Annotated in this window: 50 protein-coding genes and 1 pseudogene (2 of these 51 only partly in view); 17 read left to right on the forward strand and 34 right to left on the reverse strand. The window is 38.0% G+C overall.

Annotated features, from left to right (window positions below):
- The 4 genes from FJR09_RS14700 to FJR09_RS14715 form a co-directional block, all read right to left on the reverse strand.
- On the reverse strand, positions 1 to 72 hold the 5' portion of the coding sequence (locus FJR09_RS14700; RefSeq protein WP_015078784.1) for an NAD(+) kinase. The gene continues 846 nt to the left of window position 1, outside the view; the window shows 72 of its 918 coding nt (coding positions 1–72); it begins with the start codon at positions 70 to 72; the stop codon falls past the left edge of the window.
- A gap of 83 nt (positions 73 to 155) precedes the next feature.
- Positions 156 to 1,157, reverse strand: coding sequence for an SDR family oxidoreductase (locus FJR09_RS14705; RefSeq protein WP_015078783.1), 1,002 nt, complete (start codon positions 1,155 to 1,157; stop codon positions 156 to 158).
- Positions 1,158 to 1,368: 211 nt separating this feature from the next.
- Complete coding sequence (locus FJR09_RS14710; protein WP_168652662.1) at positions 1,369 to 1,554, reverse strand: hypothetical protein; 186 nt, start codon at positions 1,552 to 1,554, stop codon at positions 1,369 to 1,371.
- A complete protein-coding gene (locus tag FJR09_RS14715) occupies positions 1,506 to 1,610 on the reverse strand; it encodes a PetM family cytochrome b6-f complex subunit 7 (RefSeq protein WP_015078782.1) in 105 nt (34 codons plus the stop codon). Before FJR09_RS14715 ends, FJR09_RS14710 begins: the two co-directional genes overlap by 49 nt.
- 210 nt (positions 1,611 to 1,820) lie before the next feature.
- On the opposite strand from FJR09_RS14715, the gene pdxA reads away from it, so the two are divergent.
- Positions 1,821 to 2,864, forward strand: coding sequence for a 4-hydroxythreonine-4-phosphate dehydrogenase PdxA (gene pdxA / locus FJR09_RS14720; protein ID WP_168654116.1), 1,044 nt, complete (start codon positions 1,821 to 1,823; stop codon positions 2,862 to 2,864).
- An 8-nt stretch (positions 2,865 to 2,872) separates the two neighbouring features.
- The gene (locus FJR09_RS14725; protein WP_168634540.1) at positions 2,873 to 3,169 is read left to right on the forward strand and encodes a DNA-binding protein; all 297 of its coding nucleotides are present in this window, start codon (positions 2,873 to 2,875) and stop codon (positions 3,167 to 3,169) included.
- A gap of 10 nt (positions 3,170 to 3,179) precedes the next feature.
- On the opposite strand, the gene FJR09_RS14730 is transcribed toward FJR09_RS14725, so the two are convergent.
- The 7 genes from FJR09_RS14730 to FJR09_RS14760 all read right to left on the reverse strand — a co-directional run bounded on the left by FJR09_RS14730 (position 3,180) and on the right by FJR09_RS14760 (position 11,921).
- On the reverse strand, positions 3,180 to 4,055 hold the full coding sequence (locus FJR09_RS14730) for an endonuclease/exonuclease/phosphatase family protein (RefSeq protein ID WP_254433119.1): 876 nt from the start codon (positions 4,053 to 4,055) through the stop codon (positions 3,180 to 3,182).
- A gap of 152 nt (positions 4,056 to 4,207) precedes the next feature.
- Complete coding sequence (locus tag FJR09_RS14735) at positions 4,208 to 4,924, reverse strand: response regulator transcription factor (RefSeq protein ID WP_148763286.1); 717 nt, start codon at positions 4,922 to 4,924, stop codon at positions 4,208 to 4,210.
- 376 nt (positions 4,925 to 5,300) lie between these two features.
- Positions 5,301 to 6,473 carry a molybdopterin-synthase adenylyltransferase MoeB gene (gene moeB, locus FJR09_RS14740; protein ID WP_015078777.1) on the reverse strand — a complete coding sequence of 391 codons (1,173 nt, stop codon included), beginning with the start codon at positions 6,471 to 6,473 and terminating at the stop codon, positions 5,301 to 5,303.
- A gap of 33 nt (positions 6,474 to 6,506) precedes the next feature.
- Positions 6,507 to 6,977 (reverse strand): Mov34/MPN/PAD-1 family protein, encoded by a 471-nt coding sequence (locus tag FJR09_RS14745; protein ID WP_015078776.1) that lies wholly within the window; start codon positions 6,975 to 6,977, stop codon positions 6,507 to 6,509.
- Between the two features lie 42 nt (positions 6,978 to 7,019).
- Complete coding sequence (locus tag FJR09_RS14750) at positions 7,020 to 7,754, reverse strand: carbonic anhydrase (RefSeq protein ID WP_015078775.1); 735 nt, start codon at positions 7,752 to 7,754, stop codon at positions 7,020 to 7,022.
- Between the two features lie 379 nt (positions 7,755 to 8,133).
- A complete protein-coding gene (locus tag FJR09_RS14755; RefSeq protein WP_168652677.1) occupies positions 8,134 to 10,881 on the reverse strand; it encodes a class I SAM-dependent DNA methyltransferase in 2,748 nt (915 codons plus the stop codon).
- A gap of 101 nt (positions 10,882 to 10,982) precedes the next feature.
- Positions 10,983 to 11,921 (reverse strand): hypothetical protein, encoded by a 939-nt coding sequence (locus tag FJR09_RS14760; protein ID WP_015078773.1) that lies wholly within the window; start codon positions 11,919 to 11,921, stop codon positions 10,983 to 10,985.
- Between FJR09_RS14760 and FJR09_RS14765 the strand changes: the two genes are divergently transcribed.
- Complete coding sequence (locus FJR09_RS14765; RefSeq protein ID WP_041457659.1) at positions 11,904 to 12,092, forward strand: hypothetical protein; 189 nt, start codon at positions 11,904 to 11,906, stop codon at positions 12,090 to 12,092. The genes FJR09_RS14760 and FJR09_RS14765 overlap by 18 nt on opposite strands.
- A 274-nt stretch (positions 12,093 to 12,366) precedes the next feature.
- On the opposite strand, the gene FJR09_RS14770 is transcribed toward FJR09_RS14765, so the two are convergent.
- The 5 genes from FJR09_RS14770 to FJR09_RS14790 form a co-directional block, all read right to left on the reverse strand.
- A complete protein-coding gene (locus FJR09_RS14770) occupies positions 12,367 to 12,936 on the reverse strand; it encodes a 5-formyltetrahydrofolate cyclo-ligase (RefSeq protein WP_168650571.1) in 570 nt (189 codons plus the stop codon).
- Between the two features lie 146 nt (positions 12,937 to 13,082).
- Positions 13,083 to 14,027, reverse strand: coding sequence for a GDP-L-fucose synthase (locus FJR09_RS14775; protein ID WP_015078771.1), 945 nt, complete (start codon positions 14,025 to 14,027; stop codon positions 13,083 to 13,085).
- A 19-nt stretch (positions 14,028 to 14,046) separates the two neighbouring features.
- Positions 14,047 to 15,126, reverse strand: a complete 1,080-nt coding sequence (gene gmd, locus FJR09_RS14780; RefSeq protein WP_015078770.1) for a GDP-mannose 4,6-dehydratase — start codon at positions 15,124 to 15,126, stop codon at positions 14,047 to 14,049.
- Between the two features lie 331 nt (positions 15,127 to 15,457).
- Positions 15,458 to 16,216 (reverse strand): sugar transferase, encoded by a 759-nt coding sequence (locus FJR09_RS14785; RefSeq protein ID WP_015078769.1) that lies wholly within the window; start codon positions 16,214 to 16,216, stop codon positions 15,458 to 15,460.
- A 112-nt stretch (positions 16,217 to 16,328) separates the two neighbouring features.
- Positions 16,329 to 17,471 (reverse strand): glycosyltransferase, encoded by a 1,143-nt coding sequence (locus FJR09_RS14790; protein ID WP_168652676.1) that lies wholly within the window; start codon positions 17,469 to 17,471, stop codon positions 16,329 to 16,331.
- A 192-nt stretch (positions 17,472 to 17,663) separates the two neighbouring features.
- Here FJR09_RS14790 and FJR09_RS14795 point away from each other — a divergent pair, with 192 nt between their 5' ends.
- The 4 genes from FJR09_RS14795 to FJR09_RS14810 all read left to right on the forward strand — a co-directional run bounded on the left by FJR09_RS14795 (position 17,664) and on the right by FJR09_RS14810 (position 26,165).
- Positions 17,664 to 18,596, forward strand: a complete 933-nt coding sequence (locus FJR09_RS14795) for an NAD-dependent epimerase/dehydratase family protein (protein ID WP_015078767.1) — start codon at positions 17,664 to 17,666, stop codon at positions 18,594 to 18,596.
- 257 nt (positions 18,597 to 18,853) lie between these two features.
- Complete coding sequence (locus FJR09_RS14800) at positions 18,854 to 21,412, forward strand: dynamin family protein (protein ID WP_015078766.1); 2,559 nt, start codon at positions 18,854 to 18,856, stop codon at positions 21,410 to 21,412.
- A 183-nt stretch (positions 21,413 to 21,595) separates the two neighbouring features.
- Entirely contained in the window at positions 21,596 to 25,009 is a 3,414-nt protein-coding gene (locus FJR09_RS14805; RefSeq protein WP_015078765.1) for a virulence factor SrfB, read from the forward strand.
- Between the two features lie 67 nt (positions 25,010 to 25,076).
- The gene (locus FJR09_RS14810; RefSeq protein WP_015078764.1) at positions 25,077 to 26,165 is read left to right on the forward strand and encodes a hypothetical protein; all 1,089 of its coding nucleotides are present in this window, start codon (positions 25,077 to 25,079) and stop codon (positions 26,163 to 26,165) included.
- Positions 26,166 to 26,289: 124 nt separating this feature from the next.
- On the opposite strand, the gene FJR09_RS14815 is transcribed toward FJR09_RS14810, so the two are convergent.
- The 3 genes from FJR09_RS14815 to FJR09_RS14825 form a co-directional block, all read right to left on the reverse strand.
- A complete protein-coding gene (locus FJR09_RS14815) occupies positions 26,290 to 26,607 on the reverse strand; it encodes a helix-turn-helix domain-containing protein (protein WP_015078763.1) in 318 nt (105 codons plus the stop codon).
- Between the two features lie 138 nt (positions 26,608 to 26,745).
- Positions 26,746 to 27,381, reverse strand: coding sequence for a DUF3226 domain-containing protein (locus FJR09_RS14820; protein WP_015078762.1), 636 nt, complete (start codon positions 27,379 to 27,381; stop codon positions 26,746 to 26,748).
- A gap of 11 nt (positions 27,382 to 27,392) precedes the next feature.
- Positions 27,393 to 28,517, reverse strand: coding sequence for an ATP/GTP-binding protein (locus tag FJR09_RS14825; protein ID WP_015078761.1), 1,125 nt, complete (start codon positions 28,515 to 28,517; stop codon positions 27,393 to 27,395).
- A gap of 40 nt (positions 28,518 to 28,557) precedes the next feature.
- Between FJR09_RS14825 and FJR09_RS14830 the strand changes: the two genes are divergently transcribed.
- Positions 28,558 to 28,755, forward strand: coding sequence for a type II toxin-antitoxin system PemK/MazF family toxin (locus tag FJR09_RS14830; protein ID WP_168650567.1), 198 nt, complete (start codon positions 28,558 to 28,560; stop codon positions 28,753 to 28,755).
- 121 nt (positions 28,756 to 28,876) lie between these two features.
- Here FJR09_RS14830 and secA read toward each other — a convergent pair whose 3' ends face one another.
- The 7 genes and pseudogenes from secA to FJR09_RS14865 form a co-directional block, all read right to left on the reverse strand.
- A complete protein-coding gene (gene secA, locus FJR09_RS14835) occupies positions 28,877 to 31,660 on the reverse strand; it encodes a preprotein translocase subunit SecA (RefSeq protein ID WP_168652675.1) in 2,784 nt (927 codons plus the stop codon).
- Positions 31,661 to 31,801: 141 nt separating this feature from the next.
- Positions 31,802 to 32,338 (reverse strand): annotated as a pseudogene (locus FJR09_RS14840) (cytochrome C).
- A gap of 134 nt (positions 32,339 to 32,472) precedes the next feature.
- On the reverse strand, positions 32,473 to 33,237 hold the full coding sequence (locus tag FJR09_RS14845) for a hypothetical protein (RefSeq protein ID WP_015078759.1): 765 nt from the start codon (positions 33,235 to 33,237) through the stop codon (positions 32,473 to 32,475).
- Between the two features lie 76 nt (positions 33,238 to 33,313).
- Entirely contained in the window at positions 33,314 to 35,152 is a 1,839-nt protein-coding gene (locus FJR09_RS14850; protein ID WP_168650563.1) for a hypothetical protein, read from the reverse strand.
- A 66-nt stretch (positions 35,153 to 35,218) separates the two neighbouring features.
- Entirely contained in the window at positions 35,219 to 38,458 is a 3,240-nt protein-coding gene (locus tag FJR09_RS14855; RefSeq protein WP_168652674.1) for a tubulin-like doman-containing protein, read from the reverse strand.
- 18 nt (positions 38,459 to 38,476) lie between these two features.
- Entirely contained in the window at positions 38,477 to 39,625 is a 1,149-nt protein-coding gene (locus FJR09_RS14860) for a VWA domain-containing protein (protein ID WP_168652673.1), read from the reverse strand.
- A gap of 366 nt (positions 39,626 to 39,991) precedes the next feature.
- On the reverse strand, positions 39,992 to 40,366 hold the full coding sequence (locus tag FJR09_RS14865) for a cytochrome c (RefSeq protein ID WP_041458229.1): 375 nt from the start codon (positions 40,364 to 40,366) through the stop codon (positions 39,992 to 39,994).
- Between the two features lie 564 nt (positions 40,367 to 40,930).
- Between FJR09_RS14865 and petG the strand changes: the two genes are divergently transcribed.
- Positions 40,931 to 41,044 (forward strand): cytochrome b6-f complex subunit V, encoded by a 114-nt coding sequence (gene petG / locus FJR09_RS25290; RefSeq protein WP_015078754.1) that lies wholly within the window; start codon positions 40,931 to 40,933, stop codon positions 41,042 to 41,044.
- Positions 41,045 to 41,213: 169 nt separating this feature from the next.
- On the opposite strand, the gene rsmD is transcribed toward petG, so the two are convergent.
- Positions 41,214 to 41,795 carry a 16S rRNA (guanine(966)-N(2))-methyltransferase RsmD gene (gene rsmD, locus FJR09_RS14875; RefSeq protein WP_168633067.1) on the reverse strand — a complete coding sequence of 194 codons (582 nt, stop codon included), beginning with the start codon at positions 41,793 to 41,795 and terminating at the stop codon, positions 41,214 to 41,216.
- Positions 41,796 to 41,861: 66 nt separating this feature from the next.
- Positions 41,862 to 42,497, reverse strand: coding sequence for an imidazole glycerol phosphate synthase subunit HisH (gene hisH / locus FJR09_RS14880; RefSeq protein WP_015078752.1), 636 nt, complete (start codon positions 42,495 to 42,497; stop codon positions 41,862 to 41,864).
- 66 nt (positions 42,498 to 42,563) lie between these two features.
- Between hisH and FJR09_RS14885 the strand changes: the two genes are divergently transcribed.
- Together FJR09_RS14885 and FJR09_RS14890 are read left to right on the forward strand one after the other, a co-directional pair.
- Complete coding sequence (locus tag FJR09_RS14885) at positions 42,564 to 43,142, forward strand: pyroglutamyl peptidase (RefSeq protein ID WP_015078751.1); 579 nt, start codon at positions 42,564 to 42,566, stop codon at positions 43,140 to 43,142.
- A gap of 41 nt (positions 43,143 to 43,183) precedes the next feature.
- Positions 43,184 to 44,542 (forward strand): DUF3370 domain-containing protein, encoded by a 1,359-nt coding sequence (locus FJR09_RS14890; protein ID WP_168652672.1) that lies wholly within the window; start codon positions 43,184 to 43,186, stop codon positions 44,540 to 44,542.
- A 199-nt stretch (positions 44,543 to 44,741) separates the two neighbouring features.
- Here the strand turns inward: FJR09_RS14890 and FJR09_RS14895 are convergent, their stop codons facing one another.
- Positions 44,742 to 45,479 (reverse strand): GDSL-type esterase/lipase family protein, encoded by a 738-nt coding sequence (locus tag FJR09_RS14895; RefSeq protein WP_041457655.1) that lies wholly within the window; start codon positions 45,477 to 45,479, stop codon positions 44,742 to 44,744.
- A gap of 24 nt (positions 45,480 to 45,503) precedes the next feature.
- On the opposite strand from FJR09_RS14895, the gene FJR09_RS14900 reads away from it, so the two are divergent.
- Positions 45,504 to 45,677, forward strand: coding sequence for a hypothetical protein (locus FJR09_RS14900; protein WP_158310505.1), 174 nt, complete (start codon positions 45,504 to 45,506; stop codon positions 45,675 to 45,677).
- Here FJR09_RS14900 and pheA read toward each other — a convergent pair.
- Complete coding sequence (pheA, locus tag FJR09_RS14905) at positions 45,667 to 46,518, reverse strand: prephenate dehydratase (protein WP_015078748.1); 852 nt, start codon at positions 46,516 to 46,518, stop codon at positions 45,667 to 45,669. The two genes, FJR09_RS14900 and pheA, sit on opposite strands and share 11 nt — an antisense overlap.
- A 110-nt stretch (positions 46,519 to 46,628) precedes the next feature.
- Between pheA and FJR09_RS14910 the strand changes: the two genes are divergently transcribed.
- Entirely contained in the window at positions 46,629 to 47,228 is a 600-nt protein-coding gene (locus FJR09_RS14910; protein WP_015078747.1) for a DUF1997 domain-containing protein, read from the forward strand.
- 13 nt (positions 47,229 to 47,241) lie between these two features.
- Here FJR09_RS14910 and FJR09_RS14915 read toward each other — a convergent pair whose 3' ends face one another.
- From FJR09_RS14915 to FJR09_RS14925, 3 genes are all read right to left on the reverse strand, one after another.
- Positions 47,242 to 47,886: a ribonuclease HII gene (locus FJR09_RS14915; RefSeq protein WP_015078746.1), complete on the reverse strand. Its 645-nt coding sequence runs from the start codon at positions 47,884 to 47,886 to the stop codon at positions 47,242 to 47,244.
- A 257-nt stretch (positions 47,887 to 48,143) separates the two neighbouring features.
- Positions 48,144 to 50,273, reverse strand: coding sequence for an Rne/Rng family ribonuclease (locus FJR09_RS14920; protein ID WP_168652671.1), 2,130 nt, complete (start codon positions 50,271 to 50,273; stop codon positions 48,144 to 48,146).
- Positions 50,274 to 51,346: 1,073 nt separating this feature from the next.
- The gene (locus FJR09_RS14925; RefSeq protein ID WP_168652670.1) at positions 51,347 to 53,950 is read right to left on the reverse strand and encodes a TIGR03960 family B12-binding radical SAM protein; all 2,604 of its coding nucleotides are present in this window, start codon (positions 53,948 to 53,950) and stop codon (positions 51,347 to 51,349) included.
- 631 nt (positions 53,951 to 54,581) lie between these two features.
- On the opposite strand from FJR09_RS14925, the gene FJR09_RS14930 reads away from it, so the two are divergent.
- Entirely contained in the window at positions 54,582 to 54,779 is a 198-nt protein-coding gene (locus FJR09_RS14930) for a hypothetical protein (RefSeq protein WP_015078743.1), read from the forward strand.
- A 75-nt stretch (positions 54,780 to 54,854) separates the two neighbouring features.
- Here FJR09_RS14930 and FJR09_RS14935 read toward each other — a convergent pair whose 3' ends face one another.
- Positions 54,855 to 55,211, reverse strand: a complete 357-nt coding sequence (locus tag FJR09_RS14935; protein WP_015078742.1) for a hypothetical protein — start codon at positions 55,209 to 55,211, stop codon at positions 54,855 to 54,857.
- A 270-nt stretch (positions 55,212 to 55,481) separates the two neighbouring features.
- Here FJR09_RS14935 and clpS point away from each other — a divergent pair, with 270 nt between their 5' ends.
- From clpS to FJR09_RS14950, 3 genes are all read left to right on the forward strand, one after another.
- The gene (gene clpS / locus FJR09_RS14940; RefSeq protein WP_041457654.1) at positions 55,482 to 55,763 is read left to right on the forward strand and encodes an ATP-dependent Clp protease adapter ClpS; all 282 of its coding nucleotides are present in this window, start codon (positions 55,482 to 55,484) and stop codon (positions 55,761 to 55,763) included.
- A 57-nt stretch (positions 55,764 to 55,820) separates the two neighbouring features.
- Positions 55,821 to 56,645, forward strand: a complete 825-nt coding sequence (locus FJR09_RS14945; RefSeq protein WP_168652669.1) for a CPBP family intramembrane glutamic endopeptidase — start codon at positions 55,821 to 55,823, stop codon at positions 56,643 to 56,645.
- A gap of 533 nt (positions 56,646 to 57,178) precedes the next feature.
- Positions 57,179 to 57,671: the start of a bifunctional serine/threonine-protein kinase/formylglycine-generating enzyme family protein gene (locus FJR09_RS14950; protein ID WP_168652668.1), read on the forward strand. It continues 1,226 nt past the right edge of the window; only the first 493 of its 1,719 coding nucleotides appear in the window; it begins with the start codon at positions 57,179 to 57,181; its stop codon lies off the right edge, out of view.

The following is a 57,671-nucleotide window of genomic DNA, read 5'->3' on the forward strand; positions in this document are numbered from 1 at the left end:
GTCTTTTAGTTCGATAGCGACACTACTCGCTATCGGCTTAACATCGTTGTAGATAATGCCTGCTTTCGGCACACTCAAATATCCAAGTTTAAGGGATGATTTTTCTGTATCTAATAGTTACACATTTTAGCCTAATGTCACCATTCGGCTGACATTTATTGACTATTGGCTTTGGAGGATTGTTTAAAGGGAGTCTTTTTACTTTTAAGCTTTTTACTTTTGGCTTTTTCGTAATCTAACTGTTTCAGCTTATTCATAATCCGACTGAAGTATTCTTGTAGATATGCTTCTAAGGTGGTAGTTTCTTGTTTGTCTAAACCAAAAACAGTATATACTTCGTCCATATTTTCTGAGTTTAGAGCTTTACCACCAGCTAAAACTTCTGTAAAAGCTAATCTATCAGCAACATTCCATCCCCATTGAAAGCAGCGCAGTAAATTTTGGACAGCCCGTAATAAACTGATAGGCATTCGTGTAACTTTTGCGTCTCTATCAGATAAGCGTTCACAAAGATTAATAATTTCCTCAGCACTCCAAGCACGAGTTCCCACGACTGGGAAAGCTTGCTTTTCTGTTTCTGTCACAGTCAAAGCCCGCACCGCGAATTTAGCAATATCCTGCGTATCCATATAGCCAATAGGTGAGGATGTTCCTGTTACCCATACTGGTTGTTTTTCTAAAATAGGTATGCCGTACTGACCAATTAACCCTTGCATAAATCCAGCTAAACGTAAAACTGTGTAGTTTAAACCTGACTCTGCTAAATATGCTTCTGTACATCGCTTAATTTCCATCAGCGGTACATTGGGGTATTTATCAGCATCTAAAATTGAAAAGAAGATAAATCTTTCTACACCAGCAGCTTTAGCGGCTTGAATTAATGCTACTTTGCCATCCCAATCCACTTCTTTAATAGTTAGTGAATCTGTGGCACGAGATGTAGCAGCATCAATAACTGCGGTTACACCTGTTAATGCTTCTGTCAGGGTTTGTGGATTACACAAGTTTCCCCGTACCAGTTCTGCACCCCATTCTTTGAGAAAAGCAGCTTTTTTAGGACTCCGAACCAGACAGCGGACTTTATACCCTTCATCAATTGCGCGACGAGCTACTTGTCTTCCCAAAGTGCCAGTTGCACCAACTATTAATAATGTCATGGGGTTGGTTATATATCTTAATGTTTATGAAAAGAATCTTAACAGAATTTAGTTATCTAAATAAAACTTTACATCTTTTTAATAAAAGATAGGAGTCAGCACTTCGACTTCGCTCAGTGTCCAGTCAGGAGTCACCGAGTCAGGAGTCACCGAGTTAGGAGTCACCGAGTTAGGAGTTAGGAGTCAGGAGTTAGGAGTTAGGAGTCAGGAGTCAGGAGTCAGGATGAAGAATTAATTTTTCTTCCCCTACTTCCCCTACTTCCCCTGCTTCCCCTACTTCCCCTACTTCCCCTACTTCCCCTGCTTCCCCTACTTCCCCTACTTCCCCCGCTTCCCCCTGCTTCCGTTCTATTCTTCTGCGCCTTGAATTTTGAGTAACAAAGCGCCAATTGCCCAACCTACGAAGATTAGACCGAAAGATAGCATCGCTGCATTTAACATTTCGCCGCCCATTTGCTGTAATGCTCCTTTGTGGATTGTTGATTTATCTGAGACTGCTGAATTTGATTTGAAGGCTAAGATCTCATTTTTAACTCTAACAACTCAGGTACAATAGGTCTATCAGAACTATTTGGATTAGACCTATCAATAATTCTAAACCAATTTAGGGATGTCATCGGGAATGAGTGGAGATAGGCGGAGAAACCCCGCCCCTACAAAATCATGAGTAATCAAAATAACCGTCCGCGTTTGGTGCTGACCCTGGGAGATCCTGCGGGTATTGGTTCTGAGGTGATTTTGAAGGCTTTGGCAGATCCTCAAGTTACTCAAAATTGTGATGTGATGGTGGTAGGGAATAGAACTTTATTAACTAAAAGTTATGAAAATATCAGTAAAAATATTGAGAATTCTCTAGCTTTGGCTAATCCGGTTGATTTGTCTATAGTTGATGTCCCTATTGCTGGTGAAATTATCACAGGTGTGGGAAATGCAGCTAGTGGTGCAGCGAGTTTTGCTTATATGGAATATGCCATATCTCAAACTTTGGCAGGTGAGTTTGATGGAATTGTCACCGGACCTATCGCTAAATCTGCTTGGAAAGCCGCTGGTTACAACTATCCGGGACAAACGGAACTTTTAGCCGAAAAGGCTGGTGTTGAGCGGTTTGGGATGTTGTTTGTGGGGCGATCGCCTTTTACCGGTTGGACACTCCGCGCTCTACTTGCTACCACCCATATTCCTTTATCTCAAGTAGCTGCGACTTTAACACCGCAGTTGTTGACAAAGAAATTAGATTTATTGGTGGAGTGTTTAGCAAATGATTTTGGGATTAAACATGGCAGAATTGCGATCGCAGGGTTAAATCCCCACAGTGGAGAAATGGGACAACTGGGAACAGAGGAAATAGATTGGTTAATTCCCTGGTTGGAATCAGAACGGCAAAAACGCCCGCATTTACAGCTAGAAGGACCCATGCCCCCAGATACAATGTGGGTAAAACCAGGTATTGCTTGGTATGGTAATTCCGTGATCAAAAATCCTGCTGATGCTTACTTAGCACTTTATCACGATCAGGGTTTAATTCCGGTGAAGTTGATGGCTTTTGATCGGGCTGTAAATACTACCATTGGTTTACCGTTTGTGCGGACTTCACCGGATCATGGAACGGCGTTTGATATTGCGGGTAAGGGTATTGCTGACGCAACAAGTATGAAAGCAGCTATCCAGTTAGCGGTAGAATTGGTGAAGCAGGGGTATAGAGTCTAGTCGAAACAATGCCTAGAAGTACAAGTTATCACGCCAAACTAATTAAATACTTACAAGATCCTCTAGAAGCAGCAGCTTATATTGAGGTAGTTATAGAAGAAGGTGATCCTATTATGTTAAATAAAGCACTCAAAAATGTGATTGAGGCTCAGGGTGGAATTGATAATTTTTCCGTAGCAGTACAGCAATCCTACGATAGATTTGCCCAAATTCTTGCTGAAAAAGGAGAAATTGAATTTTATTCTTTGACTAATGTACTTGATGCTTTGGGATTGCAGTTAGCCGTAACCGTGAAGTCAGCTTGAATTATGCAAATTAGAAAACTGTTAATTTCACAATCACTGGAAAATGGTCAGAAGGCCATACCCCTTCCCACTGTTCACGATCAATAATAACTTGTTCTGTCTGAAAAGCGCAGCTATCGCAATATATAGTATCAATAGCATCCCCAGCTTCCCCTGTAAAATCGTGAAAAGTTTTCTGTTTTTCTAGAGGAAGAGTAGCTAAAGGATCTTGTAATTTTTTACCATTTCTTAGAGGTGATAGGAAAATTTGCCGTTCTGGAGTACGAGGATTGGCGTTAAAATCTCCCGTTAGCAGTAAGTAGTTTTCCGGTGTAAACTCAGCCAAACGTTGACTAATTAGGACTGCACTTAACTCCCTAGATTTGGCATTTTCGTGATCTAAATGGGTATTTAATATAGTCAAGGAAAAACCAAGATGACTAACTTCAAAATTAGCCCAAGTGGCCATCCGTGGTAAACGAGTTCCCCAAGTAATACTACCAGGAATTTCTGGAGTATCACTGAGGTAAAAATCTTGTGTTTCTTGAAGTTTAAAGGATTGGGGATTATAAAAAATTGCACAATGTTCACCGCTTCCTGTACCAGTGCGATCGCCCCCAATAATGTTATATTCCGGTAAGAGTGCTTGTAAATCTGCCAGTTGATCAGATTTACCCTCCTGTGTACCCAATAAATCCGGTTTGTAGTGTTGAATTAAAGAAGCAATTGCCCCTACACGCTTTTTCCACTGACGCACCCCAGGATCTGGTTTGTCATAGCGGAGATTAAAAGTCATCACAGTAATTTGCATAGATATTTTTAAACTGATAGTTTGGACAAAACCAGAGAAGATGAGAAATACTCTGAGAATATCCTGTAAAAGAGAAAAACTAAAGATTTTATCCAAGCCCTAAGTAGATACAATTCCCTGACTGACTTTAGCTCCAATATCTACCAATTAATCACCTTAATCATCTAATCAAGCCTCAATATCATCACCGAACTAATTAGTAGATTTGACCAAATTGTTCAGTTATCCAACAACCCTTTTTTCAAAATTTAACTTGCGGTGTTGTCTGGTGGATCAAACTTATAACCATAACCCCGTACCGTTTTAATATACTCCGGCATACTAGAATCAACTTCCATTTTCTTCCTAAGTTGGCCAATATGCACATCAACAACCCGTCCATCTCCTACATAATCACAACCCCAAATCTTTTGGATCAGTTGGGTACGACTCCATGCTTGTCCAGGGTGGGTAGCTAGAAAATGTAAGATATTAAACTCCAAAGCAGTTAAAGCTAAAGCTTTATTATTGAGTGTTACCTCTCGCGCCTCTGGGTTAATAGCTAACTGATTGAAAGTGAGGCGTTGTGACACACTGGACTGGATATAGCGAACACGTCTTAATAGGGCTTCTACCCTAACTTCTACCTCAGCTAGACTAAATGGTTTGGTTAAAAAATCATCAGCACCAGCAGCCAAGACTTTAATTTTATCAGCTTCATCATTGCGACTGGTAAGCATCATGACTAACACATTGGTACGACTTTGCATTTCCTGGCAAAGTTTATAGCCATTTGCATCTGGTAAATTCCAGTCGAGAATCACTAAAGCGGGATTAAATTGCTCAAATAAGACAAGAGCCGTTTTACCATCTGCTGCTGATTCTATTTGATATTTCCGACTCAAAAAACGCTGAATCAGGTTACGGACACTAGAATCGTCATCTACAATCAGAATCTTGGAATTATTTGTGGAAAGCGTATCCATAATGGAATTTATGATTGTTTTGGCAATTTGCTGTGATGATAGATGCTGCAAAAGTAGTATTTTTGAAAGTAAATTTACCCTCAATTCTGTTAATTAACCTCACCTACCCGGAAACTGCTATAGCTAAATTTTCCATGAAGTTTATGCAAACTTTAGACATCTTACTCTTTAAAAGAAGTATAAGTAATAGACAATTTTGGTATTTTTTAAAGATTTTTTTGTATAAATTAGATACATAAATCAAATTATATTTCCATGTATTAACTATAAAAAGATACCCGAATCATCCAAGAAATCGGGTATCTTGTTGTTGAGATCAGATTGGGGATAGTTAGAGGTTTTTCCCAAACATTATCAACAATCCCGCCCAAAATTATTAATACTGAGGAACAGAAGCGTCTACTTCTTGACTCCAAGCATTAATTCCCCCTTTCACATTTGTGCCAGTAATTCCCGCTTCCTTGAGGATAGCCAAGGCTTTCGCCGAACGTCCACCCAGTTTACAATGAGCAATTAAACGGTGTCCATTGAGTAAGTCCTTCACCTTAGCCACACCATCACCATTTTCAATATCTGGTAAAGGGACTAATACTGAACCAGGAATTTTAGCAATTTGATACTCGTGAGGATTACGCACATCTAGCAGCACAAAGTCCTTTGCACCACTATCTAATAACGCCTTCAATTCCTTCACAGTCATTTCTTGAATTTCCATCTGCTGTTTCGCTTCTTCGGCTTGGGCTTGGGGAATCCCACAGAATTGTTCGTAATCTATCAGCTTGTCAATAACTGGACGGATGGGGTTAGGACGCAGTTTCAACTCCCGGAATTTCATATCCAAGGCGTTGTAAAGCACTAGTCTACCACTCAAGGTAGTACCATTCCCCAGAATAATTTTCACTGTCTCTGTGGCTTGAATAATCCCAATCATTCCCGGTAAAATTCCCAGAACTCCACCTTCTGCACAGGAAGGAACCATTCCTGGTGGTGGTGGTTCGGGATATAAGTCACGATAGTTGGGTCCACCTTCATAGTTAAAGACGGTTGCTTGTCCTTCAAACCGGAAGATAGAACCGTAAACGTTGGGTTTATCTAACAATACGCAAGCGTCGTTGACTAAATACCGCGTCGGGAAATTATCAGTGCCATCAACAACGATATCGTAAGGACGGATAATATCTAAAGCGTTTTCTGCACTCAGACGGGTTTCATACAAATCAACCTGACAATGGGGGTTAATTTCGTGAATCCGGTTTTTTGCTGATTCGATTTTGGGTTTACCTACCCAGGATGTCCCGTGAATAACTTGACGTTGGAGGTTAGAGGTATCCACAACATCAAAATCAACAATACCAATTCTGCCTATACCTGCTGCTGCAAGATATAACAGTAATGGTGAACCTAGTCCACCAGTACCAATACACAATACACTGGCGGCTTTTAGGCGTTTTTGCCCTTCCATGCCCACTTCTGGCAAAATTAAGTGGCGGGAATAGCGTTCGTAGTCGTCTTTCGTCAACTGGATTTCATCCAGATTGGGATTTAGCATAGCAGTTGTAGGAATCAGCGCGGAGTATTAATGTTAACTTAAATTTGCTAATTTTATCAGTTTAATTGTCTCGGCTTGAAATTGGTGGTTGTCATCAAGAGTCCAGCTTTGCAGTTCACCAGCTTGAGCATTTTGTACGGATGATATCACATAAGAGTATTCTGGCCAAGCGTATATTCTATCCCATTCTGAAGGAATAGCTGGATAGTCAGGATGGGAATGATAGATACCAATAATATTTAAGTTACGGTTTCTCGCTGCTTTTTGCGTTTGTAACATGACTTGAGGCGATATTGCATATCGTCTTCTGGTACTATTTTCTTGGTCTTCTGTAAAGTTACTCTTTTCTGTATTCCAGACGTTCTCTGTGGGGATGATTTCTACTACAATTTTATATTCATTATTTTTATAACCTAAAATTAGCCCACAGCATTCATCTGGGTAGGTTGTTTGAGCATGATTTTTGATAATTTCTAGATGATTTGTTTTTAGTTGAAGATTCATGATAGCTTGCAAACGCAGATAAAGAAAAAAGAAGGATAAATATCAAGTTAAGAATCTAACTTTACCAGTATTAATATCATAGTAAGCACTGATAATTTTTAATCTGTCATCACGGATTAATTTATCTATAATTTGTGAATTATTCTGCAATTTTTTAGCTTGGTATTCAATATTATTAATCACTGGATTGTTATCATCATTAATATTACTTCCTGTTCTGGGAGTTGCCGATAAACCTGGCTTAATGTCATCAATCACAGAGTTAATTTTACCATTATCTGGTTGATTGTCAATTGCTGCTGATACTGCACCACATCCTTTATGACCTAAAACAACTATTAGTTGTGTTCCTAAATTAGCGGTAGCATATTCTAAACTTCCAATGGTTTCATTACTGGCAATATTACCAGCTATCCGCACAACAAATAAATCTCCTAATCCTTGATCAAAAATTATTTCTGGTGGTACGCGAGAATCTGCACATCCTAATATTGCTGCATAAGGATATTGTTTTTTAGATACTGATAGTAAACGTTTTTTCGATTGATTAGGATATTGACGATTTTGATTAACAAATCTTCTGTTTCCTGCTATTAATCTTCTTTTTGCTTCCTCTGCACTAACTGGATTAGGATTAGGATTATTTTCAGGAATTGTAATTTCTGAACGGTTAGTAATGATTTCATTGCAAGCAGTCAAAGTACCCATACTCAAGGTACTTAAACCTACGAATTTTAAGAAGTTACGACGACCTACAAATCCGTTAATTTTACTCATGACTCCACCTGATAACTTCTACATAATTTTTACAGAAGATATCAGATTTGATCATGATGTGAGAGTAGCTTATTACACGGTTTAAGGGTTATTTAATCTTTTGTTTAAATACCAAACAATATATTGGCAGTATGGACTATATTTGCCTTCTGCATCTTTGCTACTAAGTCCGACTGGGAATGAATTCCCAATCTAATGGCAAAAGTCATCTAAAGATGACTAATAATTTTCTAAATCTTCAGTTTACTTTAGTAAACTTTAGCTATTAGCCTGGAACTTAAGTTCCAGGCGGGTGTGGAAGCCAAACAAATAAGCTATCTGTAGCCTAAGTTGACACCAATGAGCTTTTGCTTTACCCCTACCTAATTGATATTAACAATTAATTACTTTTTTTCGCTCTTTTCTTTTTCTCTGGTTTGAGTAAGGGAGCATTTAAAGCTTCATATAAATTAAATAAAAACTCAATCCTATTCAATTCATTTACAAATGGTTGGGGACGATAACATAAGTCTACGGCTTTATCTAATATTTGATGTGCCTTTACTAAGTCTGGTGGCATTGTCAAGGGGTCATACAAATCGGCTAAACTACTATCAGGATATTTTGCTCTGGTGTCTAATACTGCTTGCGCGGCTGTTTCTACTTTCTGTTTTTGTTTCTCATTGACGTTTTCAGGAAAGGGATAATTATTGTAAACAATGGTATTGGAATAGCGAAAACGACTTTCTAATCTTCCACATACATATTTTACCCATGTAATGTGCATTTCTGAAGTGAGAATACCAAATAAGTAGAGAGTGGCATTAGGAATTAAAAAACAGAGATTGCTAGTAATAATTTCTGAAGGCATAAAACCTATAGGAATATATTTCCTCCTTTCAGAAGACGCACTTGGTACAAGTAAATAATCTGTATCAGGTTGTGCTATCTGACAAAATAGAGTAGGTGTAGTTGCAAATTTACGAGTAGAAGCAGCTTTACTTTCTAACCGGAACTGTTTAACTTTATTTACTCGTTTTAATACCTCTGGTAAAGCTTTGAGTTCCTTTGGAGAAATATCAACAAGCCAAAGACAATAGCGACTATATCCATTAATAAACTCCTGGGATCCTGTATAGGGTCTGATCCATTTTTCAGCTTGAGGTTCAATCTTAATAAATTCTTCTTTTTCAGTTTCAGTAAAAATAAGATTACCACCATCTCTTGGCATACTTCCAAAACGCATTAAGGGAATATTAGAAATGGGAAAACTTTTATTAGTGATAATTGTGTCACTTCCATCTACCAGATAAGGATTGATATTTTTAGCTTTTATTGTCAGTGGTTCACTCTGAATATCCTCATAATCAGAAATATATTTTTCGGTAATATTGAAGTTGGCAAAACCAATAATTACACAATGGACAGCAGCATTTCCTTTAGCTTCATTACTCCATTTAAAAGTACGATGAGCAAAATGAATTTTAATCTTATATTTATTAAATAATATATTCCAAAGTATAGCGACTTGTTCACCTTGTGATATAGAATTTGTGGAAACAAAGCCTACTTTTATTTGGCTATTTTCGATAATTTTTGCTGCTTTTATATACCAAGCACAAACATAATCTAAAACACCTATTCCTTTCTCTCCATGAAAAACATGATCAATATCATTTCTTTGTTGAGCATTCATAATCATTGCCCCAACAAATGGGGGATTTCCTAAGATGAAACTTAACTTTTCCTTGTCGACAACGGTTTCCCAATCAATTCTTAATGAATTACCATGAACAATTTTCGCAGATTTAGTTAAAGGAACTCTAAAAAAATATTGACCAAATTCATGACTAACCTGAATATTCATTTGATGATCAATTAACCACATTGCCACCTCCGCAACACGCACCGCAAATTCATCATATTCAATACCCGTAAATTGATCTACATTAACCTTAATAATATCTTGAATATTAATAAATTGCTGTCCATTTTTATTCAATGCTTGCAAAATTTTAATTTCTAGATTTCGCAATTCCCGATAGGTGATAATTAGGAAATTACCACAACCACAAGCAGGATCAAGAAAATAAAGATTAGCGATTTTTTGATGTAATTCTTGGAGTTTACCTCGATTACTTTTGACTTTTTCTAACTCTAAATATAAATCATCTAAAAATAGAGGTTTAATCAACTTTTGAATATTTTTTTCTGAGGTATAATGAGCGCCTAAATTTCGTCTTTCTGTGGGATTCATGACCGCTTGAAACATCGAACCAAAAATAGCCGGTGAGATTTTACCCCAGTCAAAACCACAAGCTTCTAAAAACATTTCCCGCATTTTGCTATCAAAAGCAGCGGGTTGTAAAACCTCCTCAAATAACTTACCATTCACATAGGGAAACTGAGCCAAATTAGTATCTAAATTTGTTAATCTTTTTTCTGGTGGTGTATTTAATGTATGAAAAATAGAAGCAATGTGCATTGCTAAATCACTACCATCTGATTTAGTATGTAAATCAATATATTCCCAAAAAATACCTTTATCAAAAATGCCTGTATCATCAGCAAATAAACAGAAGAGTAACCGGACTAAATAGACTTCTAAATCATGACCTCGATAACCAACTGCTTCTAGTTTATCATGTAGTTTACCCATTAATTCAGCGGCTTGGATATTGACCGGATCTTCATCTTTATAGGTGCGTTTTTCATAACCAGCAATAAAACCGAATAAATGAACCTGATTAATAAAATCTTTGAGGACAAATTCTGTGGTAATATTAGTATCTAAATCGTAGAGTTTAAACTTTTGAAAATCAGAAACTAAAATATATTTTGGTAATTCATGTTCTTTTAAACCAGGGAAATAATCTTTGGCTTGCTGCATAGCTTTATCTAGACTTTTCCCCCTAGATTTATGTTCTACTAAAATTACACCTTTCCAGAGTAAATCAATAAAACCTTGTTTATTATCGGCTTTTTTGACAGATTGTTCAAATGTTGCCACCCGACGACGAGAAATACCAAAAACATGAAAAAACCCATCCCAAAATGATTTAGCTTCTGCATCTTCTGAGGTTTCATGTTCCCATTCTTGAGAAAATGCGATCGCTCGACTTTTGATTTCGTTCCAACTTAAAGGCATAGCTGATAATTTTTGGATAAGAAACAGTGGTTTTAAATAATCACCCCGACTTCTCTAAGAAGTTGGGGATCTAAAGGATGTGAACAACCTACAAAAATGGGTTATTTAATGGGGAATTTAGCTAATAATTCCTCACGAGACAACTGAGATAAATTGAGTAATAAATCAGTTCTTTCTGTGAGAGAAAGTTCCATAATAGGAGTAACAACAGCAGATAATTTCTCATCTAAATTACCAAAACGTGCTGTTAGTAAACTTCCTACTATTAACCGCAATTCTTCTTGTCTTCCCGTTTGCAATCCCGTTTGTAGTCCCGTTTGCAGTCCCGTTTGCAGTCCCTCTTGTCGCCATTCCTCGCGTTGTTTGAGATATGCTGGTGATAAAGTCATAATCAACTCCCTATCTTCATCGTTGATATTAGTGTTAATCTCTATATTTTTACGCCAAGATGCTAAAATTTCCAGTAGATAATTACACTGGTTTTCTGTGGAAACTGTGATCAGTTCTTGTACTGCTTGTTTTTGGGTTTCCCCATTACCTAACACCCTTAACCATAGTGTATCCTGATTTTTGGGTAATTGGTTAATTGCTACAATTGCGGTTTTATGCGATTCTCCTAGAAAATAAACTCCTGTTTCCCAATCATCTTCGAGTGTAGCTCTAAATCCATCTAGTTTATTTTTTGAGCAGGTTGGTGTTAAAATCCATAAAACAGGGAACTCGGTTTCCATTAGCCGCCGATTTTCTCTTTTTGCTTGTCGAAACAATTCTTCATGAAGGCTGGATAATTTTGACATACAACTTCTAATTGTCATTTCATTGGGAGGATTACGAAAAGGTTCAAATAGACAGCTTGTAACTGCCATTTTTGCTAATAATCCTAAATCGGAAGTTACAGATTTTGATTGATTGGGAACAAACCAAATATCTATTTCCCTAACTTCGCTTTTTACGTCTTTACCAATATCTACTTGACCTAAAGGTTTTAATAATTCCTCTAGATATTCTTTCGCAAATTGGTCATGGGCTTCTCTCGTCATACAAAATCCATTGCTAAAAAACCTCTCCGTCCAGCAGTAACTCCAACTTCCGAAATAAAAACTGCAAATATCTCTACCAATAAAGTTGAAAATTCTCCTAATAATAACACAGAAAAAATACAAAAACCAGTTACAGATATTCGGACTGATACTAATAAAGCTGATTTTTAATGAGTAGAGAAAACCGCCGGTTATTCAGGTGCAGAATTAGATAAATTAGTCAGAGAAGCTATTTATTTAGCTGAATATGGACACTTACCAACAAAGATTCATTGGGAAAATGCGTTATTACAAATTAGTCCCCAATATCGGACTTCTAGTATGCAGCAACTGTTGCGAAAATATTTAAAATTAATAGAAGGTGGCGGTGGTAAACCTGCATCAGAATTAGAAATAGGTTTTTTAGAAAATCTTATTCTTGGATCTTAGTTAACTTCAATTTTTTCTACTGTAAACTGGTGGTTGTCATCAAGTTTTCTGTAATTACCCTTTCTAATGGTTTATCCCAACTATCAACAGGTAATTGAGATAAATAAGCAAAATCAAAAACCACTCCTATAGTTGCTTTTGTCTGCCAACCAGGAGAATTTAACAAACGGTCATAATATCCCCCACCATAACCTAAGCGGTATCCTTGGACATCACAACCCACACAGGGAACAATAATTAAATCTACTTCTTCAATGTCAATTATCGGTGCTTCGTGGTGAGGTTCTGTAATCCCATAAGCACCGATATTAATTGTGTCATCAGGTTGCCAAGAATGCCAAACTAGAGATTTATCAACACAACGGGGAAAACCCCAACGTTTATTAGTGTTAGTATATAGCGAGCTAATATCAGGTTCTTGACGAAAGCTAAAAAAAGCCAGAATTGTATTTGCTTGATTAAATATAACCGAGTTTTGGATATTGGTGGTGAGGCGATCGCTTTTCCCCCGCCATTCTAATAATGTCATAGACTGACGTTTTTGGAGTAAAACCCGTCGCAATTCCTTTTTAGTTAGTTGTGACAATTTTGGATTTTAGATTTTAGATTTCCCTCGTTCCCATACTCTGTATGGGAATGAATTAAGAAGGCTCTGCCTTGTGTGTATGCTAGAGTCAGAAACTCTATGAAGGCATTCCCAGTCGGAGACTGGGAACGAGATGAGGAGATCATCTATGCAGCGTTTTTACGCCACCAATCAATAGTATTTTTCAAACCTTGTCTAAATTCTACTTCAGCAGTGAAGCCAAAAGCCTGTTTTGCCCTTTCCGTGTCCAAACAACGTCGGGGTTGGCCATTGGGTTTGTCGGTTTCCCACACAAGTTCACCCTCATACTCCATCAATTCGCAAATTAAAGTAATTAGATCTTTGATAGAGATTTCGTAACCAGTTCCTAAATTCACGGGTTCAGCATCATTATAAAACTGAGTTCCCATGACTATTCCCCGTGCTGCGTCTGTAGAATACAAAAATTCACGGGTAGGAGAACCATCACCCCACACAGGAAGTTGTTTTTCTCCCCTGGTTTGGGCTTCTTCCACTTTGCGAATTAAAGCGGGAATTACATGAGAACTGCTAGGGTTGAAGTTGTCTTCAGGTCCATACAAGTTCACTGGTAACAGGTAAATACCATTAAACCCATACTGCTGACGATAAGATTGTAGTTGGACTAAGAGAGCTTTTTTTGCCACTCCATAGGGGGCGTTAGTCTCTTCTGGATAACCATTCCAGATGTCATCTTCTTTAAATGGTACAGGGGTAAACTTAGGATAGGCGCAAATAGTTCCTACACAGACAAACTTTTCTATCCCTTGTTGATAAGCTGCATGGATTAACTGAGTTCCCATGATCAAGTTATCGTAAAATAACTCGCCGGGTTTTTCTCGATTTAGACCAATGCCACCAACATGAGCGGCTAAGTGAATGATAATATCCTGTTGGTCTGCTGCCCGTTGGCAATTTTCCCATACTCGTAGATCACAGTCGTGCGATCGCGTTACAGTAATTTTCTCACTGTTAGCGCCATGCTGACATAATTGATCTATCACCTGACGGCCGAGAAAACCCGCCCCACCAGTGACAAGAATCCGTTTATTTGCTAAATCTAAGGCTGTCATATTATTATCCTTGATCTGATTAAAAGTGCAGAGATCCTAATTCTTGACGGGTAGTAGCAATATCTTGAGGGTATTTTGCACCATTACCATTAGGGGAAGTACAACCCACAGCTTGTAAATCAGCTTCTACCATGAGCGCAACCAGTTCTTTAAATGTTACTGATGGTTTCCAGCCTAATTTTTGCTGTGCCTTAGTCGGATCACCAATTAATAAATCTACTTCTGCAGGACGCAGATAACGTTGATCAAACTCTACGTATTTCTGCCAATCGAGATTAACATAACTAAATGCTAACTCCAGAAACTCCTTCACTGAATGGGTTTCACCAGTTGCCACCACATAATCATCTGGCTGCTCTTGTTGCAACATCAACCACATTGCTTTTACGTAATCTTTGGCATAACCCCAATCTCTCTTGGAATCCAAATTACCCATGAAGATATTTTTTTGTTTACCAGCAACTATGCGGGCTATGGCTCTAGTAATTTTGCGGGTAACAAATGTTTCGCCCCTTCTGGGAGATTCATGATTAAAAAGAATACCGTTACAAGCAAATAAATTGTAAGATTCGCGGTAATTTATGGTTTGCCAGTGAGCGTACACCTTAGCACAAGCGTAGGGACTGCGGGGATAAAAAGGTGTGGTTTCACTTTGGGGAACTGCTTGCACCAAACCATACATTTCCGAAGAACCAGCTTGATAGAAACGGACTTCAATCCCAGTGCGGTGTTGATAATCGCGGATTGCTTCCAATAAACGTAATGTCCCCATACCTACAGCATCTACTGTATATTCAGGTGAATCAAAGCTCACCCGGACGTGGGATTGAGCGCCTAAATTATAAATTTCTGTAGGTTTAACTTCTTCTAAAATCCGCCGCAGTGTTGTTCCGTCTGTCAAATCACCATAGTGAAGAAACAGCCTTGCGCCCTCGTTATGAGGATCTTCATACATATGATCAATTCTGTCTGTGTTAAAGGTGGAAGTACGGCGAATAATCCCGTGGACTTCATAACCTTGTTCTAGTAAAAGTTCAGTTAAATAAGAACCATCTTGACCAGTAATACCAGTAATTAAAGCCCGTTTTCTTTGTGTCATGGTTGGTGATGCCTTGTTGTTTTTAGTTGAAGATTACAAACATTCTGATATAAACTAGCAGTTAATTGATATAACTGCCCAATAGTTAGGCTACAAATATTAGTTGCTATTACAAGTTAAAGGTCAACAAATATTTTTGCTAAAAAACACTTTAACAAATAATTATAGGTTTAGTTCAATTAATATTCTTGATTTCAAGTGTATCAATTATTGTCAGCACTAGAAATTCCTTGAGCCGTATATATGCGTAAGAATAAATTTTATACCTTTGCTATCGAAAATAGTTTTTGGGGCATAATGTTGCCCCATAAGATGGAATTTGCGTACTTACTTAGTAAGCTCCTTTATTTTTGGGCATAATGACAACATTAACTGTTTTCAGGATGATCCACAAATCAAGCCAAAAATTCCTAAAATTGACATAATGGAGGTCTATTTGCACCCGGCGAGGATATGGAATATCATTACGCCCGGATACTTGCCACAAACCAGTAATTCCAGGACGAATCGTTAAAACATGATTGATATAATCACCATATTTGATTAATTCTTCCGCGACTAAAGGTCTTGGACCAACTACACTCATATCTCCTTTGAGAACATTCCAAAATTGGGGAAATTCATCTAAGCTGGTAATTCGCAAAAAGTGACCAATTTTAGTGATTCTTGGGTCTGTTTTCAGCTTAAAATTGTCTTCAAATTCTGCTCGGAGGTTAGGTGATGTAGCCATCATTTCGACAAGAATTTCGTCAGCATTGTTGACCATGGTGCGAAACTTAATGCAATTGAAGCTGCGGTAGTTTTTGCCCACCCGTTCTTGAACATAAAAGATCGGACCCTTTGAGCTTATGGCTATCAATAAAGCCAATATCATGTAGATGGGAGAAAACAAAATCAAGACCGACAATGAAAAAACTATATCAAACAGTCGTTTAAAAAACTCTCCGTATAAACCCTGAAAAGATAAACTTCTGGATTTCACCTTTGGCTGTTTAACTTTTTGACCACGTTTTGATAAAACAGTCACAGATGTACTGTTATCCTTCCGCGGGTATCGCTTGCCGGAGAGGAGTGAACTCTGGGCAGTCATCATACTCCTTTATAATCCACACCACACATAGTCCCAATCTTAAAGCTAAAAGGCAGTAATTTTGAGGAAAAATTTGCACTCTTCTGAGAAAATAAATACAAAAGGCCGATGTTTACTTTTGGTAAACTCCTTTTTCACGACATTCATTCACAAAACCTAGATAACGTTCTGCAAAAACCTGGCGAGAAAATTGATTAGCGTGTGTTTGTATATACTCATAATTGTATAAATGCTCATGATCTACAAATTTTTCTACGGCATCTACTATAGCTCCTACTGTTTGGATTTTAAATAATATACCAGTTCCTGTATCAGGATGTGTCTGAATATCTCTGACTGTTTCCAATGCACCACCTGCACGGTATGCAATTACGGGAGTTCCACAGGCTTGGGCTTCAACTAGGGCAATGCCAAAGTCTTCGCAAGCTGCATAAACAAAGGCTTTGGCACGGGACATATAATTTTTGACGATATGATCGGGTTGCCATCCTAAGATTTGAATATGTGGTTGAGCTATTTCCCGTAATTTGTTCATTTGAGGACCAGTGCCAATAATAACCAAGGGTTTTTTGAGGCTATTAAAAGCCTGAACAATTAAGGAAACTTGTTTATAACTTACTAGTCGGGAAACTATCAGATAAAAATCCTCTTTTTGCGAGGAAAAGAGACATTCATCAATATTGACTGGTGGATAGATGACGGTTGCTTCTCGACGATAGCACCGCCAAATTCGTCTAGCTGTGTGTTGTGAATTGGCAATGAAGTAATCCACCCGGTTGGCACTGATTACGTCCCATTGCCGCAAATTATGGAGGATTTGGCGGGTGATCCAGCCGATTGCTCCTTGCCCTAGTTTGCTTTGGTTGAGATAATCAAAGGTTAAATCCCACGCGTAGCGCATGGGGCTATGGCTATAGCAGATATGCAATTGATTAGGGGTGGTTAAGACTCCTTTAGCTACAGCATGAGATGAAGATAAAATAACTTCATATTGTCGCAAATCCAATTGCTCAATGGCCAAGGGTAATAGGGGTAAATATTTTTGGACTCCTTGACGGGCTTGGGGAAATTTCTGTAAAAACGTTGTGCCAATTTGACGTTTATACAGGTAACTTTCTGGATTGCTGGATTCAAAATCAATCAGGGCGTATAAATCAGCGTCAATGTGATTTAATATTTCCTGGACTACGAGTTCTGAACCTCCTGTGGCTTGAGGGGTTAACCACTCATGAACTAAGGCATATTCTAAGGACACGGTTAAGTTGAATGGGTGGAAGGTAAGTAGGTGAGCATTAAAAATTGTCGTTCGGAGAAGGCAGGGGGAAAGAGTTTGATCTCTCTAGATTGAATAGAAGATATAATCCTACCAAAAGATGTTCCTCTAGTGATACTACAACCTGATAACCTCTACAGATAGCGGTAATTTTTATTCAGGAATTAGAAAGTTATGCGGATTCTGGTTATCGGTGGAACTCGGTTTATTGGGGTGTATTTGACTCAACTGCTGATTAAGGATGGACATGAGGTGGTTTTGTTCAATCGTGGTAATCATGCTGCACCTGCGGGGGTAGGACAAATTATAGGCGATCGCACTAACTCAACTCAACTTCAAGAAAAGTTAGCACCAGAAAGTTTTGATGTCGTTTTTGACAATAATGGTAGGGAACTCACGGATACACAACCTCTGGCAGAAATTTTTCAAGGACGGGTCAAACATTTTGTTTATATGAGTTCTGCGGGTGTTTACCTCAAATCTGACCAAATGCCCCATTTAGAAGGGGATGCTGTTGATCCTAAGAGTCGTCACCAGGGTAAACATGAAACGGAAGCTTACCTCAAGCAGTTGGGAATCCCCTTTACTTCTATTCGTCCTACTTATATCTACGGGCCGCAAAATTATAATCCTTTGGAAAGTTGGTTTTTTGATAGAATTGTACGCGATCGCCCGATTTGTATTCCCGGAAATGGTATGCACATCACTCAACTTGGCCATGTCTGGGATTTAGCTCAAGCGATGACCCAGATAATTGGGAATGATCAAGCAATTGGGCAGATTTATAATATTTCGGGCGATCGCTTTGTCACTTTCGATGGGTTAGCGCGTGCTTGTGCTGTAGCTGCTGGTAAATCTGCCGATGATGTGAAAATCGTCCATTATGATCCGAAAAAGTTTGATTTCGGTAAACGGAAAGCTTTTCCGATGCGGGTACAGCATTTCTTTGCATCAGTGAATAAAGCACAAATAGAATTAAATTGGCAACCTAAATATGATTTGATTTCTGGTTTGCAAAATTCTTTAGTAAATGATTATTTAATCAATGGACAAGATAAATTAGAAGTTGATTTTTCTGTAGATGATGAGATTTTGAAAGCTGGGTAATTTCTGGCAATTGCCGGGGTTTAGCATTGCTCATTGGTGAGGCAAGAGGCAAGAGGGTTTGGGCGATTTTACTTTTCTTTACACAGATTGGTTTTATTGTGTTCACCTACTTAGATGAAGATTAGAAAAACAAAGAACAAAGAAATTCCCGCTTCCGTCTTGCGTCTTGCCTGTTTTCGTGGCACCACATAGGAATAGTTTTAAGGTTTTGTGTTATAACCCAGTTGTGAAAATGAACTCAAACGAAAGACTACTCTATGGAACCAGATAAGCTGGCACGATTGAAAGAGTACGGTGAATTTATCCTCCGCAAAATTGACTCAGTTCCCCAGCGCCCTTCCCAGGAGGAAGATTGGGTTCCCACTAGCCTTGATGATTGTCTGCTGCGGCTGCGAGAGGCAGCAGAGAAAACTGTGGAACTGGCCAACTCACCGGTAAAAATTGGCATCATGGGGGAATTTAGCAGCGGTAAAAGTTTGCTGCTAGGAAGTCTCATTGGTTACGCAGACGCTTTACCCGTGAGCGAAAATCCGACAACCGGTAATGTCACAGCTATTCATATTAAACCCCAGGATGGTTTTGCAACTACCCAAGCAAATAATTATACGGTAGAATATTTATCCCATGAAGGGGTAAATGAGTGCTTACACTTCATGCTCAAAGAAGCAAACCGTCGCGCTGCGTCCGCTGGGGTGACACCTTTACAGGTAGCTAAAATTAAAACCGGTAAGGATATCAGTATTTGGTGTGAGGAAGTTTGGAAAAGTTCCAATAATTTAGAGTTGCGTTATTTGGTGCGGGAGTTAGTGTTATTTTTGCGGGCTTATCAGGCTTATGGTGAGGCTTTATGCGGTCGTCTTTACCCAATTGATGGGATTACAGCCCGTGAAGGTTTACAACTGGCAGAAATGCCTATGGCGATTCAATCTCTCAAATTTGAGGATTTACCAGCAGCGAATGTTCGCTTACCAAATGCGCCACAAAGGTTAGGAACGCAATTATTACAAACCAGTTTTCCCTTAATTCGTCGTGTTGATATTGATGTGAAAATATCACGAGAAATTTGGGATGTTACAGGTGCAGAAGAATTTGTCCTTTTAGATTTTCCCGGCTTGGGTGCAGCTAATTCTGGAACTAGAGATACATTTTTATCCTTGCGAGAATTGGCACAGGTACAGACAATTTTAGTCTTACTTAATGGTAAATCACCGGGGAGCGATCGCGCCAATAAAATCTTCACAATGATGCAGCAACAGCGTCCAGGACAAGACCTCAAGGATTTAATTCTTGTCGGTGTGGGACGTTTTGATCAACTGCCTTTAGAAAGTGAAGGAGGAGAAAGGGAACTAGATTTATTAATTAATAATCAATCTGATTCTCAACCGTTACAAACAAATGCAGTTTTTCAAAAATTGAAAGTTCTCAAAACCATTATTGATGGGGCGGAAGCATTTACTTCTCAAAAAGATAGAATTGTTTTATTATCGCCACTGTTAGGATTGTCTGAATTTGCCAAACGTTCTAGTCAAATTAAAGCAGGTTCTGAGGAATTTCTTGCCAATTTAGATTATCCTGATTATCTGGAAAGACCGAAAAAATTACAACAGAAATGGGGTGATTTAAGTGAAGCTTTATTAGCAGCAGATGGGAGGAATCAATTAGGAAGACAATTAGGTTATTTTGCTCAAGATGGTGGGATTAGTAAATTAAGAGAATTGATTCAAACTCATGTTGCTAATCATGGCTTAAAGCAATTGTATGAAGATACTCGTCGGGCTGCTGATGTGATTCGTCAACAACAAGAATATCTCAAAGAAATTATTGCCGAAATCCATGAACAAGGCATACCCACAGTTGATACTCCAGCTTTACTAGAATTAAGATCAGCCATAGAAAGTTTAGATAGAACCTACAGAAACTTTCAGAAAGATTTAGGTAAAGAACAACTGAAAGATAGAAGAGGAATTGTAGTTAGTGATGTCATTAAAGATGAACTAACTTTGAAAATTTTGAATTGGAGTCAGTGGACATTATTATTTAATAAAATTCAAAATGGCACAATTACCTTAGCGGAATTTAAAGGTGCAGCGGGGAAATTATTTGATAGAGGAAATCGAGTCAATACCTCCATAGCAACCAAGAGTGATGACTTTTATCCGGCTTTCGAGAAAACCGTTAAAGAACTGGAGAACTTTGCGAGCGATCGCATTCATCAAGCTGTGGTAGACTTATTAAGCTCATTGGCACATCAAATTACCTTAGAACGGGAAAAACTGCAAACCATTCTTATCCCAGAAATGGAACAAGAAATTGAATCAAAATTTGGACTTGAAGAAGCAGATTTATTTTATAAACTCTTACTAGGATCTGATCCTCGTCAATGGAAAGAAGCCATTATTACCGAAATCAATAACCATGATCAAAGTATCAAACCAGAAAGTATTTTTCCCCTAGCCAGACAAGATGAAAAACACAGTGTAGGACAAATTTTTGATTGGTCACCAGAGAGAAATCAAAACACATCAAGAAGCGCAAATCATCAACTTTTCGTTTTACGACTGCGAGATGAAATTACCGCTAGTGCTAGTCTTCACCTCGTGCAATATGTGAGTGAAAGTAATCAGCAAGTAAATATAGAAATCAACGGAATTTTAGATCAAATTATTCCCAGCTTGCAAAACCTGGCCAAAAAAGAAGCACTACTAAGATATATTGCTGCAAGAGATTCACAAACCGAATTAGCCATTCCAGCTTGGTTAGAAATCTTAACCGATATTGCCACAATTAATGAAGAAGAATTATTTACCTGCATTTAATTGGTACTACTTTTATTCTTCATTCTTCTTCCTTCTTCCTTCTTCCTTCGTGTTCTTCGTCCCTTCGTGGTTCATTTAATCCATATTCTTTTATTAAGAAAAGAGTAAACCTTTAGTTATCAAATAAATTTAGGGAAATGCACTATCAATGAAATATTAACAAACAAAAAAGGAACATCAAAAATGCCTGTGGAAATTCAGCTTCTACCTAGCTTTAAATTAGGTGTGAAAGAAAACACACAGTTGCATCTACCCACCATCCAAATTGTCCCTATTAAAAGCAACATACCGTACATTTCTCGAATTACCTGCATAGTTAGAGGTACACCAAATGAATTAGCAGCACAAATTCAAAAAAGTTATAGACAACTTCACACAGCCACACCCAAACAAATTTATAATATTTCTCAATTAGGACAAGATCCCTGTCAGTTAGATGCACCTTTAATCACAATAGTTGATTGTACCTTAAAGGTGATTGTCGAATATTTTGATTCTGACGCTGGGGGAAAACCAAATTTGTCCATATCTAATCATGTATGTGCTGAATGTGATCTTTGGTTTATACCCAATTTACAAAAATCATCAAGTTCATCTACAAAAAATCATCTACCCATGAATACTTCACAATTTGATCACTATTTGAATAATTTAAGTCAACAACTCAGTGAAAAACTCAACGAAAAACAAAGAAAAAGATTTCCTGGTTGGTTAGCGTTAGATTTTGGTACTTCCAACTCCACAGTGACACTTTTTGACCCCATAGAAGTCCCCATTGCCGAAGTTTTACCCAGAGAACAAGAACTGAGATTAAGAGAACGGATGGCGGAATGGTTCAATTCCTCCCCAGATTTAGCCTTACCAGATGTTAGTAGTAGTGAGTGGGAAAAATTTCTAGTTGATATTAGCAAAAACTTAGCAATAGAATCAGATCAATTAAGTGAAATTTTTGAAAGTGATAACAAAGAATTATTTTTAGAAGCAATTCGCCAAATTGAATTATGTTTAGGAACAAGTGATAGATTTCGGCGGGCTGTTAGCAAGAAACTTTATGCTATATATCACGAAGTTTTCCGCGTTCCCACATTAGAATCACAAAATTTAATTCCCGTAATTTTAGATATTGATAGACGCAGTACAGAAATTCCCAGTGAAATGGAAGTATCGCAATTAATTCCCTTAAAACTACGCATGGGTAGAGACGCAAGAGATAATAGAAAAAAAGCCATAGCCCAAGGAACAACTGTTTCAGTTAAAGAAATTATTAGCAGATTTCATCATTCACCCAAACGCTATTTTGGACAAGATCGATCTTTCCCAATTATCTTAGAAGAAGATGAAGAAAACATTCAAGTTAATCGCCTCATTCAAGCAGCTTGGGCGCAATTAATTGAACTAACAGAAGATTATCGGCAACGGGCTAGACGGAGATTTTCAGAAGGCGATTTTTTAACAGCAGTTGTTACCTATCCCACCGTTGCCCCTCCCGTAGTTCGCAAAGAAATTAAGCAATTAGTCCAGGAATTAGGCATTGATGATGTGCAAACAGCCTATGACGAAGCTGTTTCTGTAGCTATCTTTTTCCTGTGGCGAGAATTTGGCGGAAATCTGAATATTGGGATTGAATCTTTTAAAACTCGTTGTCGTCAAAATGGGAATAAATGGTCACAAAATGTCCTGGTTTTAGATATTGGTGGGGGTACAACAGACTTAGCTTTAATTGAACTTACTCTAGAAGATAAAACTCCCTTCTTTGCAGATCATGAAGATAGAGGTTTAGGAGGACGTTACTATAAACTTACTCCCAAATTATTAGGTTCTTCGGGACATTTACAATTAGGTGGTGAATTAATTACTTTACGAATTTTCCGTTTGTTAAAAGTTGCAATTTCTGATTTTCTGCTGACCGCAGTTACCACAGGTGACATTGAAAGCGATAAATTAGAAGACTTAATTAACTCTGAATTAAATGACCGTTTTTTAGAAGATGGAAAATTTAAAACTGGTAGTTTATTAAAATGTATAGATAAAGAAAATCCCGAAGGTGACGTTGCTTTTAAAGATGCCCTAGATACAGCGGAAAAAGTCTTACCAACTCGTTGGCAACAAGCAACCCAACGCCTACAAACCTTTTACACATTGTGGGATCATGCTGAAGCTGCTAAACTCAAATTAGGGCAAAAACCACCCGCAGATGGTTCTTTATTAACCTTCACTTTAAATGAACAACAAATTGGTGAACTTCTTGCCCAAAGTGCGATTAAATTTCAAGTTAGAAGTTCTGAATCTATTTCTCTAACTTTAGATCATCAGCAATTTGAACGGGCAGCAACTTCTTCAATTAAAGAAGCCATTGGTATTGCAAAAGGCTTAATGGAAAGCCGTCTTAATTCAGAAACAAATCAAAAAGTAGATTGGTTAATTCTGTCTGGAAAAACTTGCAATTTTAATCTTGTTCAACAACAAATTTACGAAGAATTTAGTAAATCGCCTTATTTTGTTTGGAATCCCGAACGAATTACTTTTGTTTTAGAATTTACCAAAATTGCCACTTCCGCAGGTGCTTGTTATGCCGAAAAATTGCGTCGCTTTCGATTTGATCCAGAAGAATCTAAAAATCTGTTACGTAAAGGTGCAAATCAACTAGAAATTGATGTCAAAAACCTGTTTTATTATCTTCCTTGTAACTTCAAACGCAAAACCCAAAGTAACGAACCATTAGCCATTTTTAATGCTGGACAAGAACTATATCAACTTGCACCTTGGGACACTGTTGCTAAAGTGCGGACACCTTGGCAGGGCATCCAATTAACAAATATTATCCATCGTCAAGATTATGAAAATGGCACTTTTCGCCTGTGGGGTAGTTTCGACGGTAAAATATTGATGGATAAATTGGGTATGGAAGAACAGGAATTTCTCAAAAAAATTAAAATCCAATTTGAGATTGACCAAGCTTTACAATTTAGCGTTTTACTATGCCGAGGTAATCCTCATTATTTAATAGATGTGGTTGGCATTGATATTAATTCAGTCATATCTAAATCTACTGAAAATACCTTATTTACTGATGGTAATTTAAAATGGAATATCGCCATAGAAAACCATCAACACAACTTAAATGATGGTGATATTGCTGTTAATGTTTTAGAATCTGCCACAGTTGATCAACCTCATGCTTATCATTTAGTATTTGCAGTTGATAATAATGAAAGTAAATCAATGGAAACATTTCATTATTTACAAGATGGTGTCAAACAACCAGGAACAGGATTAATCAGTAAACCTTTGCCATCATTTCCCCAAAGTGGTCAACACACCTTCTATATTTATCAGACTGATAGTGATACAAATACTAAGAAATGGCTACGGATTGGCACACTCAGCAGACCAGATATTATCACAGATTATCCTTGTCAATATCATGTAACTATTGATAATACAGGCATATTAAGAATGCACGCTGGGGCAGTTCCTTATTGGACATCTAATAATCAAGAATGTCTGGAACAAGAAGGATGTGTTTATCGCGCAGAATTGGAATTACAACCTAACGAAGTTGATAAAGAACGTGATCCTTTTTGCGGTATTCATTAATCTTATATCCCCGACTTCTTAAAGAAGTCGGGGATATAAAATCTTCTATTTTCATCCTAACAAAATTATGCAGAATTTACATAAACTACTAAATACAAAAAACTCAGAATTAGCCAAAATATTACGGTTTAATTTATATGGATTAGCCGCAACTTTAACAAAAGCAAATCAAGAATATCCGCTTGATACCGGATTTCAGCTATCAGAAGAAATTCTCCAAGAACTTCATCAATTATTAGATCCCCGACTTCTTCAAGAAGTTGGGGATCTAAAACAACCTCAGTTAATAAAATTAAAAGATGCTTTTAATGATGATTCAGAATTAAAATCTTATCTTGGTAATTCTTGTATTCAAAGCCAAATTGATGCGGAAATATGGAACGAAATTCATAGAAAACTGTTGCGAGTTCCTGAAGATGTAGCTACATTTTGGCGACATAAGGCCTTAGAATTAGCGCAAGAAGTAGGTGCAGTTGTAGATCATATAAATCTGGAGGAATTACCATTTGTCCGTGATGAAATTATTTATCCAGGGTTAAGTGGTACAGTTAAGGCCAAAGGATTATGTTTATCTCAAACAGCTTTGGTAAATTCAGGAATTGCCCAAACTCATCTTTCTGAAAATTTATATTTAATCGCCGGATTTTTACTTTTATATATTAAGTTTATTGAAATAGATCCAGACTTACATCATGCTTTAAAAAGTGTTTTTAGCTTTGACGTAGTTTCTTTACATTCTAAATTAGAACAACGTCATCAATATATTGACACATTAAGCGATCGCTTTCACCGCCTGCAAAAATCCGAGGAAAATACTGATACTATTTTAAATTTATGTGCCTGGATTGACATGGATGAAGCCATTCATTCCTTAGTATTTATTCCCCCGGCTGAACGTTATTCTTGGTGGGGAAAATTACAAAAAGAATCTCGTCGTCTTCTCAGAAAAGCCGTTGATAAAGCTATGAAAGCAGGTAATGAAGTCCGACTCAAACAGTTATCAGGACTGTATGGTGATGTTTGTGAATTTTCTAAAGATGACTTGCAATTAGACTGTGGTGGTAATCCAGGTGAAGTATTAACTTGTTTGCGAGTCTATACCAAAATTAATCAGCAAGAGTATCCGGGAAGGGTGATATTTCGGACTTTAAGGTAAGAGAATAATTGAAAATCATGACAACCCTCCTTCGTAATTCATTCAGTTCTAATGTGTTTTTCCAAAGTGTGTTATTTTCTATCTTGTAATTTTGCTATGAATTTTGACTTGGAAATAGCTCGAATTAAACTACAGTTATTCGGGCATTATGGCTAGATTTAGGTTTTACTCTAATTTCTACATCAATTTCAAAAGCATTGAGAAATCTAAACATTCTTTCTAGAGAAAAACCTGTGAGTCTTCCTCTCATTAAAGCAGAAACTTTTGGTTGATCAATTCCTAATAATTCAGCCGCTTCAGCTTGGGTGATATGACGTGCGGTGATAGCATTACTGATTTTGCGTGCTAGTTCTGCTTTTACTAGCATTTCATCTGGGTTGGGTAAACCTAAATCAGCAAATACATTACCGCTACTAGTTGTTATTTCAATATTTTCTGTCATGATTATTTATTTTTCTCTTACCGATAAACTTGGTTATAATGCTGTTTTGCCCTTTCAAGTCTTGCTTCAATTAAGTCAATGTCTTGCTTAGGTGTAGCGATACCATATACTATTGTTCAGGAAGATGAGGAAAAATTTTTAATTAAATAACCGTGTTAACCAGTCAGTAAACTTTATAGCAATATCTGTATGAGGACGAAGAGATTGTTTAGTAATTGCCTGTCCCATAGGATATCCTGGTTCATCTTGCCAAGCTAGATATGTGTGAATAATTGCTTTACTAAGATCCAATGATTTAAAAGTTGTTAATTTATTAATTTGTGCTTTAGTAATACATTCTTTCGCAAATTCTAAAGATTTAGGTTTTGCTAATTCTGCACAAAAATCCTCTAATTTACCCGAATCTTGATTATTCGGCATCAACCAAAATCCAAGTTTAGGTTCATCTTCAATACCCTTAATTATTGTTCCATGCTTATCAGGAATCTTAGGTAAGTTATAGCTATAATGAGTTAATTTGCCTTTAATGCTTGCCCATCTTCCTTCTAGAGAAGGGCTATCAGCATCAAGCATTACTCCGATTACTTGAGGAGCATTAGAACGGGATATCAAAGCATTCAGACGCTTCAAAACTTCTGTATCTGCACCGCATTCATATATTCCAAAAGTTTCAGGAACTTGGTGAGCAGCACACAAAGCCATAACAACATGACAATCATTTTTACCTTCCAAAAGTAACACTTTATCGGTATCTTGTTTACAAATATCTTTCATACTATTTCTCTTTATCTTGTTTCAACGTCCATTTCAATAGAATCTGCCAATGTTTCAGCAGAATATTCTTTTACTTTAATCAGATTATTTTTAACTTCTAGTCTAAAGAAAGCACCAAGTAAAGGATACTTATTCCATGCACTATCAAAACCATTTACACAATCACGACTATGTGTGGTTGCAAATACTTGAACATTGAGCTTTTCGGAAAAATGAAAAAGAATCTCCCAAACTTTAGGTTGTACTGTCCAATGCAAGCCATTTTCAAATTCATCAATTAACAAAATTCCATCTTTCGCATTCACCAGAGCTACCATGATATGAAATAAACGATTTAAACCATCACCCATACTTTTAAGAGCTAATGGTTCATCTATACCTTCAACTTTTACTAGAGGAATACGATTGTCGCTACTACGGCCTTTACTAATGTCTTCTACAAAAGCAACTCCTGATATCTTAGGTTCAATAAGTTTAAGAGCAGAAATCACCTCTGATTCCAAACTAGTTAAACTTGTCAAATCCCATAGAGCAGCTAATTTTCGGTTGGGCATATTCTCTGTCGAGACAAATTGCCATTTGTATTTTAATTCAGAATCTTGTCGTTCATAAACAACTCTAGAACCACGTCTAATTTCTCTAAAATCCTTATCTAATCTCAAGATTCTTCGAGTTTTTTCGCCTTCTTCTGCTACTAGAATAACTTCAATATTTGATAAGTCTTCATATAGTTGCTCACCAGAAATGCGAATTCTTTTCATTGTCCCTTCATCATCAGATTTAATCTGATATACAGCAATGCCGATGTGAATTTTTGAGGTTGAAGAAATTTCTCCAATAATGATACCTTGTTCTCCTATATCGGGTAATTTATGACTAAAAAATAGATGACGTATGGGATTACTAAGAAAATTTGGAGGATGCTGTTGTGCTTCACTAATCCAAGATCCTTGCCTTGATTCTACAAGCTCAAGTATAGTCATAGGGGAAGCATTACTGGCATAGAGTTCTACTGCTTCGAGAAATGTACTCTTACCAGCATTATTCATACCGACAATAAGGTTAATATTACTTAATTTTTTAACCTCTATTTGATCAAAGATTCTGAAGTTGCGTATTTCAAAAGACTTCAGCATAGAAAATTGACCTAATCCTTTTTCATTAGTTTACAAGAAATTGGAGCATACAGCATCCTTAAAAGGGCAACCATACCCCACAAGAGTAACCTGTCAATTTCAAGGACAAAATGGACAAATTGTCCTAGACCAAATTCGCACAATAGATAAAACTCGATTAGTCAAACTTCTGGGTCAAATTACTACAGAAGAACAAAAAACAGTTCTGGATATCCTAGCTGAAATGTTCGCCGAATAACTCTTCTTCCTCCTCTTCCTTTGCGCCTTTGCTCCTTAGCGACTTTGCGCGAAACAAAAATAAAACAAAGACGCAGAAAACACCCTCCGTGCCTTGTGCGTCTGTTGCGAGAAAAAAACCCTTAAACCATCTCAGCAGTTTGTTGCGCTTGAGGCTGGAACATAAACAGAGAATAAACCACATCACGGCGGATATTCACCATCATATCCAAGAACAACTCATAACCCTCACTCTTATACTCAATGAGCGGGTCTTTTTGCCCATAACCACGCAAACCAACAGACTCACGCAAAGCATCCATTTGTTGCAGATGCTCCCGCCACAAAGTATCTATGCGTTGGAGAATAAAGAACCGTTCTGCTTGGCGCATTAAACCCGGTTGAATTTGGTCAATTTGCGCTTCCTTCATATCATAGGCAATCCGCGCTTGTTCATGGAGAAAAGCTTTAATTTCCATCATCCCCATATCCTCCAACTGTCCAGACTGCATATCAGCCAACAGGTAAACAAACTCCTTCACCTTATCTACTAACTTTTCTAACTCCCATTCTTCCGAAGGTAAATCAGGGTTGATGTAATAATCAACGATGTCGTCCATCGTTTTTTCTGCGTATTTTATCACCTGTTCCTTCAAATCCTGACCTTCCAACACCCGGCGACGTTCCGCATAGATAGCCCGCCTTTGGTTATTCATTACCTCGTCATACTCAAACACCTGTTTGCGGATGTCGTAGTAATAGGTTTCCACCTTTTTCTGTGCGCCTTCTAAGCTGCGAGTTAACATACCTGATTCTATCGGCATATCTTCTTCCACTTGGAAAGCATTCATCAAGCCGGCAACGCGATCGCCCCCAAAGATGCGCAATAGGTTATCCTCTAAACTGAGGAAAAATCTTGTCGTTCCAGGGTCGCCTTGTCTTCCCGCTCGTCCGCGTAACTGGTTATCAATTCGTCGTGACTCATGACGTTCCGTTCCAATTACGTGCAAACCACCTCTGTTGACAACGTCATCATGTTCGCGGACAGTAAATTCTTCATACTCATGCTTAATCTGCTGGTAAGCTTCCCGCAATTTCTGAATTACCAGGTCATCTGTCGGGGCTTTTTCCGCCGCCACAGCTACCTTCTCTTCTGCTTCCAATTCCGGTAAACTGCGCTCACCATAAGCCTTCACAGCCACCTCTACAGCCGCTTTTAAAAGCTGTTCTGTTTCTTTTCTTAATTGGGTGGGGAAAATTTCTGGAGAAGCCCGCCAAGTTTTCACCTTTTTACCAGGAACAAAGCCTTGTCCACCACCGCTACCACCTATCGGTAGTCCAGAAGCCCTTTGCATCCCAAAACTATCATCATCTTCGGGGCTAACAATGCGAGGCATAAAGTATTCCCGCAGTTTCAACCGCGCCATATACTCAGAGTTACCACCCAGGATAATGTCTGTACCCCGTCCTGCCATGTTCGTAGCGATAGTTACAGCCCCACTGCGTCCAGCTTGGGCAATAATTTCCGCTTCCCGTTCCACATTTTCTGGTCTAGCGTTAAGTAACTCGTGGGGAATTTCCATTTCCTTGAGGAGTCGGCTGAGAAGTTCGGACTTTTCGACGCTGGTTGTCCCCACTAACACAGGTCTACCATTTTCGTGCATTTCGGCACATTCTTTAGCGATCGCTCCCCACTTCCCTGGTTCAGTCTTAAACACCATATCAGACAGGTCTTCCCGTCTTCTAATCCGATTGGTGGGAATAATCGTCACTTCCCGTTTGTATATCTTTTCAAATTCCACTTCCTCAGTTTTTGCCGTTCCCGTCATTCCCCCCAACTTGGGATAGAGCAAAAACAGATTTTGATAGGTAATTGTCGCCAAAGTTTGGGTTTCTGGCTGAATTTCTACGTGTTCCTTGGCTTCAATAGCTTGGTGTAAACCATCACTCCAACGCCGTCCCGGCAGTACCCGACCTGTAAATTCATCTACAATCACAATTTCGTCATTGCGGACAATATAATTCACATCTTTGAGAAATAATTCCTTAGCCTTAATCGCATTAAACATAAAATGCGCCCAAGGGTCTTCTGGGTCAAACAAATCTGTCACACCCAACTGATTTTCCGATTCTGCAAAACCCTCATCTGTCAAGAGAACGTTACGATCCTTTTCATTAACTTCGTAATGCTCATCTTTTTTGAGACTAAAAGCAATTTCTGCCGCTTGTAAGTATTTTTCCGTTGGTCTTTCCACCTGACCAGAAATAATTAATGGAGTCCGGGCTTCATCCACTAAAATCGAGTCTACCTCGTCAATTACACAGAAATTAAACGGACGTTGTACCACCTCAGCCATTGAAGTAGCCATATTATCCCGGAGATAATCAAAGCCTATTTCGCTGTTGGTGACATAGGTAATATCACACTCATAGTTTTTTTGGCGCTCGCTGGGGGTCATAGTGGACTGAATTAGCCCCACACTCAACCCCAAGAACCGGTGTACCTGACCCATCCATTCCGCGTCTCGACGCGCCAGGTAATCATTCACAGTAATAACGTGGACACCTTTACCAGTCAGGGCATTTAAATAACTTGGTAAAGTCGCTACCAAAGTTTTTCCCTCACCGGTTTTCATTTCGGCAATTTGCCCAGTATGCAGAATTATCCCACCCTGAAGTTGCACATCAAAGTGACGTAATCCTAAGACACGCCGCCCCGATTCCCGAACCACAGCAAAGGCTTCCGGTAAAATATCATCTAGAGTTTCGCCTTTAGCCAACCGTTGTTTAAACTCGACGGTTTTCGCTTTTAACTGTTCATCAGACAGCGGCTTAATATCTTCCTCTAAGAGGTTAATTTCTGTAATGTAAGGTTGGTATTTTTTAAGTTTACGAGCGTTGGGATCGCCCAACAAAAGTTTTAGCATGGCAGTTTATAGAATTAAATCAAGGGAAATGGAGATTTAAGCTTTAGCTATATAATTATAGACTTTGAATGTCATTGGTAATTGGTAATTGGTCAGTGGTCATTCGTCATTGAGAAAATTCTTCTTCCTAAACTCCTACCCCTACTTCCATTCTGGACTAAGGCTGCGGAAGTCGTACTTATCAGCATTAAAATGACAACTCACACAACTACCCATATTTATAGGAGTGGGTAATTTGACACCAGGATGCAAAGCCTTAAAATAACGAGAGTCCTTGAGACGCTAGGGTGTTGTTTCTTCCTGTAGTTGCACACGGGAAAAGGTGTAAAGATATTTTGATACTAAACGATGTTCAAGTTTGCCTAAAGGCTTAATTTGTACGCTATAGTGCTGGGAGTCTTGTAAAAGGTTTTTCCAAGTTTAACTAGGAAATACAGCCGGTGGTAATGCGATATGACAAGATGAGCAGTTTTCTAAATACAGTTCTTGTCCTGGTTGGTATTGTGTTGGTACGACATCAACAGTCCCAATTGAGTCTACAGGATTTGCACCGCGAGCGCTGGTAGCGAATCCTAATATCCAGCCCATAGCCACACTCCAAGCAAAAATCACCAGCATGACGATAAGTAGTTGGCGTTTTAGTCGGCGGTGGGATTTGCTTTTTGCTACATTTGACATAAGGTTCTCAGTTAGGAGTTCAGGAGTTCAGACGGAAGAATTAGATCAAATTAGGAATAGTCTCGAATCTGGGAAGGTGATAGATTTTTGATAGAAGGGGGAAGGCAAAATTTTGATAGATGAAGTATGATTTTTTATCTAACTTCTCGCACTTCTCCCAACCGTGTAAAACGGATTTCAATTCGTCGTCGAGTGACATCCTCTTTCCGCGCTATCCCTGCAAATTTTCCATTTGGTAATATTAATTGTGCCGCAGAATAAGCACGAAATGATAGTCCAGATAGTTTACCTTGTTTTTTCTGGATATCACCCAGCACCTTCACAACTGACAAAGCCCGCATTAATCCTAAATCAGCATTAGAACCAGCTTGTAGTTTTCCTACTTGTAAGTTACCACTAGCTACATTTTCTAAATTCACATCTAAATTACTTGTTACTTTACTATTAGCTTGTCCGTCTGTATGTCCGATTATTTCTACTACATTAATCCCATATTGTTTAGTTCTAGCTTCTATTTCCGGTACTATTTGGTTAAATATATAAGTTGACATTTTCGCAGGAATTTCCGCACTACCGGAAGCAAATCTATAATCTCCTTGATCTTTTATAACTATGATTGGAGGTGTATCTGTTGATTGTTTTTCAGACTGTAGTTGTAGTTGTATTTGTAAATATTTTACTTGCTGCTGTAATTGTTTGATTTTTAAAGCTAACTGTTCTGAATTTTGAACACTTTGATTGATATTTTTACTAATCTGTGATTTATTGATTTGTGATATGATAATAGTTAAAAACAAAAATAAAACCAATATCATAAACGCATTAGACATTAAATCAGTAAATGCTGGCCAAACGTTTAGATCTTCATTATATTCTGTGTAGCGTGAACGACGAGCCATAATTGCAATGTTTTATTTTTGTAAATTTGTTAGTCAATTTAAACAGTAGGGTGTGTTAGCGCCAGCGTAACGCACCTCATGTATCGTTATTTGTGTCATCAAGTTTTTGTTGATATTTCTCAAGATTCTTGATTAATAGCTCCAAACCTTTAATATTAGCATCAAAACCCTTCTTGTTGATATTAGTTTGTCTGTCAATTCCTTGAATAATGGTATTACTCACATTTTGATATTCAGCAATTAGTTGAGAATTATTATTCTCTAATAATTTCATCAGTTTTTGATTATTAGCATCTATTTGATTAGATGCTATACTAGTAGCAGTATTCACATCATTTGTATATGTTTTCACAGTTTTTAATAACTGCTCAATAGTTGTGATTAATTTATCAAAACTATTAACTTTATCGCGCACTCTTTGATCTAAATCATCCAGTTTATTAACTGCTTTTTCATAACTATTAGCTCCTTGCTGAAGTCCGGGAATAATTTCAGTGAGAAGATTTTGGTTATTTTGATGTGAATCTAATACTTGAATTGAAGTTTGGTTCATAGCTTTTATCTCTTCAGCTAAACTAATTAAGCTCTGACTAGAATTTTCAGTTTCCGTTGAAACCGTGCTAATTAATTCCGTTGTATATGTTTTCACATTTTCTAATAACTGACTCATAGCTGTGATTAATTGATCAAAATTATTGAATTTATCTCCCACTCTTTGATCTAAATCATCTAATTTACTAGTTGCTTTTTCGTAAATATTAGCTCCTGCATGAAGTTGGGGGATAATTTCACTAAGAAGATTTTGGTTATTTTGATGTAATTCTAGTACCTGAATTGAAGTTTGGTTCATAGATTTTATTTCTTCTCCTAAATTAATTAAACTCTGACTAGAATTTTCTATTTCAATTAAGGCATTTATAATCAATTCCGTTGTTGCTGCTAAACTTGTAGCTGACTCAGAAAATTTCTGCTGTGTATTACCCAAATCTACAGTAGCTAATGATAATTTGAGAGGAAACTCACTTTGATTAAAAGTTTCAGCAGACTGTTTAAAGATTTGAGAGGTTGCATTTAAGTCTGACATAGAATTTTGAAACTCATTAGCAGCACGAGATATAGTTCCAGCAGCGTCTGTAAATTTTTCATAAACCTGTCTAGCTAAATCTGTAGTTTCTTTATTCCCGTCAGCAATTTGTTTTGCGACTTTTCCCATAGATTGTTCTACAGCTTTTCGCACTGTTTCCCCAAAATTTGTTAAAAATTCATCTTGCTGGGATACCATTTTATTAACTATTTTATCAAGACGGGTATCACCCTGCACTTCAGGAAAATATACATTATCTAGATAATCTTCTAAAGAACTAATTAATTGATATTTTGCAAAACTAGTATTCCAGATACCATTGGATATTGTTAATATAGAACTCAAGCAAATTCCTATCAAACTCGTACTAAATGCAATACTCATTCCTTGTAATGGTTTCTTTAATTCAGTAACTAAATTACTAACATCACTAGCATTAGTTTGATTAATCGTTTGACTAAGGGTAGATAAATTAATAGTGATACCTAAAAAAGTTCCCAGTAACCCAAAAGCTAACAGTAAATTTGGCAGAATTCGACATAAATAATCTATTTGTTCACAGGTAAATCCCTTGATTGTTTCCTGACTATAAATCTGGTCTATTAATGCTCCTGTATTTACCTGTTCTAATTGTTTACTAGCTTGTTCAAATCTAGCTTCTAATGTTTGGATAATTTTCGGTTGTCCTTCCGCTGATCCTGTTTTGATTAATCTTTGGACTTTATTAGTCAAAAGTATTAAATAGCGATAAAGAGATCTGCGAAGAAGAATAGTAACTATAGTAACTATAGATAGGATGATGAAAACTAAGTAAAGTAGTAATAGTGGCATAAAAATGACCTTTGGTAGTGCAAGAAGTTTGCGAGAATTGGGTAGATATGAACTACCCATGAAAAACTATAATGGATATTGCAGAAAGATTTTTTGTTTTTCTCGCTCGTATTCTTCTGGAGTCATAAAACCCTCATCTAAATCTTGTTTAAGCTGCTCTAATTCTTGTCGTCGTCTTGAACGATTATCAGAAGAATTAGCAACTATTTCCCCCACAATAGATTTTTGAGTTCCTGTATTGTTTCTTGGTAAAATTGACTTTGTGTTTATAAATTTTGCTTCCATTTTCTTCAAAAAACGATTTATAGCCCCCTCCCTTGTATTATCGGTAGTATTCCTTGTATCTGTATATACTCTTGTCTTATAGAGAGAATTAGGACTATCTTCGGAAATTCTGGTCAGCTTATCAGGAAATTGACGCAATTTGGGTAAATATTCATTTTCCCATAATGTTGGATTATTTTCCATTTCTAAAATTGTATTATCCAAAATTTGCTTTAATGCTTCAGTCATATTGGGGTTACTAGCTAGATATTCCAAAGATTCTATCCAAATTCCACTCAAGGAAACAGTATCATAACTATTCTGAAAATGGTCATAATATTGAAACTCTAATTCTTGAGTAGCATGATTTTCTGCTAACAGTTCTAATGCTAAACAAGGATAAAAAATATTTTCCACTTCTTCCATTTTTCCAGCATTAGGTGGCATAATATCAGGAAAGGATATACGATAATCATTATGCAAAAAAGATTTACCAGAATTTTGTTCTCGTAAATATGGATTTCTCATTCTTTCCAGACTACTAATTAATCTCAAAGGAAACGCAGCATATTCATTAACAATTAATATCTCATCATCTGCTTGAACTTCTTTTAATTGACTTTGTTGAACAGATAAGTCCTGTGTTAGCAAACTTTTAAACTGTTTGACTTCTAATTCATCTGTATTCTTATAACCTACTAATTTACTACTTTTACCAGTCTCATCTCGAAAATAAGGATCATTCAAATTTAAACGCAAAAGTGGTTGAGCTTCTTGCATAATTTGTGCTAAACGAGTTGAACGCGCAGCTAAGGAGTATTTTTGCATGAAGCGTTTAATCACAGAAGTAACAATATTGCTACCTCGAAAAGCAAATAAACTATCAATTTTCAGATCAATTTCTTGTTTTATCTGAGATTGAGTAGTACGTTCTATATTCAGGAAAAAAGCTAAAGATGCTCCTCTACCATTTTCTTCGGTAAGTGCTGAACTTGCTAAGACTAATTGAGGACAAACATCATTTTCTGGGATCATTGTTTGATAGCAAAGTTCTATATCTTCAGTATCAAAAATTGCCTCTCCACTCATTTCATCGAAATTCAATTGTTTTAATTCTCGTTCCTCTTTTTCATAAGCACTTTCTAAGTCCTCTACTAAACTACTAAAAGCTGCAATTTGCTTTTCTTTTTCTTGAACTTGCTTTTGTAATTGATTGACAATTTTTAAAGTTTCTTGCAATACAGTTAATTCAAAATTATGCTTGATAATTTTGTAAACTTCTTGCATTACTTTTTTGCACTCCTCCTGAAATGGAATGTTTTTGAAATCAACAAAGGGAATACCTATTTTATTTTCCATATCTTCAATTGTTTGTTCTGCATTCTCCCATTTTCTTTCTACATCTTCTAAGCGCTTCATGCCTCCAAAATCGGTAATTTTCTCCTGTAAATCCCCTTGATATTTATGTAATTCGTGTCGCAGAGAATCTAACCAATTGCGTGTATTTTTAATGGAGAAATTAGGATCTACTGGTGTGAGTAATTGCATCACATAATCATCAATATTCCCATTAAGTTCTTTGGTAATTTTGGGAGTAGCTTGCATTAATTTCGTCAACCAATAACCGCGACTGCTTTCTGTTTCTCCTGGTTGCACTGTGCGAAATTGTTTATAAAACTCTGTTGCTAATTGCTGACGGATATTAGTGCGGTCATCTTTGTTTTTACATTCAGCAATTAACCGGGATAATTTATTTTGCCAATTTTTGAGACTATTACTAAAGGTCTTATTAGATTCTTCTACAGACTCTGCTAATTTATTAGTTAAACCATCTCGTTTGCCTAAGTCATTATGCCAATTATGTTGAATCAAAAATTGCTCAAGTAAGTTAATAGGATCTGGACTTTGACCTTTACCATTTAACCAAAACCTGACTAACTCTAAACCTACCTTTGTTAAAGCAATTTCAATAATAGTATCACGAGGAAAATAAATTGCTGACAGTCCAAATGTTAAGTATCTTTGGGTGTTACGACGAGGATGTTTATCTGATTCAATCATTTTTTCTTTAAAATTATCCCTGTTGCTTTTCATTACAGGTGCTAATTCACCTGAAAAATCAAGAGCAATCTTATGAGCAATCACATTACATAGTTTACCTTGTGTCAGAATCTGATATTCTCCTAGCGTTTTATTAGAAATTAAATAAGCATAGTCAAATGGCTCTTTTTTATTTTGTACAATTACCGAATTTTCAAGATCATAAACTGCTTCAAAAGTTGTACCGGGAGTGCTGTAATAATTTAATTCTTTCAGAGATGCGTAAGTATTTGTAATCATTTTGTTGGTATTGCCATATAAATCAGGACTAATCACTAAATAGGCAAAAATTTTAGCAGTTTCATCTCTATAGATATCTCTAAGGCTATAAGCAACATCTAAAAACATCCCACTTCCTGTACCACCACAGAGAGAACCAACAACAAAAATATTTAACCCTGGTTCAATTCTTAACCCCGATTTCAGCAAAAAAGATTCGTGTCCTCTCGTTCGGTTTTCTGCTGTTACAATTGATGTTTTAATTTTTTGGTAGTTGTGAAAAAAGGCTAGTCTTCCTACAGGTCTTATACATTTTGCTCCGTCTTCAATTGCTCCAACATCTTGCAATAACCCAGGAGGAAACCATCTTCCAATATGGTCATAAGGTCCGTAATTACTATATTCCGAACGCCGTTCTAGTCCTTCTACAAACATGGTGACATCTCTAGACGACATGGTAGCACCGACTTTTTCAGCTTCTTTAAAACTTAGGTCAACGCCATGATAGGTACTCCCTGTTCTAATCCCTGTGACTTGGGTGGCTGCTTTATCTGTATCAATGTGAACAAAACTGACAATTGGTAACTTATTTAGGTCTCCATAACGGTCAACAATTAACCGTCTAATTCGCATTAATACATCTCTACCAGTTCCCCCTAAACCGATACAAATTGTCCGATTAATTCCTCTAGTTTGGTTTTCCTTTGCAGATGCTTGAGTCATGATGTTTTTCCCTATAAACTATTTCTTGATTTTGATAGATATTTCGTATTCTCTCTGGCGTGAATCTGGGCAATTTAGGGTAAATTTAGAAGTTGATATGAGAGTTCGTGATGTAACTTTTTTATTGTTAAGTTCAATTTTTGTATCTTCTGTGGGAACTAAATAAAGTTTTTCTCCTTTCCGTTCTAAATATGCTTGTAATTCTCCACCTCTAAAGTCAATAGAATGTATACAGCTAGGATCATATTCACCAATAGCAATTTTTTTATTATTTGGTAATCTACATATTCGTTCTTCATCTTCTCCATCATCTTCTAACTTAATTCGTACCTCCCATTTTTTTTGCAATTTAGCATATTTTAATATACCCCCTACCATTGATGCAAGTATGAATAATAAAATTAAACTTGGTAGCCATAGCTGTTTGAATAAATAAGGATTAACTAAACAAGTTTCTTGTCCTCCTGGTACTGGTGTGCAAACTTCTTGAACTGTAGGATTAATGTCTACTACAGATAATGTATAATCTTTATTATCTTGGTTTTTAATGATGAGCGATCGCTCTTTGAATGATAAAGCCTTAATCCAATTCTGTCTTTCCTGACTTTCCGGTGATGTCGCAATTCTCAAAGGACTATTAGCAGGAGTTTCTATCCAAACTTGGGAAGTAATTCCTGGTTGAGTAAATAACGGTGCATCAGTAATCCAAACAACCGATTGCGGCTTAATTAGTTGATTTTTGGAAACTCGATTTTGATTAATCTGGGCAATACCTTGATATACTATTAACTCTGCTCTTTGAATATCTGTTCCATAGCGGTTAGGGTCAGAATTAAAAGGAATTTTCGCTAATACTTTATTAATATTTTCCGAATTTTTATCTCTAAAATATATGGGTGTTCCTAATGGATTTTCAACAGAGATAACGGCATCAAAAACCAAATCTTGAGCAAAGGGAACAACATAAACAGAATCTCCAGGTTTGAGACTGTCTTCAACTATTTGACGTAAATGAATCCGACCTTGATCATTTAAACCTACACTTTCCGTGATATCAATAGCTAAAACCACATCACGTTTACCCCCACCCCACAGGGATACTAACTGTAAGCCATTTCTTTGCGTATCAGTCAGTGGTTGTCCAGGGGTAATTTTTGTCAAAGTCACAAACCCTATAGCCCATTAAATAGTGTGTATCAGAATTATTACACAAAGAGTCTTAAAGTTTTCGTCTTTACGCCTTGACGCGAAACATAATTTATATAGCTATTATGTAACGCCGTCATATCATATCATGTATACTTCTTATTAATTATCAGTTAATACAAATCCACAATTGTTGAATCCTGCAATAAAACTTTACAATCTTTGCGTTTTACCCTCAACCAGAATCTCGTATTAAGACAACTTTACATATCGTTACATACCTTTGAATTTTTCTGTTCACTTACTTAGTATACACAACTAATTTTTCTGTTCTCTGTTCCCTATTGCCTCTTTTAACGAGTGAATTTAATTTTGTCTGACAAAAGTTCATAGACTTTCTAGATAGCTTAAAAGGTCTGCCATTTCTTGAATACTGGGCTGGAATTTTGGCATGGGGGGAGTTTCACCGCTAGTTACTTGATGAATTAGTCCATAGCGGGATTTATATTTGGAGATTTCATGTAAACTCGGACCAACTAGTCCATTTCCTTCTAAACCATGACAACCAGCACAGTTGATTTGGAAAATAGCTTTTCCCTGGACTGGGTTTCCCTGGAGGGATAGAACACTTTTAACATAAGGATCAGAGGCTTTTACTATCTCAATCCCAAACAGGATTAATGGGAGGGCTATCAGCATCGCTACAGTGAACATAACGAACTGTTGAATTAGGGTTTCAGGTTTGATGAGCTGGTTATCCAAAAGGGTTGCTTTGACAATGTGCAAGTTTTCATTTCCTACACATAGCTTAAAATTTCTTGATGGTGTTCGCAAGTACAAATGATAATTTTTATAAGGGAAATGCCGAAAACCCTTGAAGATGTAGCTGACTAAGTCAGCTACATCTGTGCTTTAGACAAGGGATGAAGGCTAGAGGCTTTCCTTTATCCTGCATTGACATTAATTGAAAAATTTGAAATAATTTCAAATTTTAATCCATATTCGTGAGACAATTAAATTGTCAGCAAAGACATTAAAAACCTACCGGGGGACTCTCGGAAAGTTACGCTTGTCAGAGATGATTCTGCCAGTAATGGCAAACAGGATCAGGGCAAGAACCCAAATATTTAAGGAACCCTGCCTGAATCTGGGATAACTGAGAGATATAGACTGAAACTCTCTATAGAATCCCCGCGTCTTTAGACGCGGGGAGTGTCAACTAGTATTTAGATTTAAAACTGTTATGGGATGGGAGATTATTGCCAAATTTGGTAAAATCAAAAACAGGACACGAATCTTTCCATAATTACAACAAGGAGCTTTACAGTGGTTGAACCCCTACTATCAGGTATTGTGCTTGGTTTAGTTTTTGTAACTTTAAGCGGATTATTCTACGCTGCTTATAGACAATACAAACGTCCCACCGAATTGGGCGGCTGATATTAATTGATGAGTCAGGAGTCAGGAGTCACCGAGTCAGGAGTCACCGAGTCAGGAGTCACCGAGTCAGGAGTCACCGAGTCAGGAGTCACCGAGTCAGGAGTCAGGAGTCAGGAGTCAAGGAAGAAGAAAGAAGAAAGAAGAAAGAAGAAAATTCTCCGTCTATTCCCTATTCCCTATTCCCTGTTCCCTGTTCCCTGTTCCCTGTTCCCTGTTCTTGATAAAATGTCAAAGCTGTTTTGCCATAGCTTTTTTGACGGCAGATTTCCCAGTTGTCAATGTTTGATGGTTGCCAATTTCTGTAACGATGTTCGACGGCTATTTCTCCTTGGCAATCTAAAAGCTGATATTGAGCGATCGCTTGTAATACTGGTTCATATAATCCACTAGTATAAGGTGGGTCAAAATATATTCTGTCAAATTTTTGACCTGATAATTTTTTTAACTGTTGGGTGACATCTCCCCGTAATAGCTGAAATTTTTGGTCTGGCTTGGCCACGTGCTGCCAATTTTCTTGAATTATGGCACAGGATTGACTAGATTCTTCAATGCCGATAACGACGCTGGCTTCCCTGCACAAAGCCTCCGCACCCATAGAACCACTACCGGCGCACAAATCTAACCAGCGACAACCAACGATTGTTCCCTGCCAAATATTAAACAATGCTTCCCGGACTCGCGCACTGGTAGGTCTGGTATGTTCACCTGGTAAAGTTTTAAGCAGACGATTCCCGTAAATTCTTAGACTCATTACTTAATTGATCATTAAATCTTCAACTTTGAGCAAATAAACACCTGAAAATATTACAAACTTTTGTTAAGCAAAAACTTTTTCACGGACTTGAGCCACAAAATTAGATAGAATTTGCAATCCGACATTTGATGATTTTTCAGGATGGAATTGGACAGCCATGAGATTTTCATGAGCGATCGCTGCTGTAAAACTTTGATCACCATGAGTCACAGTTGCCGCGCGAACTTGGGGATTTGTGGGTTCAACATAATAAGAATGCACAAAATAAACCCAAGGATCGATAGGTAAATGTTCCCATAAAAGACTTTTTGGTTGGTTAAGTTGGAGTTGATTCCAACCCATGTGGGGAATTGTCATCCCCGGTTGAGAACGAAAACGGCGGACTTTTCCGGGGACAATTCCTAGTCCTGGTAACGTTCCTTCGGCGCTGGATTCAAACAAAATTTGTAATCCTAAACAAATACCCAAGAACGGTTTACCAGAAGCGATCGCATCTTTAATCGGTTGTTCCAAACCACGCGATCGCAAATGTTGTACCGCTGGATCAAATGCTCCCACTCCTGGTAAAACTATAGCATCTGCTTTTGCCAACTCTTGAGAACAATAAGTAACGAGAGGGGTCGCACCAGCTTTTTCTAATCCTTTGCAAACAGAGTGCAAATTTCCCATATCGTAATCAACAACTGCAATCACTGCCATTTAGCTGCTCCTTGTAAATTTATGAGGCAGGGCTTTTAATTATTCTAATTCTAATTATTATTTATAATGCAAAAAAAAATACTATTAACTTCTTTTGACATTTGGTTAAGCCAACAAGAGTCAAATTCATCCGATGACTTGTTACTCGGACTAGCCAAAATGGCTTCACTCTCCCATGATTTAGAATTTTTGCACCGTCTCCCTGTCGATGTGCAACTGGCAAGTTCTCTCGTCATTGCCAAAATTAATGAACTCCAACCTGACTATATTATCTGTTGTGGTATGGCTGCAAGTCGTTCCCAATTAAGCGTAGAAGTCCTTGCCAGTAGCACAAGCACCTTGCCTGTAGAGTCTACAAATTCTGCCGACATCTTACCTCAAGAGTCTAGAAATTCCCCCGAAAATATTTTCCAAACCAGCGTGGATTTAGAAAAATTATTAGTCGGAACAGCCGCAGTTGAGATTAGCTACGACTGTGGTAAGTTTGTCTGCGAGGGACTTTATTATTCAGTTTTAGACTATTTACACCGGTCTCAACTGTCAGTTAAGTGTATTTTTGTTCATGTCCCAATTTTAAATCCAGAAAATTCGCTCAAGATAATTGCCGATTTCGTTTTGATCATGAATAACTTGGCACTTCTTTAGAAAAATTCCCGTCTGTTAAAAAAAAATTACTCAGTATTATTATGTTGCCACTATTACTAGCTTTAACTCTTGCTCAAGCTGTTCCTGCCACACCACCACCAGAAGAAATATTACAAATACAATCAGTCCGTCCTTTACCGGGAAAATTGGATTCAGTGCCGGTATTTAATAGCAATAGTCCAGAACTGGTATTAAAAGAAGGAATTTTACTTTCTACCTTTCCCGCAACGGGAAAAAAAGTCACATCAGCCCATTTAGATTTTCCCTTGCGTGGACAGTTTGATATTTTTGCCCATCATATTGCTAAAGCTGACCCACCGGAAAATTTACGTTCTTTGTATTTGGGCATCATCTTACATAATCCTGGTTCTCAACCGGTGACAGTAAATATATGGCAAGGTGCGAGTTATTTAAGTCAACCAGATGCCCCATTTAAGGAATTACCATCTTTAATCCCTAATGATTTAGGAACAGTTTTTGCAGGTCCAGGGAGTCGAGTCATGTCTGATATTTTGAGAGGAAAAAGACAAGATATTTTTCCCTCCCAAATTGTCATTCCCCCAGGGACAAGTCAGATGTTATTAAATTTACCAATTCCCGTCCAAGGACTAACACCCCCTTTAAATGGTCGTTCTACATATCTGCGACTGCGAAGTAATGGTAATGTTTACTCCGCAAGTTTGGCGATGTTTGCCCGGACAAATACTGACGGTAGTGAGCGATCGCCTAATTTAGCAGAATGGCAAAATTTATTAGATAATGGTGAATTATCCACCCCTAGAGATAAAGTCCCCACTCCTATCACAGGAAACAACAAACCGACAATTTACGGACGTGTAGCGGGAGTATCTAAGGGTTCTCGATGGTTAGCCGATATAGTAGATACACCAAAAAGCAAGTATTTAACTATTCCTCAACCGGGTGCAGCGTTTTCCTACGGTTTGAGTACCTTACATGGGGGAACATTAGGAACAAATCAAATTCAAACCGCACCCATGTTAGTGCGCTATCCTGATACTGCTTATTACGCTCATGGTAATTATGGGATTCAATATAGTCTCAAGTTACCTTTATACAACAATACTCAAAATCAACAAACCGTAAGTGTTGCAGTCCAAACTCCCCTCAAAGAAAATCAATTAAGTAAACCTGGACTTCGCTTTTTTAAGCTACCAGCGCGTCAAATCTTCTTCCGAGGGACTGTGCGCTTACGTTATCAAGACCAGGGAAAATGGCAAAATAAATTTGTGCATTTAATTCAAAAGCGTGGTGAAACGGGAGAACCTTTGGTATCGTTGAATATAAAACCAGGAAATACATCTTTAGTCCAAGTTGACTTTCTGTATCCACCAGATGCTTCACCACCACAGGTTTTAACGGTATCAACTCAAGTTAAGTAGGTAAACAGCATTAAACTGTAGGGGTTTAGCAATGCTCATTGGTGTCAAATTAAGGGTAATTAAAAGAATGCAGAATTTAGAATTTAGAATTTAGAATTACGTTTTGCAACGGGGATTTTACCCCGACGCAAAACCCGCTGCTTGTAGAAGCAGGGGACTTTAACCCCCAAAGGTAAGTTAATAAATAAAATCCCTATTTTCATCTAAATTCTTGTTGCAATTCTGCCCCATAATCAGCTTGACAATGATATTCCGATAATTCTTTCCAGTTAAGTACAGATTCTAGTAAGTCCTGATAACCCAGTGTATTCGGGTGCAGTCCGTCATTGGTAATCCGTTCACTTCTCCATCCTTGACTACGTTGCATCCATTGATCAAAAATATCTAAATAGGGAATTTGTCTTTGTTCACAAGCTTGCCGTGTTGCTTCTTTGTAGCGGTATTGGTCAGCGTGATTGTAGAATAAACAATCCAGAAAAGGCATTTTTGTTTCGTCTACGGGAACCATCCCCACAAACACCACAGGACAAAGTTTTTGAGCTTGATCTAGTAATGTGGCGATTTCTGATTCAAACTGACTAAAATCTGTGTAGTTTCTGCCCTTGGGACTTCTTAATCGAGGTGTATCGTTGACACCGACAGATAAAATAATCAAGTCTGGTACACGATTGCGGATTTCTCCCCGGTGGCGAAATTCCACTTCTAAGCGTTGGGCAATTTGCTGTGTGCGATTGCCCCTTACTCCCAAATTATAAAGCACATGACCCACACTATCCGGTAGCATCCACCACCGTCGCAGTTGTTCCACCCAACCACCTTTTTCTGGATCACCGTATCCATATACTAAGCTATCTCCCAAGGCGACAATCTTTAAAGGTTGACAAAGTTTTGGCGATACAGATAATTGCATTAAGGTAGAAGTCTGAAAACTTGACATTTTAAAAAGTAATGTAATGGATATTTGCAGAAGATTCTATTACAGGAGTCAGGAGTCAGGAGTCAGGAGTCAGGAGTCAGGATGAAGAAGAAGGAAGAAAAAAGAAGAAAAAAGAAGAAAAAAGAAGAAAAAAGAAGAATAGTTTTCACCAATCACCAATCACCAATCACCAATCACCAATCACCAATTATAAACTAATGGGTAACACGCTATAACTACCAAAGATTTTCAAGATTTCTGTATAATTTTGTAACTCTCTTAAAGCAGATTTCATCATCTGTGCATTCACATCTGCTTCAATATCCAAATAAAATAAATATTCGCCCAAAGAGCGTTTTGTAGGACGCGATTCAATCCGACTGAGATTAATACCCAAACGAGCAAATACCGCCAATGCTTTCATTAATGCGCCCGGTATATTAGCTGGTACACTGAATGCTAAGGATGTATGAGTACAATCAATGGGATGATTTTCCTCCGTGCTAACCACCCAAAACTGAGTGCAGTTTTCTGGGTAATCATTAATACCTTTAGCTAAAATAGGTAAATTATACAATTGCGCCGCTCGACTAGAAGAAATTGCCGCTGTAGTTACTTCCTGTTCTAATCTCTGTAGTGCTTCAGTAGTAGAATTACTAGGAATTAAATTGACATTTGGTAAAAAACGTGACAACCATCCTTGACATTGAGCTAACGCTTGGGGATGAGAATAGACAGTTTTAATAGTATCTAAGTTAGTTGCATAGGAAATTAATGTATGTTGAATTGGTAAAACTAACGCCAACTGAATTTTTAAATTATCCAATTGCCATAAGCTATCCAGTGTCATGTTGACACTACCTTCAATAGAATTTTCCACAGGGACAACAGCTATTTCTGCTTTTTTATCTGCTATAGCTTGTAGTGATTGAGCTATGCTAGGATAAGGATATAAATTAGCGATAATGCCCTGATGGGTTTTTAACCAGTTGAGATAAAAAAAAGCTGCTTGTTCGGTATAAGTTCCCTGTGGACCTAAATGAGCGATTTTCAGATTCATGCTTTTAAATTTGGCGAATTTAATTAATAATGAAATGAAAGTTTGATTTTTTAGCAATTTAAATTGTTAAAAAATATTACAATAAAAAAAACAAATGGTTTAATTTGCTCATGGTTACTAAGTTTATTGCCTCTCAATCGGTGGAAATTTCCGTTCCTAAGCAATCTATTCCTATTCAACACTACTTGCGTCAACCTCAACGTTTGGTCAATGCCTTAGCTGATAATACAAGAATTCAACAACTTTCTGACGAAGTTTTTCGGTTAAAAATGCGTCCTCTGTCTTTTATGTCACTGAGTATTCAGCCAACCGTAGATATGCGAGTTTGGGCAGATGCCAGCGGTACAATTTATTTGCGATCGCTCGGTTGTGAAATACTGGGTTTTGAGTATATTAACGAAAGGTTTGCGCTGAATTTAAAAGGCTATTTATCACCAGTTCAACTCAATGGTGAAACTCACTTGCAAGGGAAAGCTGATTTGGAAGTTTTAGTAGACATACCACAACCATTTTCCTTTACACCCAAATCAATTTTAGAAACTACAGGGAATGGATTACTCAAAAGTGTGCTACTGACAATTAAACAAAGATTGTTACATCACCTCTTAGCAGATTATCGGCATTGGGTAATCTCGCAAACTCAAAATAACGAGATTGATCATAACATTCCTGATAGCGGTAGAGTGACCAAGCCATATTACCAACTTTGAATTTTGAGTAGTTTTAAGATGGAATTTGGCAAGGACGAAAAGAACGCCGATGTAAAGGTGAGAGTCCGTATTTTTGAAGTGCCAGTAAATGACGCGGACTTCCGTAACCTTTATTCCGTTCTAGATCATATAAAGGGTATTTTAATGCTAACCGTTGCACCAAATCATCACGCCAAACCTTAGCCATAATACTAGCTGCGGCAATATTAAGCGATAGTTCATCACCCTTAACAATTGTTTCTTGTGGTATTGGCAAATTCTTCACCAACTGATTACCATCAATCAAACACAGTTCAGGCTTTACCTTCAACTTCAAAACAGCCCGCTTCATAGCTAATAGAGTTGCCTGTAAAATATTCAACTCATCTATTTCCGCAGTTGTAGCATAACCAATTCTCCAGTCTAACGCCAGGGTATTAATTTTTTCAGCTAGTTTAGTTCTGCGAGAGCTAGACAACTTTTTACTATCCTTAATGTTATCTACCATCAGGATTGATAAAGCCTCTACTGGTAATATAACTGCCGCTGCCACCACAGGACCAAATAAAGCCCCTCTTCCTACCTCGTCCACACCCCCAACTGCACCCTGCATATTTGAGTAGCTAGAAAACTCTAACCAACTCGAATTATCCCAGAGTGCAGGTTTAATTTCTCCCATTGTCTAAACTGTGATTTGTGTGATTTGTTTGATTCAGATGATTAGTCGTAACTATGATTTATGTAATTGATTTAAGTAAGTAAGTAGACGAAAATAAATCAAAGTAGATTAAGTAATGTAAAAAATCTGGAGATGATTTCGTAGTAAGGGCTTCAGACCTCAAATGAGGAATAAGTTCCTCACTACAAACTTTGAATTATTCAAGCCGTTCTACTTACTTAATTAATTAATCACATAAATCACACAAATCATGAAAATCATAGTCCGAAAACATCTGGATCTAAGGCTGATGAACGACGACGACGACGACGATTAGGAGTAGATCCATTATTAGTTTCAGCTTCTATTTCAGCTTCTATTTCAGTTTTTCCTTCAGTTTCAGTTGCTTTTACTTGGGGAACTATTGTCAATTCTGGGAATATTGCTAATGGTGGGAAAGATGATTCTTCTTCTAGCTCAAAAGTTGGTTGCGGTATTTTAATGGTGACAACTTCAGGAATTGTCTTTTCCATTACAATTGGTTCGGGGATAAATTCAGTTTCTTCAATAGGTGATTGTCCTGGTTGAACAACATTAATAATCACCGATCTTGGATTTTTTCCCTCCCGATCTAACTTGAGTAAAGGAGAAATTCCCATTTCAGCATAAGTATCTTGTTCCTTTGCTGACATTTCCACATTAATAATCTCTGGTGGTTCTACCTTAATCGGTTCTAGTTTGACTTTTGCCCGTTCTGGCCTTTCTGTCCAACCGGATTTATTAATAGTAGGTGGAGCGATTTCTGGGATTGGTAATTCAGGTTCTTCTAAGTCCAAATCTGCATCATTGACAAAAGCTAAAGGATTGGTAGGTAAGCGGGATTCATCTTTATCATTAGCGCCATTCACACCAATACGACTCCGACGAGTCCGGGTCCGGCGCTTATCATTTAGTTCTTGGTAACTAGGATGATTGATCAAATGGAGAGAGCTAAATTCTGGTTCAGTTTCAAAACCATCTCCAAAACCATCATAGGTATCGCGGGGTGTGGCTTGGGCTACGCTACCGATATCAGGAATGCGGGTAGGTGCAGGTGTCCGAGATTCCCTTTGTGGCATCGGTACAAACCGCTCTGGGATGTCCGCAGCCGGAATGGGTAAGCGGTTTTCCGTTTCTCCCGGTAATCTGACGGTATGTCCTAAACCGCCGCAAGTAGGACAAGTTTCGCCAAATAATTCATAAATGTTTTGGCCTTGACGTTTACGAGTGAGTTCAACCAAACCTAGTTCAGTCAGTTGAGCAATTTGGGGACGAGCTTTATCAGCTTTTAGAGCTTTGTTAAAGTGTTCTAAAACTTGCATTTGATCACGTCGAGATTCCATGTCAATGAAATCAACCACAATCACCCCAGCAATGTTCCGCAACCGTAACTGACGAGCAATTTCCGCCGCAGCTTCGCAGTTTGTCCACAGCACTGTTTCTCTAGCAGTTGCGGAACGAGTAAAAGAACCGGAGTTGACATCTATGACGGTTAAGGCTTCTGTTGGTTGGATGATGACATAACCACCTGATGGTAAGTCTACTCTCGGTCTGAGGGCTTCGCGGACAGCCGCATTGATCCGGAAATATTCTAAGATAGGAGAGCGATCGCGGTGATGATCAATTAGCAATCCTTGGGGTGTTTGGCCACCACTCCAGTTTTGTAAATACTGCTTCACCCGTTTTAAGCCCGTGCTGGAATCAACAACAATGCGATTCACATCACCACCATACATATCCCTGAGAACGCGCTGAATAAAGTCATCATCACGATTCAGTAGAGCCGGCGCACGGGAAGTTACTGCTTCTTGTTGCACAAGTTCCCACTGCTTTTGCAGCACTTCTAAATCTTCAATAATTGCTTCTTCTGGCTTGCCTTCTGCTTCTGTGCGTACCAGCAGCCCCATTCCGGCTGGTTTTACTAGAATTGCCAAAGCTCTCAGGCGATTACGTTCACTTTCGCTCTTAATCCGTCTCGATAAATTTACTCCCCGTCCGTAGGGCATCAACACGACATAACGACCAGGTAAGGTGATGTTACCTGTCAGTCTGGGGCCTTTTGATCCCGTTGGTTCTTTCATCACCTGCACTAAGGTTTTTTGCTGTGGTGTCAACAGTTCTGTAATCGCTGCTGCACTACGTTTTAGCCTTAATGGACCTAAATCAGTGACGTGAATAAAACCGTTGCGTTCTGGGTCGCCGATATTGACAAAAGCCGCATCTATCCCAGGTAAGACATTTTCTACTACACCTAAATAGATATCACCAATTTGGTGATGACCAGTAGCTACAACGAGTTCTTGTATTTGATCTTCCGAAAATACAGCAGCGATTTGATGCTGCTCCGCGATGATAATTTGTTTTGGCATTCAATTTCCTCAAAAATTGGCAGCACCGCTGGGAATTACAAGGAAGTTCTCTGTTATCCCGCTTGTCCTGACGGTCGCTGCTACAAGACGCTACTAGTAATAAAAATTCGCAATTTGAGTAGCTCTGCAAAGTTATGAAGAGCTAACTAATGATACCTTGGATGCGTTTATACGCCGGATTATTCCTGAATAGCTGCATATATTTTACAGACTTCAATCAACCGCCTTTGGCCGATTTTCCATACTATACGCTGCTATTTAAACTTTGGATATCCGTAGATATCTATTTCAAAGTTAACGCTTCATCAAGTAAAGTTGACTATATCTAAATAGCACACACTTTGTGTAAAACCTCCGCGTTTAGACACGGTTTCTTTTTGGGTTTACCATCTGCTGACGGAGGGAAATCTGCCTTTAGCACTGGATTCACTATCCGTGTTTTTACTAGAAAGTCTAGCTGGGTGCAGATAACTCACTGAGTCATCTTTACAAGAATTTTGGCAGGGTTTTAATCTCTGTCAATACTTACGTGGTATTTTTTACAATTAAACACACTTGCATTTGCAGCAATTGCATAAAAGCCCGCAATCAAAGCAAGTCTTATTTAAGAGATAGAATGTATCAGTGAATGGAGAAGTTGACGAAAGCTATTGTTAGTGATTGATTCACAAGGTAGCTATAGAGAGAGTGGTTTGTAATCAGCAGCGGAATTTGTCTGGGATACAATCTTAGAAGTTACACTCTTATATTTTTGCCTTCGCTCCCGTGATGATCACAGGTAGTGAATCAATTGACATACTCACCGAACTGAAGGTGCGGTGATTCTTGACACTTCGCCAGAACACGCCACAAGTGGTCTTATCGTCCCTCCATGTCCGTTTAAAGTCTCCCAATGCCCTATGGCGACTATGACCAAATTTTAACATAAAGCCGTCCTGGAAGGACGAGGCTTGTGTCCCGTCTTTTCGGTCATTCAAGGCAGCACCAGAAAATTTCTCTTGATTATCATTCTAACGCAACCTTGCGAAAAATCAATTCCCACAATGTCCTAATTTTTGGCAACTACTAGCAAGTTATCCAATAACTAGACGCTTGCGGTGGATATGCAAGAGGTGAAATTCTCCATTCGCCACTGTTTCTAGCATAGACAATATTTGCTCAGGACGCAAGATCACACCGTCGGGACGACAGACACCCAAATAACGCAATACTGCTGTTGAGTCTGATTCTCGGTGAGAGGATGATACTAATTCTATCTCCCACAGGCGATAGCGCAGATTTATTAATTGCTGCTTACCGGATTTAGTTGTATGTGCCGATAAAATCTCCTCTTGATTTTTAATAGTTTCAATCCAACCTTGCCATTGTGCCGGTTGTACCTCGCTTTGGGGTATAGACACTGTTAGTAAATACTCGGCTGCTTCTAGAGATTGGGTAGCAGAGGGAGACTTGATATCTACTTCTACCACATTATATATAGGGATGTCAGTAGGTAGCTGCTTAACCAATTGGGCATGAAAAGTTTCAATATCAATGGCTTGGGTCAACTCAAAATCAACAATTTCCCCTTCACTGGTAGCACCTAAAGTCAAAGCACTGGCTAGACAAATCCTCGGACCAGGATGAAAACCACCTGTGAATGTAATTGGTAAACTGGCACGGCGCATAACTCGATCAAATAGACGCATTAAATCCAAGTGACTGACCAAAGCCATATCCCCTTGTTTACCAAAGCATACTCGCAATCGTTGGGCTTTGGTGGTGTTGGGAACAAAATCACCGGTAAAGCTGGGAATGGGTGGTGCAGCCACAACTACATTATGACCGAAATCAGTGCCACAGACTCCACAATGAGAACAACCTTCAAAAGAGCAGTCGGGGACAATTGCGGCTTCTAGAGCGCGTTGGAGGTCTTCTTGTAGCCACTTTTTATCAATGCCAGTATCAATATGATCCCAAGGTAAGGGAGTATCCAAAGGTGAGAGGGTTTCTGGTTCTTTGTTGTCAGCAGCAAACAGATTCCATTCGCCATTTTCAACTTGACGGTATTTCCAGTCTAGACCGGCTTCGGTAATGGCTGTTTCCCAAGCTGTAAATGCTGCATCTACATTATCATACCAAGAATCCATACCTGCACCCAGTTCCCAAGCGCTACGTAACACTTTCCCCAGAGTGCGATCGCCTCTACCAATAAAGTCTTCCATGGCGGAGATGCGAAAATCCGTGAAATTTACTTTCACATTCTTCATTTTGCGAAACTCTTGTCGCAGGAGATTTTGCTTTCTCGCAAATTCCGTTGTGGAGACTGAATGCCATTGAAAGGGAGTATGGGGTTTGGGGGTAAAATTAGAAATGGTCAAGGTAAAGTTTAACGATCTTCGGCCTTTTTCCCAACATTCCTGTTTTAACCAGTTGACCGTTTCTACAATACCGATCACATCGGCATCTGTTTCACCGGGTAAACCAATCATAAAATACAACTTGATTTTATCCCAACCTTGTGACCAAGCTGTTTTTACACCCCGCAATAATTCTTCATTTGTCAAACCCTTATTAACAATATCCCGCATTCTTTGTGTACCCGCTTCTGGGGCAAAGGTCAACCCACCTTGGCGCGTACCTCCCAGGATATTAGCAATATTTTCATCAAATCTATCTACTCTTTGACTTGGTAAGGTTAAGGAAATATTATCATTTTTTAAGCGATTTTTAATTTCCATCCCCACCGCTGGTAGGGCTAAATAATCAGAACAACTTAAAGACAACAGGGAAAACTCATTGTAACCAGTTTCCCGCATTCCCTTTTCTATAGCTTCTACTACTTTTTCCGGTTCGACATCCCTCGCTGGTCTAGTTAGCATTCCTGGTTGACAGAAGCGACAACCGCGAGTACAACCTCGACGAATTTCAATGGTGAGGCGATCATGGACTGTTTCTACATAAGGTACTAAGCCAATAGAATAGGCAGGAATGGGCGTAGCTACTCTTCTCAGGACTCTTTTGGGGACATCTGGACGCAGGGGATATACAGCCCCACCAATACCCATTTCATAGAACTGCGGCACATAGACACCAGGGATTTGTGCCAAGTCTAATAATAGTTCTTCTCGATTCCAGCCTGTTTTTTTCCCTTCTTCTAAAACCAAGCCTATTTCGGGAAGTAGTTCTTCACCATCTCCCAAAACGATGAAATCAAAGAAATCTGTATAAGGTTCGGGGTTAGATGTTGCTGTTTGTCCACCGGCAAAAATTAGCGGGTAATTTCCCTGTAACCGTTCTTCTCTAGTGACGGGAATTCCGGCTAAATCTAACATTTCTAAGATGTTAGTTGCGCCTAATTCGTAACTGAGACTAAAGCCTAAAATATCAAAGTCCGTTAACCACCGTTTAGATTCCACTGCAAACAGGGGTGTCTGCGTAGTGCGGAGTTTTGCGGCTAAATCCGCTCCTGGTAGGTAAGCGCGATCGCATAATTGACGAGGTTGGGCATTCAAAATGTTGTATAAGATGATATGCCCTAAATTTGATGCTCCTACCTCATACACTTCTGGATAGGTCAAAACCCAACGAATTGTTGCCGTATCCCAAGGCTTATGGACTGCTAAACGCTCATTACCCAGGTAACGAGCAGGTTTTAAAATATCCGATGTTATTAATTGTTCAACTAAAACAGCCACTTGCTATCTTCTAGCTACCATAAATTACAGCTAACCAATCTAAGAATAGCATTAATTAGAGATTTTAACTTGAGTTCAATAATTTTATCTTGTAAATTTGGTGCTGCATGAATTATGTTTCGCGCAAAGACGCAAAGGAGCAAAGGCGCAAAATTTTAGGAATTATATTGAAATTATCATATAAGCTTTGATAAGTTTAGATTTGCATTTGATTTGAAGATAACCTTTTTTCTGACTTGGCTACAAGTTGGAAGTCTCTTTACTCAATCTTTATAGGTTGAGTGGGTTTATTTAAAGATTGTCATAAGTCAATGGTAAAGTGTACTTATATATACATTTTTTTTTAGCAAGTTAAAAAACAATCTACTTATGCCTTCTGAATGCAGATTAATCATCTGTCGCTATAGCAATACTATTGCTGAAGCTAGGAATGGAGGTGGTTTCAGTAAAATTTCTCTGTAGTTGTCAGCCCTTATTTTTACCTTTGTCGCTGATAAAAACAGAGTTACCGAATAACTGGTCTTGATTATTTAGTAGTGATCTAAATCACAGGATCGAGAGGTATAAATCACCTTTTATACCGAAAATTGTCTGAGATAATGACTAGTAACTGCAATTTGGTTTATTTGTTATGAAAACTCGATACGTGATTCGTCAGTTGGTAGAAAAAGCCCTGCATATCCGCAAATTAACGCCAGAAATCGAAAATGAGATTAACTCAGAATTAACAAAGCTTGGTCATATCTCTGATGTTGACTATGAAGCTTTAGAATTACTAATGGCAGAGATGGATGCTGGTAGAGTACAGTTAGTTCCTACTTGGGGATAAGTCTCATCGCACTGGGCATCAACGCTGCTTACTAGCATCCTATGTTGCTAGTGTTACCTATGCAATTAAGTCTCTTTATGTTTCTTGTCCTTGTTGATATGCTTGCCACAGTTGATGAATAAATAAATTAAATTGTTGTTTAGCTCCTAAATCAGGCTCAAATTTGAGTTCTTTGGGAAAAAGTTGCCCTAAAAAAGCAATAACTTCTGTATCTAGAGCCGGTCTAAATAAATCTAATGGCCATAACAAATCAGATACATTTCGTAAATCCATCACAAGTGGTAATTCTTGGGTAGAGTTCACAAGCAGTAAAGGACGCACCCAGCACAATTGACGGGAAACCACGATTTCAATAACTTCTGCATAAAGATTTTGACGACTATAATCCAAGGACACAATTTGTCCTGGTTGAAATTTTGGGCTGATATCCATAACTATCTAGAGTAGGAACTATGTTGCAGTTTCCTTGATTTTAATAATTTCTGTTGCTAGTGAGGAGATAGAAGGCAAAGAAAAATTTTCTCTGTCCCATTATCAATGCAAATTTCTTTTATTTGTGTTATGATGTTTTAGGAAAAAACTTCTCAGCAACGCCAAAAGTATTTCCAGGTGAAACCGCGGCAGTGCAGAAGTAAATAACTGTTGAGCAAATGCCTAACAGGACTGTATTGTAGTAAATCAACAATAAAAGAGCAAAGAATCGTGTCAGTCGAAACCATTGAGAAGCGTTCTACATCCCGCAAGCTTGCGCCTCAGTATCGCGTCTTGCTCCATAATGATGATTATAATCCGATGGAGTATGTAGTACAGGTGCTAATGACTACTGTTAATAGCATCACCCAACCGCAAGCTGTTAGTATTATGATGGAAGCTCACCATAACGGGTTAGCTTTAGTAATTAGGTGCGCTCAAGAACACGCGGAGTTCTATTCTGAAACCCTCAATAATCATGGTTTAAGTAGTACGATTGAACCTGACGAATAGTCATTGGTCATTGGTCATTAGCAGTATATTGTTGACTAATGATAACTGACTAACTTTATGAAAATTAATCTCACTCAACTTACCCAATACCCCGTTCCTGTGAGGCTGGTTTGTTTTATACTGGCCTTACTATTTTTATGGCTACCCCTAGCTGTACCAATTTATTTGCTAGTCAAAGATACCAATTTAGAAAGTATTTTGACGCTGGTGATATTATATGTAGAGTTTATTTTTCTGCTGAATATTTGGGGTAAGCAAGTTTATCAACAACCAAAAATATTCAGCCATTATGGTTTAGAATTTACACACCTGAATGGGGTGAATGTGTTGCAGGGGTTGGCTATTGGACTAACTACTGTTTTAGTTTTATTTGGTTTGGAAGGTGTACTAGGTTGGTTGGTATGGCAACAACCACAAGTATTTTTAGGGAGAATAATTTTAGAAGGTTTATTAGTTAGTTTGGGTGTGGGTTTTGCAGAGGAATTATTATTTCGGGGTTGGTTATTGGATGAGTTACAACGAGATTATAAATTAAATATCGCTCTCTGGATAGATGCAATTTTATTTGCTGTATCCCATTTTATTAAACCTTTGGAGGCAATTATTCATACTTTACCCCAGTTTCCGGCTTTGGTGCTGTTGGGCTTAACGCAGGTATGGGGAAAACGTTGGAAACGGGGGCGTTTGGGTTTACCTATTGGTTTACATGGTGGGTTGGTTTGGGGTTATTACATCATTAATGTGGGACAATTAACCCAATATTCGGGTCAAGTTCCTGATTGGGTTACTGGTGTGAATAATAATCCTTTACAGGGAGTTATGGGGGTATTATTTATGGGTGGTTTGGCTTGGTGGATAGGTAATCAGCAAAAACCCGATTAAGAAAAAACTATGCGATTCAAAGTAGATGCGGTTTAATTCAAAATCATTAAAATTATCATCAAGGCTTGACAAAGCCAAAAGCCTATGTTATGATTATGTTATGAGTGGAAAAGTGTGCGCCCATATATATAGACTTTTCCAACACCAATATAATTATTTTCCTCTTTATCCTGAAAATCCTCAAATCCTGGACATCCTGATTCTGACAATTTAATCCATCAAGACTTGACAAAACTCAAAGCTTGAGTTATCCTTATGTTATAGGTGGAAAAGTGTGCGCCCATATATATAGACTTTTCCAACACCAATATAATTATTTTCCTCTTTATCCTGAAAATCCTCAAATCCTGGACATCCTGATTCTGACAATTTAATCCATCAAGACTTGACAAAACTCAAAGCTTGAGTTATCCTTATGTTATAGGTGGAAAAGTGTGCGCCCATATATATAGACTTTTCCAACACCAATATAATTATTTTCCTCTTTATCCTGAAAATCCTTAAATCCTGATTCTGACAACTTAAATTTTATTATGGCTTATTTTACCCCAGGGCAACTACTCAAAAAAGGACAATACGAAATTATTGATACTCTTGGACAGGGAGGATTTGGTATTACCTATTTAGCGCAAGATCATAAACGCAAAAAAGAAGTAGCTATCAAAAGTCTCAATGTCTCTTTTTTGAAACAACGCTATCGAGATAAATATGGGAATACAGAAGGTTTTGGAGACTTTCTAGCAGAAGAACAGGACAAGTTTAACACCGAAGCAATGGTCTTAGCTACCTTTGATCATCCTCACATTGTCAAAGTGTATCCTGAACTGTTTCAAGAAAATGGTTTATCTTGTATGGTGATGGAATATGTCAAAGGCAAAAATTTAGAACAATATTTATACGCGAATGGTGTTTTTAGTGAAAGTGCGGGTTTAGAAATTATTAAAGGCATTGGAGAGGCTTTAAGTTATATTCATAGTCGTAATTATCTGCACCGAGATATTAAACCTGCGAATATTTTACTAAGAG

It is taken from the genome of Dolichospermum sp. UHCC 0406 (assembly GCF_009712025.1).
Taxonomy (GTDB): Bacteria; Cyanobacteriota; Cyanobacteriia; order Cyanobacteriales; family Nostocaceae; genus Dolichospermum; species Dolichospermum lemmermannii.

What these genes read in the sequence shown, in the direction of transcription:
- FJR09_RS14935 (WP_015078742.1), bottom strand. Translation starts at nt 55,211, where the DNA reads ATGGATATCAGCCCAAAATTTCAACCAGGACAAATTGTGTCCTTGGAT.
- FJR09_RS14855 (WP_168652674.1), bottom strand. Translation starts at nt 38,458, where the DNA reads ATGACTCAAGCATCTGCAAAGGAAAACCAAACTAGAGGAATTAATCGG.
- FJR09_RS14810 (WP_015078764.1), top strand. Translation starts at nt 25,077, where the DNA reads ATGCAGAATTTACATAAACTACTAAATACAAAAAACTCAGAATTAGCC.
- FJR09_RS14760 (WP_015078773.1), bottom strand. Translation starts at nt 11,921, where the DNA reads ATGACGAGAGAAGCCCATGACCAATTTGCGAAAGAATATCTAGAGGAA.
- FJR09_RS14910 (WP_015078747.1), top strand. Translation starts at nt 46,629, where the DNA reads ATGGTTACTAAGTTTATTGCCTCTCAATCGGTGGAAATTTCCGTTCCT.
- FJR09_RS14850 (WP_168650563.1), bottom strand. Translation starts at nt 35,152, where the DNA reads ATGCCACTATTACTACTTTACTTAGTTTTCATCATCCTATCTATAGTT.
- pheA (WP_015078748.1), bottom strand. Translation starts at nt 46,518, where the DNA reads ATGAATCTGAAAATCGCTCATTTAGGTCCACAGGGAACTTATACCGAA.
- FJR09_RS14785 (WP_015078769.1), bottom strand. Translation starts at nt 16,216, where the DNA reads ATGACTGCCCAGAGTTCACTCCTCTCCGGCAAGCGATACCCGCGGAAG.
- FJR09_RS14755 (WP_168652677.1), bottom strand. Translation starts at nt 10,881, where the DNA reads ATGCCTTTAAGTTGGAACGAAATCAAAAGTCGAGCGATCGCATTTTCT.
- FJR09_RS14800 (WP_015078766.1), top strand. Translation starts at nt 18,854, where the DNA reads ATGGAACCAGATAAGCTGGCACGATTGAAAGAGTACGGTGAATTTATC.
- FJR09_RS14915 (WP_015078746.1), bottom strand. Translation starts at nt 47,886, where the DNA reads ATGGGAGAAATTAAACCTGCACTCTGGGATAATTCGAGTTGGTTAGAG.
- rsmD (WP_168633067.1), bottom strand. Translation starts at nt 41,795, where the DNA reads ATGAGTCTAAGAATTTACGGGAATCGTCTGCTTAAAACTTTACCAGGT.
- moeB (WP_015078777.1), bottom strand. Translation starts at nt 6,473, where the DNA reads ATGCTAAATCCCAATCTGGATGAAATCCAGTTGACGAAAGACGACTAC.
- FJR09_RS14895 (WP_041457655.1), bottom strand. Translation starts at nt 45,479, where the DNA reads ATGTCAAGTTTTCAGACTTCTACCTTAATGCAATTATCTGTATCGCCA.
- FJR09_RS14745 (WP_015078776.1), bottom strand. Translation starts at nt 6,977, where the DNA reads ATGAATCTTCAACTAAAAACAAATCATCTAGAAATTATCAAAAATCAT.
- FJR09_RS14920 (WP_168652671.1), bottom strand. Translation starts at nt 50,273, where the DNA reads ATGCCAAAACAAATTATCATCGCGGAGCAGCATCAAATCGCTGCTGTA.
- FJR09_RS14945 (WP_168652669.1), top strand. Translation starts at nt 55,821, where the DNA reads ATGAAAATTAATCTCACTCAACTTACCCAATACCCCGTTCCTGTGAGG.
- FJR09_RS14705 (WP_015078783.1), bottom strand. Translation starts at nt 1,157, where the DNA reads ATGACATTATTAATAGTTGGTGCAACTGGCACTTTGGGAAGACAAGTA.
- FJR09_RS14715 (WP_015078782.1), bottom strand. Translation starts at nt 1,610, where the DNA reads ATGGGCGGCGAAATGTTAAATGCAGCGATGCTATCTTTCGGTCTAATC.
- FJR09_RS14725 (WP_168634540.1), top strand. Translation starts at nt 2,873, where the DNA reads ATGCCTAGAAGTACAAGTTATCACGCCAAACTAATTAAATACTTACAA.
- gmd (WP_015078770.1), bottom strand. Translation starts at nt 15,126, where the DNA reads ATGACACAAAGAAAACGGGCTTTAATTACTGGTATTACTGGTCAAGAT.
- FJR09_RS14795 (WP_015078767.1), top strand. Translation starts at nt 17,664, where the DNA reads ATGCGGATTCTGGTTATCGGTGGAACTCGGTTTATTGGGGTGTATTTG.
- FJR09_RS14885 (WP_015078751.1), top strand. Translation starts at nt 42,564, where the DNA reads ATGCAAAAAAAAATACTATTAACTTCTTTTGACATTTGGTTAAGCCAA.
- FJR09_RS14815 (WP_015078763.1), bottom strand. Translation starts at nt 26,607, where the DNA reads ATGACAGAAAATATTGAAATAACAACTAGTAGCGGTAATGTATTTGCT.
- FJR09_RS14825 (WP_015078761.1), bottom strand. Translation starts at nt 28,517, where the DNA reads ATGCTGAAGTCTTTTGAAATACGCAACTTCAGAATCTTTGATCAAATA.
- FJR09_RS14775 (WP_015078771.1), bottom strand. Translation starts at nt 14,027, where the DNA reads ATGACAGCCTTAGATTTAGCAAATAAACGGATTCTTGTCACTGGTGGG.
- FJR09_RS14845 (WP_015078759.1), bottom strand. Translation starts at nt 33,237, where the DNA reads ATGGCTCGTCGTTCACGCTACACAGAATATAATGAAGATCTAAACGTT.
- FJR09_RS14765 (WP_041457659.1), top strand. Translation starts at nt 11,904, where the DNA reads ATGGGCTTCTCTCGTCATACAAAATCCATTGCTAAAAAACCTCTCCGT.
- pdxA (WP_168654116.1), top strand. Translation starts at nt 1,821, where the DNA reads ATGAGTAATCAAAATAACCGTCCGCGTTTGGTGCTGACCCTGGGAGAT.
- hisH (WP_015078752.1), bottom strand. Translation starts at nt 42,497, where the DNA reads ATGGCAGTGATTGCAGTTGTTGATTACGATATGGGAAATTTGCACTCT.
- FJR09_RS14805 (WP_015078765.1), top strand. Translation starts at nt 21,596, where the DNA reads ATGCCTGTGGAAATTCAGCTTCTACCTAGCTTTAAATTAGGTGTGAAA.
- FJR09_RS14930 (WP_015078743.1), top strand. Translation starts at nt 54,582, where the DNA reads ATGAAAACTCGATACGTGATTCGTCAGTTGGTAGAAAAAGCCCTGCAT.
- FJR09_RS14750 (WP_015078775.1), bottom strand. Translation starts at nt 7,754, where the DNA reads ATGAGTAAAATTAACGGATTTGTAGGTCGTCGTAACTTCTTAAAATTC.
- FJR09_RS14820 (WP_015078762.1), bottom strand. Translation starts at nt 27,381, where the DNA reads ATGAAAGATATTTGTAAACAAGATACCGATAAAGTGTTACTTTTGGAA.
- secA (WP_168652675.1), bottom strand. Translation starts at nt 31,660, where the DNA reads ATGCTAAAACTTTTGTTGGGCGATCCCAACGCTCGTAAACTTAAAAAA.
- FJR09_RS14890 (WP_168652672.1), top strand. Translation starts at nt 43,184, where the DNA reads ATGTTGCCACTATTACTAGCTTTAACTCTTGCTCAAGCTGTTCCTGCC.
- FJR09_RS14735 (WP_148763286.1), bottom strand. Translation starts at nt 4,924, where the DNA reads ATGGATACGCTTTCCACAAATAATTCCAAGATTCTGATTGTAGATGAC.